Origin of the sequence: Haemophilus haemolyticus, assembly GCF_003490935.1 — a bacterium.
In the GTDB taxonomy this organism is placed as follows: Bacteria; Pseudomonadota; Gammaproteobacteria; order Enterobacterales; family Pasteurellaceae; genus Haemophilus; species Haemophilus haemolyticus_M.
Map to the genome: position 1 here is coordinate 115,343 of NZ_QQGD01000003.1, position 57,671 is coordinate 173,013.

43 protein-coding genes, 2 tRNA genes and 1 pseudogene (2 of these 46 running past the window's edge) are annotated in these 57,671 nt (G+C 38.9%); 29 read left to right on the plus strand and 17 right to left on the minus strand.

The genetic code is table 11. From position 1 onward, the window contains the following. The 5 genes from ettA to mfd all read left to right on the plus strand — a co-directional run. Nucleotides 1-226: the final stretch of an energy-dependent translational throttle protein EttA gene (gene ettA / locus DV417_RS04750; protein WP_046950035.1), read on the plus strand. The gene continues 1,445 nt to the left of window position 1, outside the view; 226 of the gene's 1,671 nt are visible here — the last part of the coding sequence; the start codon falls outside the window, past its left edge; it ends in the stop codon at nt 224-226. A 61-nt stretch (nt 227-287) separates the two neighbouring features. Then, a complete protein-coding gene (locus tag DV417_RS04755; protein ID WP_053465370.1) occupies nt 288-629 on the plus strand; it encodes a SirB2 family protein in 342 nt (113 codons plus the stop codon). Nucleotides 630-633: 4 nt separating this feature from the next. After that, nucleotides 634-2,478 (plus strand): tRNA(Met) cytidine acetyltransferase TmcA, encoded by a 1,845-nt coding sequence (locus DV417_RS04760; RefSeq protein WP_118878864.1) that lies wholly within the window; start codon nt 634-636, stop codon nt 2,476-2,478. Then, on the plus strand, nt 2,475-2,648 hold the full coding sequence (locus tag DV417_RS09420; RefSeq protein WP_179854398.1) for a DUF5363 family protein: 174 nt from the start codon (nt 2,475-2,477) through the stop codon (nt 2,646-2,648). Before DV417_RS04760 ends, DV417_RS09420 begins: the two co-directional genes overlap by 4 nt. A gap of 102 nt (nt 2,649-2,750) precedes the next feature. Beyond that, nucleotides 2,751-6,191: a transcription-repair coupling factor gene (gene mfd / locus DV417_RS04765; RefSeq protein WP_118879071.1), complete on the plus strand. Its 3,441-nt coding sequence runs from the start codon at nt 2,751-2,753 to the stop codon at nt 6,189-6,191. Between the two features lie 55 nt (nt 6,192-6,246). Here mfd and DV417_RS04770 read toward each other — a convergent pair whose 3' ends face one another. Next, nucleotides 6,247-7,638, minus strand: a complete 1,392-nt coding sequence (locus DV417_RS04770) for a DegQ family serine endoprotease (RefSeq protein ID WP_118878866.1) — start codon at nt 7,636-7,638, stop codon at nt 6,247-6,249. A gap of 202 nt (nt 7,639-7,840) precedes the next feature. Between DV417_RS04770 and accD the strand changes: the two genes are divergently transcribed. Together accD and folC are read left to right on the plus strand one after the other, a co-directional pair. After that, the gene (accD, locus tag DV417_RS04775; protein WP_118878868.1) at nt 7,841-8,731 is read left to right on the plus strand and encodes an acetyl-CoA carboxylase, carboxyltransferase subunit beta; all 891 of its coding nucleotides are present in this window, start codon (nt 7,841-7,843) and stop codon (nt 8,729-8,731) included. Between the two features lies 1 nt (nt 8,732). Next, nucleotides 8,733-10,037, plus strand: a complete 1,305-nt coding sequence (folC, locus tag DV417_RS04780; protein WP_181153834.1) for a bifunctional tetrahydrofolate synthase/dihydrofolate synthase — start codon at nt 8,733-8,735, stop codon at nt 10,035-10,037. 82 nt (nt 10,038-10,119) lie between these two features. Here folC and DV417_RS04785 read toward each other — a convergent pair whose 3' ends face one another. The 3 genes from DV417_RS04785 to DV417_RS04795 all read right to left on the minus strand — a co-directional run bounded on the left by DV417_RS04785 (nt 10,120) and on the right by DV417_RS04795 (nt 17,877). Then, nucleotides 10,120-13,437, minus strand: coding sequence for a YadA-like family protein (locus tag DV417_RS04785; protein WP_118878872.1), 3,318 nt, complete (start codon nt 13,435-13,437; stop codon nt 10,120-10,122). A 228-nt stretch (nt 13,438-13,665) separates the two neighbouring features. Continuing rightward, complete coding sequence (locus DV417_RS09535) at nt 13,666-17,031, minus strand: autotransporter family protein (protein ID WP_118878874.1); 3,366 nt, start codon at nt 17,029-17,031, stop codon at nt 13,666-13,668. Between the two features lie 165 nt (nt 17,032-17,196). Next, nucleotides 17,197-17,877 carry a SanA/YdcF family protein gene (locus DV417_RS04795; RefSeq protein WP_118878876.1) on the minus strand — a complete coding sequence of 227 codons (681 nt, stop codon included), beginning with the start codon at nt 17,875-17,877 and terminating at the stop codon, nt 17,197-17,199. 157 nt (nt 17,878-18,034) lie between these two features. Between DV417_RS04795 and metX the strand changes: the two genes are divergently transcribed. From metX to DV417_RS04820, 5 genes are all read left to right on the plus strand, one after another. Beyond that, nucleotides 18,035-19,111: a homoserine O-acetyltransferase MetX gene (gene metX, locus DV417_RS04800; protein WP_118878878.1), complete on the plus strand. Its 1,077-nt coding sequence runs from the start codon at nt 18,035-18,037 to the stop codon at nt 19,109-19,111. 263 nt (nt 19,112-19,374) lie between these two features. Then, nucleotides 19,375-20,376, plus strand: coding sequence for a mannose/fructose/sorbose PTS transporter subunit IIA (locus DV417_RS04805; RefSeq protein WP_118878880.1), 1,002 nt, complete (start codon nt 19,375-19,377; stop codon nt 20,374-20,376). An 11-nt stretch (nt 20,377-20,387) separates the two neighbouring features. After that, nucleotides 20,388-21,182, plus strand: coding sequence for a PTS mannose/fructose/sorbose transporter subunit IIC (locus DV417_RS04810; protein ID WP_118878882.1), 795 nt, complete (start codon nt 20,388-20,390; stop codon nt 21,180-21,182). Nucleotides 21,183-21,192: 10 nt separating this feature from the next. Next, nucleotides 21,193-22,026, plus strand: a complete 834-nt coding sequence (gene manZ / locus DV417_RS04815) for a PTS mannose transporter subunit IID (protein ID WP_005635877.1) — start codon at nt 21,193-21,195, stop codon at nt 22,024-22,026. A gap of 61 nt (nt 22,027-22,087) precedes the next feature. After that, complete coding sequence (locus tag DV417_RS04820; protein ID WP_065246065.1) at nt 22,088-22,471, plus strand: hypothetical protein; 384 nt, start codon at nt 22,088-22,090, stop codon at nt 22,469-22,471. Nucleotides 22,472-22,540: 69 nt separating this feature from the next. On the opposite strand, the gene argG is transcribed toward DV417_RS04820, so the two are convergent. The 5 genes from argG to erpA form a co-directional block, all read right to left on the minus strand. Beyond that, entirely contained in the window at nt 22,541-23,875 is a 1,335-nt protein-coding gene (gene argG / locus DV417_RS04825) for an argininosuccinate synthase (RefSeq protein WP_118878884.1), read from the minus strand. A 177-nt stretch (nt 23,876-24,052) separates the two neighbouring features. After that, on the minus strand, nt 24,053-24,925 hold the full coding sequence (locus DV417_RS04830; RefSeq protein WP_005632612.1) for a phosphoribosylaminoimidazolesuccinocarboxamide synthase: 873 nt from the start codon (nt 24,923-24,925) through the stop codon (nt 24,053-24,055). Between the two features lie 165 nt (nt 24,926-25,090). Next, nucleotides 25,091-27,448 (minus strand): penicillin-binding protein 1B, encoded by a 2,358-nt coding sequence (gene mrcB, locus DV417_RS04835; protein WP_118878886.1) that lies wholly within the window; start codon nt 27,446-27,448, stop codon nt 25,091-25,093. Nucleotides 27,449-27,454: 6 nt separating this feature from the next. Then, a complete protein-coding gene (locus tag DV417_RS04840) occupies nt 27,455-27,808 on the minus strand; it encodes a YacL family protein (protein ID WP_032826506.1) in 354 nt (117 codons plus the stop codon). A gap of 1 nt (nt 27,809) precedes the next feature. Next, a complete protein-coding gene (erpA, locus tag DV417_RS04845; protein WP_005632606.1) occupies nt 27,810-28,154 on the minus strand; it encodes an iron-sulfur cluster insertion protein ErpA in 345 nt (114 codons plus the stop codon). Between the two features lie 136 nt (nt 28,155-28,290). Here erpA and map point away from each other — a divergent pair, with 136 nt between their 5' ends. The 4 genes from map to wecA all read left to right on the plus strand — a co-directional run bounded on the left by map (nt 28,291) and on the right by wecA (nt 36,004). Continuing rightward, a complete protein-coding gene (gene map / locus DV417_RS04850) occupies nt 28,291-29,097 on the plus strand; it encodes a type I methionyl aminopeptidase (protein ID WP_005638836.1) in 807 nt (268 codons plus the stop codon). A 93-nt stretch (nt 29,098-29,190) separates the two neighbouring features. Continuing rightward, nucleotides 29,191-31,782 carry a bifunctional uridylyltransferase/uridylyl-removing protein GlnD gene (glnD, locus tag DV417_RS04855; RefSeq protein ID WP_118878888.1) on the plus strand — a complete coding sequence of 864 codons (2,592 nt, stop codon included), beginning with the start codon at nt 29,191-29,193 and terminating at the stop codon, nt 31,780-31,782. A 270-nt stretch (nt 31,783-32,052) separates the two neighbouring features. Beyond that, a complete protein-coding gene (locus tag DV417_RS04860) occupies nt 32,053-34,785 on the plus strand; it encodes a YadA-like family protein (protein WP_118878890.1) in 2,733 nt (910 codons plus the stop codon). A gap of 151 nt (nt 34,786-34,936) precedes the next feature. Continuing rightward, a complete protein-coding gene (gene wecA / locus DV417_RS04865) occupies nt 34,937-36,004 on the plus strand; it encodes a UDP-N-acetylglucosamine--undecaprenyl-phosphate N-acetylglucosaminephosphotransferase (protein WP_046939313.1) in 1,068 nt (355 codons plus the stop codon). Nucleotides 36,005-36,135: 131 nt separating this feature from the next. On the opposite strand, the gene DV417_RS04870 is transcribed toward wecA, so the two are convergent. From DV417_RS04870 to orn, 3 genes are all read right to left on the minus strand, one after another. Continuing rightward, a tRNA-Gly gene (locus tag DV417_RS04870) sits at nt 36,136-36,211 on the minus strand. Nucleotides 36,212-36,235: 24 nt separating this feature from the next. Beyond that, nucleotides 36,236-36,311, minus strand: a tRNA-Gly gene (locus DV417_RS04875). Between the two features lie 93 nt (nt 36,312-36,404). Beyond that, nucleotides 36,405-36,953 carry an oligoribonuclease gene (orn, locus tag DV417_RS04880; RefSeq protein WP_009500975.1) on the minus strand — a complete coding sequence of 183 codons (549 nt, stop codon included), beginning with the start codon at nt 36,951-36,953 and terminating at the stop codon, nt 36,405-36,407. 70 nt (nt 36,954-37,023) lie between these two features. On the opposite strand from orn, the gene rsgA reads away from it, so the two are divergent. The 7 genes from rsgA to DV417_RS04915 all read left to right on the plus strand — a co-directional run bounded on the left by rsgA (nt 37,024) and on the right by DV417_RS04915 (nt 43,678). After that, nucleotides 37,024-38,064, plus strand: coding sequence for a small ribosomal subunit biogenesis GTPase RsgA (gene rsgA / locus DV417_RS04885; RefSeq protein WP_118878892.1), 1,041 nt, complete (start codon nt 37,024-37,026; stop codon nt 38,062-38,064). A gap of 159 nt (nt 38,065-38,223) precedes the next feature. Continuing rightward, the gene (ptsH, locus tag DV417_RS04890; protein WP_009500977.1) at nt 38,224-38,481 is read left to right on the plus strand and encodes a phosphocarrier protein Hpr; all 258 of its coding nucleotides are present in this window, start codon (nt 38,224-38,226) and stop codon (nt 38,479-38,481) included. A 79-nt stretch (nt 38,482-38,560) separates the two neighbouring features. Beyond that, the gene (gene ptsI / locus DV417_RS04895; RefSeq protein ID WP_118878894.1) at nt 38,561-40,288 is read left to right on the plus strand and encodes a phosphoenolpyruvate-protein phosphotransferase PtsI; all 1,728 of its coding nucleotides are present in this window, start codon (nt 38,561-38,563) and stop codon (nt 40,286-40,288) included. 60 nt (nt 40,289-40,348) lie between these two features. Then, on the plus strand, nt 40,349-40,849 hold the full coding sequence (gene crr, locus DV417_RS04900; protein ID WP_005638822.1) for a PTS glucose transporter subunit IIA: 501 nt from the start codon (nt 40,349-40,351) through the stop codon (nt 40,847-40,849). A 93-nt stretch (nt 40,850-40,942) separates the two neighbouring features. Then, entirely contained in the window at nt 40,943-42,142 is a 1,200-nt protein-coding gene (gene manA / locus DV417_RS04905) for a mannose-6-phosphate isomerase, class I (RefSeq protein WP_118878896.1), read from the plus strand. Nucleotides 42,143-42,221: 79 nt separating this feature from the next. Next, nucleotides 42,222-43,139, plus strand: a complete 918-nt coding sequence (locus tag DV417_RS04910; RefSeq protein ID WP_005628412.1) for an SPFH domain-containing protein — start codon at nt 42,222-42,224, stop codon at nt 43,137-43,139. A gap of 83 nt (nt 43,140-43,222) precedes the next feature. Continuing rightward, nucleotides 43,223-43,678: an NfeD family protein gene (locus DV417_RS04915; RefSeq protein WP_118878898.1), complete on the plus strand. Its 456-nt coding sequence runs from the start codon at nt 43,223-43,225 to the stop codon at nt 43,676-43,678. 91 nt (nt 43,679-43,769) lie between these two features. On the opposite strand, the gene DV417_RS04920 is transcribed toward DV417_RS04915, so the two are convergent. Further along, the gene (locus DV417_RS04920) at nt 43,770-44,537 is read right to left on the minus strand and encodes a TOBE domain-containing protein (RefSeq protein ID WP_118878900.1); all 768 of its coding nucleotides are present in this window, start codon (nt 44,535-44,537) and stop codon (nt 43,770-43,772) included. Between the two features lie 137 nt (nt 44,538-44,674). Between DV417_RS04920 and modA the strand changes: the two genes are divergently transcribed. The 4 genes from modA to DV417_RS04940 all read left to right on the plus strand — a co-directional run bounded on the left by modA (nt 44,675) and on the right by DV417_RS04940 (nt 49,708). Next, nucleotides 44,675-45,439 carry a molybdate ABC transporter substrate-binding protein gene (gene modA, locus DV417_RS04925; protein WP_005644814.1) on the plus strand — a complete coding sequence of 255 codons (765 nt, stop codon included), beginning with the start codon at nt 44,675-44,677 and terminating at the stop codon, nt 45,437-45,439. 121 nt (nt 45,440-45,560) lie between these two features. After that, nucleotides 45,561-46,289, plus strand: a complete 729-nt coding sequence (gene modB, locus DV417_RS04930; protein ID WP_162790282.1) for a molybdate ABC transporter permease subunit — start codon at nt 45,561-45,563, stop codon at nt 46,287-46,289. Continuing rightward, nucleotides 46,276-47,331, plus strand: coding sequence for a molybdenum ABC transporter ATP-binding protein ModC (gene modC / locus DV417_RS04935; protein ID WP_118878903.1), 1,056 nt, complete (start codon nt 46,276-46,278; stop codon nt 47,329-47,331). The genes modB and modC overlap by 14 nt, the downstream gene beginning before the upstream one ends. 349 nt (nt 47,332-47,680) lie before the next feature. After that, nucleotides 47,681-49,708 carry a BCCT family transporter gene (locus DV417_RS04940; protein ID WP_118878905.1) on the plus strand — a complete coding sequence of 676 codons (2,028 nt, stop codon included), beginning with the start codon at nt 47,681-47,683 and terminating at the stop codon, nt 49,706-49,708. Nucleotides 49,709-49,813: 105 nt separating this feature from the next. Here the strand turns inward: DV417_RS04940 and DV417_RS04945 are convergent, their stop codons facing one another. The 3 genes and pseudogenes from DV417_RS04945 to DV417_RS04955 all read right to left on the minus strand — a co-directional run bounded on the left by DV417_RS04945 (nt 49,814) and on the right by DV417_RS04955 (nt 54,635). Continuing rightward, nucleotides 49,814-52,309 carry a DEAD/DEAH box helicase gene (locus DV417_RS04945; RefSeq protein ID WP_118878907.1) on the minus strand — a complete coding sequence of 832 codons (2,496 nt, stop codon included), beginning with the start codon at nt 52,307-52,309 and terminating at the stop codon, nt 49,814-49,816. Nucleotides 52,310-52,486: 177 nt separating this feature from the next. Beyond that, nucleotides 52,487-54,004, minus strand: a pseudogene (locus tag DV417_RS09605) (Eco57I restriction-modification methylase domain-containing protein). Further along, nucleotides 53,979-54,635, minus strand: a complete 657-nt coding sequence (locus tag DV417_RS04955) for a DNA methyltransferase (protein ID WP_118878909.1) — start codon at nt 54,633-54,635, stop codon at nt 53,979-53,981. The pseudogene DV417_RS09605 and the gene DV417_RS04955 overlap by 26 nt, the downstream one beginning before the upstream one ends. A gap of 106 nt (nt 54,636-54,741) precedes the next feature. Between DV417_RS04955 and DV417_RS04960 the strand changes: the two genes are divergently transcribed. Then, the gene (locus tag DV417_RS04960) at nt 54,742-55,158 is read left to right on the plus strand and encodes a hypothetical protein (protein ID WP_048954045.1); all 417 of its coding nucleotides are present in this window, start codon (nt 54,742-54,744) and stop codon (nt 55,156-55,158) included. Nucleotides 55,159-55,208: 50 nt separating this feature from the next. On the opposite strand, the gene DV417_RS04965 is transcribed toward DV417_RS04960, so the two are convergent. Continuing rightward, nucleotides 55,209-56,684 carry a leucyl aminopeptidase gene (locus tag DV417_RS04965; protein WP_118878911.1) on the minus strand — a complete coding sequence of 492 codons (1,476 nt, stop codon included), beginning with the start codon at nt 56,682-56,684 and terminating at the stop codon, nt 55,209-55,211. 107 nt (nt 56,685-56,791) lie between these two features. Between DV417_RS04965 and lptF the strand changes: the two genes are divergently transcribed. Continuing rightward, nucleotides 56,792-57,671, plus strand: the 5' portion of a protein-coding gene (gene lptF / locus DV417_RS04970) for an LPS export ABC transporter permease LptF (RefSeq protein WP_118878913.1). It continues 215 nt past the right edge of the window; 880 of the gene's 1,095 nt are visible here — the first part of the coding sequence; the start codon lies at nt 56,792-56,794; its stop codon lies off the right edge, out of view.

Consider the following 57,671-nt stretch of genomic DNA (forward strand, 5'->3'; position numbering starts at 1 on the left):
TGCCTTAGAAAATGCGATCTTAGAATTCCCGGGCTGTGCAATGGTGATTTCCCATGACCGTTGGTTCTTAGACCGTATCGCAACGCATATTTTAGATTACGGTGATGAAGGTAAAGTCACGTTCTATGAAGGTAACTTCTCAGACTACGAAGAGTGGAAAAAGAAAACCTTAGGCGATGCAGCAACTCAGCCACATCGTATTAAATATAAACGTATTGCGAAGTAATTTATATTGAGAAAGTGCGGTTGATGTTAACCGCACTTTTCTCACTTTTTTGGGAGTGATTATGCTAGTTTATTTACATATTTTTTTCGCCTTTTTAAGTTTTGCCTTGTTGGTGATTCGTGGCGCAATGCAGCTTACTGGCAAAAACTGGCGTTCGATAAAATTATTAAAAATTTTACCGCACTTATCAGATACCTTGTTGATTGTTTCTGGTGTCGTCATTTTATATCTCTTTGCTTTTGATATTGAATGGTGGTTGATAGCGAAATTCGCATTATTGATTTTGTATATCCTGTTTGCTGCGAAATTTTTCAGTAAAAAAGTTTCTCAACCCAAAAGTATTTTCTTTTGGCTTGCTTGCGTAAGTTTTATTGGTGCGATGTTAATTGCCTATCTGAAATAAAACGATGTCATCTCGCCATCTTCAAATTTTAATCAGCAAAACTTTGCCGCTTGTGCCTGATAACGTGTTAATTATCGGTGAAAGCGGTATTGCTTTTTCTAAAGCAACGAATTTGCTCGGACAAGAATTTGAACATATCTTATTTGATGGACGAAATGGCATTCATCTTGAAGCGCTAGCTATTGCAGCTGGAACTCTGAAAATGGGCGGCACACTTTGTTTAGTGTTGTCCGATTGGGAAAATTTATCTCAGCAGCCTGATCAAGATAGTTTACGTTGGAATGGAAATCAGTCAGCAATCGCCACGCCTAATTTTATTTATCATTTCAAACAGTGCATTGAACGCTATCATTTCCCTATTTTCAGAGAGGAAAGTGCGGTTGAATTTCCTGCGGTTTTTTATTCTAACGAGCATCACAAAAATGCCACGTTAGCGCAACAACAAATTATCGAGACTATTTTACAGGCCGAGCAGGATATTTATTTTCTAACTGCCAAGCGGGGAAGAGGAAAATCCGCATTATTGGGGATGCTGGCTAATCAAATTCAAGCGCCAGTTTATCTCACCGCACCGAATAAAAGTGCGGTACATTCAGTTATTGAATTTTCAGAACGAGAGATAGAATTTATCGCCCCCGATGAACTGGCTATTAGGTTACAAAATGAACCTGAATTTAGTCAATCTGCTTGGTTGCTCGTAGATGAAGCAGCGATGATCCCATTGCCATTATTGCAAGAATATTCTCAATATTTTCAACATATTGTCTTTAGCACAACAATTCATAGCTACGAAGGAACGGGGCGTGGTTTCGAATTAAAATTTAAACGGAAAATTCACCGCACTTTTCAGCATTTTGAGCTTAAACAGCCCCTACGTTGGCAAGAAAATGATCCGTTAGAACATTTTATTGATGATCTTTTGTTGCTAAATGCCGAAGATGAGTTTCAGCAATTTCCTTTTCAGCGCTATCTCCCTTATCAAATCCGAGAAGTGCAAAAACCACATCATATTGCAGAGTTTTATGGCTTAATGACATTGGCGCATTATCGAACATCGCCACTCGATCTTCGTCGTTTACTTGATGGAGAAAATCAACGTTTTTATTTTGCTGAATATCAACAGAATTTGCTCGGTGCAATTTGGGCATTAGAAGAAGGAAATATGGCTGATGATGAGTTGATTATTCAAATTCAACAAGGCAAACGCCGTCCGAAAGGGAATCTGGTTCCACAAGCATTATGTTTCCATGAAAATCTGTCCCAAGCCTGTAAATTACGTTCCTTACGTATTTCTCGTATCGCGGTTCAGCCAAATTGGCAAAAACAGGGTATTGGTCAAAATCTAATGAAATTTATGGAAAATTCAGAAGTTGATTTTCTTTCGGTGAGTTTTGGCTACACCGACGAACTCGCAAAATTTTGGCAAAAGTGCGGTTTTGTTTTGGTGCATTTAGGCGAGCATCAAGAAGCGAGTAGTGGTTGTTATTCAGCGATTGCCCTTAAAGGTCTTTCCAAAGAAGGCTTGGCTTTAGTTGATACTGTGCACAAACAATTTCAGCGTAATATCCCCTTATCTTTTCATTCGTTCGCCATAAATTTTGAGCAAAATCAGCTTGATTGGCAGCTTGATGAGTTCGATTGGCTGAGCTTAAAAAACTTCGCTAATTTTCACCGCACTTTATTTTCGAGCATTCCTGCGATAAGGCGTTTATTAAAATTAGCAGGCAAAGAAAATTTCCCATTAATTTCCACTTATTTAACAAAAAAACAACTTCCCATTAACAAGAAAAAAGGCGTAGAATGTTTGCGTTTAGAAATTAAACAATATTTAGAAGGAGGAACTTTATGACAGAACAAACTGAGAAACCAAAATGTTGGTTTAAGCGTGCACTTGAAAAATATGATAATTTCATTAAAGAGTGGGGATTGGATCAACCTAATTGTAGCTGCGTGCCTATGTCAGCAACAGAAGATGAAAATGGTAATTTGAAGAAAGAAGAATCTTCTTTAAAGAAATAAATATCAACTGTTTTTTTAAACAGTGTGTTTATTGAAAGATAATTCAAATTCCAGTACACTATGCGTCAATTTTTATACAAGATTGGCGCATTATTTATATTTATGAAAACGGCTTTTTTCCAACCTGATATTCCTACCCAACCCAATGATCACAAAATTTTAGGCAATGTATTACCCGGCGCTGATGTATTGGCGATTAGTGAAATTGCAGAGCAAAATCAAAATTTAACCGTAGTGGTGACACCAGATACGCGAAGTGCGGTGCGTTTATCACGTGTTTTATCGGAATTAAGCAGCCAAAATGTATGCCTTTTTCCTGATTGGGAAACCTTACCTTACGATACCTTTTCTCCCCATCAAGAAATCATTTCCTCTCGTTTAAGTGCGCTTTTCCATTTACAAAATGCGAAAAAAGGCATTTTCTTATTGCCGATTTCGACATTAATGCAACGCCTTTGCCCGCCACAATACTTACAACACAATGTGCTTCTGATTAAAAAAGGCGATCGTTTGGTCATCGATAAAATGCGTTTACAATTAGAAGCTGCGGGCTATCGTGCTGTGGAGCAAGTATTAGAACATGGTGAATATGCGGTTCGTGGAGCCTTGTTGGATCTTTTCCCAATGGGAAGTGCGGTGCCTTTTCGTCTTGATTTTTTTGATGATGAAATTGATTCCATTCGCACTTTTGATGTAGATACGCAACGTACTCTTGATGAAATTAACTCAATTAATCTTTTGCCGGCTCACGAATTTCCAACGGATGATAAAGGGATTGAATTTTTCCGTACACAATTTCGTGAAACTTTTGGTGAAATTCGCCGAGATTCCGAACATATTTATCAGCAAATCAGTAAAGGTACCTTGATTTCTGGCATTGAATATTGGCAGCCACTTTTCTTTTCTGAAATGGCGACTTTGTTTGATTATTTGCCAGAACAAACGCTGTTTGTGGATATGGAAAATAACCAAATGCAAGGTGAACGTTTTTATCAAGATGCAAAACAGCGTTATGAGCAACGTAAAGTGGATCCCATGCGTCCGCTTTTACCGCCTGAAAAATTATGGCTTAATGTAGACGAAGTCAATCGCCGATTGAAATCTTATCCACGCATTACATTTAAAGCGGAAAAAGTGCGGTCATCGCTACGCCAGAAAAATTTACCTGTTGCCGCTTTACCAGAAGTGACGATTCAATCCCAGCAAAAAGAACCATTGGGACAATTACGCCAATTTATTGAGCATTTTAAAGGAAATGTACTGTTTTCGGTGGAGACGGAAGGTCGCCGAGAGACCTTGCTTGATTTGCTTTCACCATTAAAACTCAAGCCAAAACAAATTCAATCCTTGGAACAGGCTGAAAATGAAAAATTTAGCTTGTTAGTTAGTTCTCTTGAACAAGGTTTTATTATTGAACAATCGCTTCCTGTTGCGATTATTGGTGAAGCTAATTTACTTGGCGAACGTGTTCAACAACGTTCTAGAGATAAGCGTAAAACGATTAATCCTGATACGCTTGTGCGCAATCTTGCCGAGCTGAAAATAGGGCAGCCAGTTGTGCATCTTGATCACGGTGTGGGGCGTTATGGCGGTTTGGTTACCTTAGATACAGGTGGCATTAAAGCAGAATATTTGCTGCTAAATTATGCAAATGAATCAAAACTTTATGTGCCTGTTACTTCATTACATTTGATTAGCCGTTATGTTGGTGGTTCTGATGAAAGTGCACCATTACATAAATTGGGTAACGAGGCTTGGGCGAAATCACGCCAAAAAGCAGCGGAGAAAATTCGTGATGTGGCGGCCGAGTTACTAGATGTTTACGCACAACGTGAAGCGAAGAAAGGTTTTGCCTTTAAATATGATCGTGAAGAATTTCAACAATTTGCTGCAACTTTTCCTTTTGAAGAAACTTATGATCAGGAAATGGCAATTAATGCAGTGATTTCGGATATGTGTCAGCCAAAAGCAATGGATCGCCTTGTTTGCGGTGATGTAGGTTTTGGTAAAACTGAAGTGGCAATGCGTGCTGCGTTTTTGGCTGTGATGAATCATAAGCAAGTAGCAGTGCTAGTGCCAACCACACTGTTAGCTCAACAGCACTATGAGAATTTTAAAGATCGTTTTGCGAATTTGCCTGTGAACGTAGAAGTCTTATCGCGCTTTAAAACTGCAAAAGAACAAAAACAAATTCTGGAAAATCTCGCAGAAGGAAAAGTCGATATCCTAATTGGTACCCATAAATTAATTCAATCAGATGTAAAATTTAATGATCTTGGTTTGTTGATTATTGATGAAGAACATCGTTTCGGTGTGGGCCAAAAAGAGAAAATCAAACAGCTCCGCGCAAATATCGATATTCTTACCCTAACGGCAACGCCAATTCCGCGTACGCTCAATATGGCGATGAATGGTATTCGTGATCTTTCCATTATTTCTACGCCACCTGCTCGCCGATTAAGTATTAAAACCTTCGTCCGCCAGAATGACGATCTTGTTGTACGAGAAGCGATTTTGCGTGAAATCTTACGTGGCGGGCAGGTTTATTATCTTCACAATGATGTCGCAAGTATTGAAAATACAGCAGAAAAACTGACCGCACTTGTGCCTGAAGCGCGAGTGATTGTGGGGCACGGACAAATGCGAGAACGTGAATTAGAACGTGTGATGAGTGATTTTTATCATCAGCGTTATAACGTATTAGTTTGCTCAACCATTATCGAAACGGGTATTGATGTACCAACGGCAAATACCATTATTATTGAACGAGCGGATCATTTTGGATTAGCTCAGTTGCATCAATTACGCGGACGAGTAGGGCGTTCACATCATCAGGCTTATGCTTATTTGCTTACGCCACCGCCAAAAATGATGACAAAAGATGCCGAACGACGCCTAGATGCGTTAGAAAATCTTGATAACCTTGGTGCTGGTTTTATCTTGGCGACTCATGATTTAGAGATTCGTGGCGCTGGCGAATTACTTGGAAATGAACAAAGCGGACAAATTGAAAGCATTGGTTTTTCGCTTTATATGGAATTATTGGATGCGGCGGTTAAAGCGTTAAAAGAAGGGCGAGAACCATCATTAGAAGAATTGACGCAACAACAGGCGGATATTGAATTGCGCGTACCCGCTTTATTGCCAGATGATTATTTAGGTGATGTGAATATGCGTTTATCCTTTTATAAACGTATTGCCGCAGCTGAGAATAAATCAGAATTGGACGAGTTAAAAGTTGAGTTGATAGACCGATTCGGATTATTGCCAGATGCGACAAAAAATCTACTGCAAATTGCAGAGTTACGTTTGTTGGTTGAACCGTTGAAAGTTGTGCGAATTGATGCGGGAACGCAAGGTGGTTTCATTGAGTTTTCACCAAAAGCACAAGTGAATCCAGATAAATTTATTCAATTAATTCAAAAAGAACCTATTGTGTATCGATTTGATGGCCCACTAAAATTTAAGTTCATGAAAGATTTATCTGATAACAAAGTGCGGTTAGAATTTGTGGTAGATTTGTTGAAAGTAATTGCTTCATAAAAAAGAAGTCCGATCATCATGATCGGACTTTTTGTTTATATATTAGGTGGAAGAATTATTGTACTAATAAGTAAAAATTGTTGTCTCCACGTAAAATATTTAAGGCCACAGCCGATGGTGCATCATCAAGCGCTTTACTTAATTCAGCCGTGTTTTCAACTTGTTGACGGTTTATACCAATAATAATATCGCCAGCTTTTAAACCACGTTGCGCAGCAAGTGAGTTCGGTTGAACCTTGGTGATTTCAATCCCTTTGATGCCTTTTGCATCATAGTTTTTCAATGTAGCGCCATCTAATGCAGGTAATTCCGTTTTAGAGGAAAGTTGATTTCCATCATCCGCTTGTAATTTCACTTTAACATCGTGAGATTTACCATCGCGTAAGTAAGTTAAACTAATCTCTTTTCCTGCACCAGAGGTGGCAATTTTTGCACGCATTTCTGCAAAACTTGAGATTTTTTGACCATTCATCGCCGTGATAATATCCCCCGCTTTAATACCTGCTTTTTCAGCGGCTGATTTAGGCAATACTTCACTTACAAATGCGCCTTGTTGTGCACTTACATTAAAGGCTTTAGCTAAATCAGCATTGAGTTCACCACCTTTAATACCAAGCAATCCTCGGCGTACTTCACCAAATTCTAAAATTTGTTGTACTAAATTGTTTGCTTGATTACTTGGAATCGCAAAGGCAATTCCCGCATTGCCACCGCTTGGCGAAATAATCGCGGTGTTGATACCAATAAGTTCACCATTTAGGTTGACTAATGCACCACCTGAATTACCGCGGTTTACCGCAGCATCGGTTTGAATATAGTTTTCATAAGCACCGCTGTCAGAGCCAGTTGAGCGACCTAATGCAGAAACAATACCTGATGTCACTGTTTGACCTAAACCAAATGGATTACCAATTGCAACAGTGAAATCGCCTACGCGTAATTTATCAGAATCAGCAAATTTGATTTCTGTTAAATTACTTGGTTTTTCAAGCTGTACTAATGCAATATCAGATTGCTCATCTTTACCCACTAATTTGGCTTTAAACTCACGGCCATCTTGTAATTGCACGGTAATTTTATCAGCCCCGTCAATAACATGATTATTTGTTAAAACATAGCCTTTGCTTGCATTAATAATAACGCCAGAACCTAAACCACGGAAGTTACGTTTTGATTCACCGCGTCCACCAAATTGTTCAGCAAAACGATCACCGAAGAAGAATTTAAATTCCTCAGGAATATCGTCTTGGAAAGGAGAACGTGAATCAACTTTTGCTTTTCCTTCAACAGAAAGTGTTACCACTGCAGGTTGAACTTTTTCTAACATGGGTGCCAAACTATTTTGCTCTGAAATAAAACTTGGTAAACCAGCTTGAGTCACAAATGGTGTACTCAAGACACTTAATCCGAGAGCAATACTGCTTAATACAAAACGTGTTTTTTTCATAAAATACTCCAAAATAGATTTCAGATAACGTGCTCTATGAGACAAAGAAATAAAAAAAATGTTCAATCATGGATTTATTTCTCATATTTATTGAACGTTTCTAAAGGAAATCGGAGCAGTACAAAAACGCCTTACAAGTAGCAAATTCTGCAAATTTATGGTCTAATACGCAGAATTTTCTAGTCAATAAAAAGGTCGAAAAATGAGCTGGATTAACCGAATTTTTAGTAAAGGTCCGTCTTCTTCTACTCGAAAAGCAAATGTGCCGGAAGGCGTGTGGACAAAATGTACTTCTTGTGAACAAGTACTTTATAGTGAAGAGCTTAAACGCAATCTTTATGTTTGCCCTAAATGTGGTCATCATATGCGTATTGACGCACGTGAGCGTTTATTAAAATTATTGGACGAAGGTTCAAGCCAAGAAATTGCAGCAGATTTAGAACCAAAAGATATTTTAAAATTTAAAGATTTAAAGAAATATAAAGATCGTATCAGTGCGGCACAAAAAGAAACGGGTGAAAAAGATGCGTTAATTACCATGACAGGTACGCTTTATAATATGCCAATTGTTGTGGCTGCATCGAACTTTTCTTTTATGGGCGGTTCAATGGGCTCTGTAGTGGGGGCAAAATTTGTTAAAGCAGCGGAAAAGGCAATGGAAATGAATTGTCCGTTTGTGTGTTTCTCTGCAAGTGGTGGTGCACGTATGCAGGAAGCATTGTTCTCTTTAATGCAAATGGCAAAAACCAGTGCAGTGCTTGCCCAAATGCGCGAAAAAGGTGTGCCGTTTATTTCGGTATTAACGGATCCGACTTTAGGCGGCGTATCAGCAAGTTTTGCGATGTTAGGTGATTTAAATATTGCCGAGCCAAAAGCTTTAATTGGGTTTGCGGGGCCGCGCGTTATTGAACAAACCGTACGTGAAAAACTCCCAGAAGGTTTCCAACGTAGTGAGTTTTTACTTGAGAAAGGTGCAATTGATATGATCGTGAAACGTTCAGAAATGCGTAAAACTTTGGCAAGTGTACTGAGTAAATTAACGAATCAACCTTCTCCTTTTGTAGAACCTGAACTCATTTCAGAAGATGAATAATATGCAACTTAAAGCCACTTCGCCACTCGCTGAGTGGCTTTCTTATTTAGAAAAAAGCCATTTTAAACCTATTGATCTTGGTTTAGATCGTATTAAATCCGTGGCAGAAAAATTGGATTTACTTCATCCCGCCCCTTATGTGATAACGGTGGGGGGGACGAATGGTAAAGGCACGACTTGCCGTTTGTTAGAAACGATTCTGCTTAATCACGGATTACGTGTGGGCGTGTATTCTTCGCCACATTTACTACGTTATAACGAGCGAGTACGCATTCAAAATCAAGATTTACCTGATGAAGCACATACCGCCTCTTTTGCCTTTATTGATGAAAATAAAACCGAATCGCTGACTTATTTTGAATTTAGCACCCTTTCTGCATTGCATTTATTTAAGCAATCAAAATTAGATGTGGTGATTTTAGAAGTGGGGTTAGGTGGCCGTTTAGATGCGACCAATATTGTGGATAGCCATCTTGCGGTGATTACTAGCATCGATATTGATCACACCGATTTTCTTGGGGATACCAGAGAGGCCATTGCTTTTGAAAAAGCAGGAATTTTCCGCAAAAATTGCCCTGTCGTGATTGGCGAACCTAATGTGCCACAAACAATGTTAGATCAGGCTGGAAAATTACATTGCCAAGTTTCCCGACGTGATGTGGATTGGTCATTTGAGCAAAATACTGAAAATTGGCAATGGCAAAATAAAAAAGTGCGGTTAGAAAATTTGCCGTTTTGTCAGATTCCATTGGCGAATGCTGCAACGGCTCTTGCAGCCGTTCAATGTTTACCTTTTGATATTTCGGAACAGACTTTGCGAAAATCTTTGCAAGAGGCAGAACTGGTTGGTCGTTTTCAAGCAATAAAAGCAGATAGACGTGAAAAATTAGCGGATTATTTTGGCGTATCAGTTGAAACTTTACCAACAATCATCGTTGATGTGGGGCATAATCCTCATGCTGCAAAATATTTATCTGAAAAATTGACCGTACTTAAACGTAATATAGAGGGCAAAATTATTGCCGTATGTGGGATGCTCAAAGACAAAGATGCAAATGGTGTATTTGCGCATTTAACGCCTATTATTGATGAATGGCATTGTGTAACCTTAGGCGGTTATCGCGGGCAGTCAGGCGATGAATTAGCTGATAAACTGAAAAGTCATTTCCCACATGTTCAAGCTACATCAGATAATTCTGTTATGGATGGGGTGGGTATAGCACTCAAAAGTGCGGTGAAAAATGATGTGGTTTTAGTCTTTGGATCTTTCCACACCGTTGCCGAATTTTGGGCTGTGGTGGAATAAAATTTATCATTAAAACAAAGGGCTGATATTTAAAATCAGCCCTTTGTCTTTTTAAAAGGGGATTATCTCCCCAGATTAATGATTACCAATGATAGCCAACGCCGACACCCGCTGAATAATCCTTACTGGTATTTGCCGTACCGACAAATTTTACAACGGTTTTCCCATTATCAGACATTCTTGAATAGCTAACTGCCACAGCTGAAGAGCCAGCAGAAATACCACTACCCGCAGCAAACATTGATTTACCTGGAATAGTCGATTGTGGTAATGCAGCCGCAGCAGCGATTGTTGCACTTAATCCATTTACGCGCTTATCAAGTTTATTAACACGATTTTCAAGATGATGAATGCGTTGGTCCATAATACGGATTTCTTGCGGTTTCATTCCAGTTGGACCTTGAGGACCGACTGGACCTATATCACCTTTATCGCCTTTATCGCCTTTATCGCCTTTATCGCCCTTATCGCCCTTATCACCTTTGGTGCCTTGGATACCTTGCTCGCCTTTGTCGCCTTTAGGGCCTGTTGCTCCAGTATCACCTTTATCACCTTTAGGGCCTTGTGCACCAGCTGCACCATCTTGTCCAGGATCACCTTTATCACCTTTAGGGCCTTGTGCACCAGCTGCACCATCTTGTCCAGGATCACCTTTATCACCTTTAGGGCCTTGTGCACCAGCTGCACCATCTTGTCCAGGATCACCTTTATCGCCTTTAGGGCCTTGTGCACCAGCTGCACCATCTTGTCCAGGATCACCTTTATCACCTTTAGGGCCTTGTGCACCAGCTGCACCATCTTGTCCAGGATCACCTTTATCACCTTTAGGGCCTTGTGCACCAGCTGCACCATCTTGTCCAGGATCACCTTTATCGCCTTTAGGGCCTTGTGCACCAGCTGCACCATCTTGTCCAGGATCACCTTTATCACCTTTAGGGCCTTGTGCACCAGCTGCACCATCTTGTCCAGGATCACCTTTATCACCTTTAGGGCCTTGTGCACCAACTGCACCATCTCCAGCTACACCTACACCAGGATCACCTCTATCGCCTTTATCACCTTTAGGGCCTTGTGGACCAGCAGGTCCAGCTACACCAGGATCACCCTTATCACCCTTATCACCTTTATCACCTTTATCACCTTTAGGACCTGCAACTCCTGCATCACCCGTTGTATTTTTCACATTGGAGCCAACAAAAATAAATTCACCTTTAGTATCAGTGCGTTTTTCTGCATATAAACCATCCCCAAAATACATACGTAAGCCATTAGCAAGGTAGTTTTCAACAACTGGATTATTACTTATTGGTGATGGAGGTGTGATTGCGCCTGCAGTTCCTTTCGCATCGCCGTAGAAAGATACTCGCGGAATAAAGCTGTAAAGTTGGGAACCATTGATTGCATCGGTACTGTCCGCTGAAATTAAGCCTGGCGCAACGTGTTGGATTCGGCGAGTTTGTGTTTCATTACCTACGCTAAATACACCTACAACATTTGTGCCACCTGCAAAATTAGCAAAATTTTTAACCGCACTTCCAGCAGTTGTGTAATAGCCAATATTTTCAGATGTGTAGGCATTATCAGTACCCTTTGTATAAGGATTTGATGTAGTTAAAGTAGCAACGGTGGTTGCATTACTGCCTATTGCCACACTATTAGCGACATTTGCCTCAGCCTTATAACCCAAAGCAAAAGCATTATCTGCTAAAGCTTTGCTTTCATTTCCAAGTGCTGCTGCATTGGCTTTCTTGGCTTTAGATTTTTTACCTATAGCAATTGCATTACTGACTTCTAATACATCATCTTCAGAATTGGCTTCTTCACCAATAGAAATATTTTCATTGCCTTTGAGTTTATTACCTGATTTTTTACCAAGTGCAATGTTATTATTGCCTTCAACATCTTTTCCTGCATTTTCACCGCCAGCAAAGTTGCTATTGCCAGTAACTTTCTGACCCGCAGATTTACCCATAGCAACATTGTTATGACCTGTAACTTCATTTCCAGCTTCATGACCTGCCGCATAGTTACTGCTACCTGTTACTTTTTTACCCGCTTCGGCACCTGCTACAAAGTTATTGCTGCCCGTTACTTTATTGCCGCTTTCATGACCCAAGGATGTATTGAAGTTTCCTTCTACTTCTTTTCCTGATTCTTTACCTAAAACAACGTTGCTTTCACCTTTAATCCAACTACCAGAATTGACACCAGCAGCAAAGTTATCTTGGCCATCAATCCATCTTCCCGCACTATATCCAAAAGCGATATTGTGCTCTGCTTTATCTACAGTACCAGCATCTGTTGTAGTTAATACATTGCCATTGGCGTCATAGGTATTTACCCATCTATGACCGACATAATTCCCTGCATTTTCAGCAAAGGCTAGGTTGAAGTTACCAACTACGTGGCTACCAGCCGCCTTACCAAAGGCCATATTGTTCCATCCTTTAGATTGACCATATTTTTCATCATCTGTTGTTGCGCTAGCATTTTTTATATAGCCATCAACATCTTGTCCTGCATCTAGACCAAAAGCATAGTTGTAATTCCCACCTACTCTTTGACCTGCGTTTTGACCGATTGCAACGTTATAACTACCCGTTGTATCATGGCCTGAATCTTGTCCTGCCATAAAGTTATTATTACCAGATACGCGCCATCCTGCACTAGGTCCTAAAGCGTAGTTGTTGGAGCCTGTTGTGTATTGACCAGCCTTGTAGCCTGAAAAAAAGTTATAATTTCCGCTAGTATTTGAACCAGCTCCTTCTATTAAAGAAATGTTATGACTACCACTTATATCTTGTCCTGCGTTTAAACCAGTAGCAAAGTTGTGACTTCCTGAAATAGTTCGCCCTGCACTTTCTCCAAAAGCAATGTTATGTGAACCTGAAACCTTAAATCCAGATAACTTACCAAAGGCAAAGTTACTTGTTCCAGTTAATTGATGACCAGCTTGTTCTCCATAAGTAAAGTTATAGTTTCCAGAGTTACTATCTCCTGCGTTAGAACCAAATGTAAAATTATATTTTCCATGAGTTGCTCTACCAGATAAGTTTCCACCAAAAATAAAGTTATATTCAGAATTTCCAATGGAGTTGAAACCAGCTGTATCACCAAAAGTAAAAATATATTTACCACCATAAGACTCTTGTCCAGCGTTTCTACCGATAGCTATACCATAATCCCAATAGTGATGATCGCCTTCTCCAATAACTATTCGATGTGTGCCGCCAACAACACCTGCATTACCTAACACAAGAGTATTATTAGCTTCCCAGTTTGTTGCAGTGCCTGCAATAATCGTATTTGTGTCACCAATCTGTGTTATTACCCCAAACGAATAATTACTCCACAAAGCCAAAGCAATTAGAGAATAAGAAAAAGAAGTTTTTGTATTCATAATAAATAATCGTATAAAAGAAGAATTTCCTACGACAGAAGAAAATTGACTAGATCGAATAGATAGATCTTTATCTTTTCTGTCACCAAATAACAGGAAAAGAGAAGTACTACATTGAATGTTAGTGAGAGATTGGGATTTTAATTTTTTCGATGTGTAACTATGTTACACATCCCCCTGTAGTACTACAGGGCGTTTATACGCCCTGATTATTCTCTTTGTTGCTCACTATTTCCAAGAATATTTCACACCCACGGTGCCTTGGTAACCTTTGTGTTGGTTACTATCGAAGGATTTTTCATAGCGAGCATCCGCATAAAGGTAAGTGTTTTCACTTAAGGAGAATTGAGAACCCAAGCCTAATTCCCACCAAGTGCGGTCAAATTTCTCGGTTAATTTGTCACGACCAATTAATGCATTGCCCGTTGCTTTAAAATCGTGCCAAATATTACCGATGAAATAATAGGTGCGAGTGCGTTGTTTATCATTTGGTTTGTTATATGCCAAACGGAAACCAACACGACCACGCAAGCCATAACCTTTTTGCGAAACGGAACGAGTGCCGTCGTTAAAGTTGCCTAAGCGCAAGTATTGAGCAATAAGTTGTGCTTGCGGCTCTAAAATCCAGCTATCTCCGTTGTTGGTTTTATCTTTACCTAAGGCGTAAGGACGACCAGTTTCCACTGAAAGGGCAGCACCCCATCCGTGATTTTTCGCTTGTGTGCCATCAACGGATGAATAACGGTTATTTAACCAAGAGAGTTGTCCCACCCAGTCAATGTAAGTGCCATTTTCATTGTAACGTGTGTCAGTTACACCAAGATTAAGTGCAGTAGTTTTTACGCGAGAAGTTAATTTATCTGCAATCACGACACCGTTTTTCGCGCGGTATTCATCATAGAATTTGCTGTGAGAACGTAACGCGCCGAAATACAAGCCAGTGAAACGACGAGTGAGTTTGCCCTCATCATCCTGTTTGGTTTTAACATCAAAGTCGTGCCCCACTTGGAAACCATACATATTGGTTTTTAAACCAAAACGTTCTTTTCCGTTGAGTTTAAGGTGTTTGCCAATCACACGACCCCAAGATTGTTTTTCCACATCTTGCCAATAACTGCTTTGTTTATCCCAAGAAAGGGTTTGGTTTTCGCCACGGCGTTGATGAAGTGTATCCAACATTGTATAGCCCAATTCCAAGTTTTGGCGCGGAACGAGCGTATAAGCCGGCACGCTTGGCGTGATGATGGTTTTATCTTTATTTGGTGTGGTTAAAGTCCAGAAGTATTCTGTTACACCATTGTCATCTTTATGTGAAACTAATTGTAATTCTCCTGCCCCTGTGGTTTTTGCTGTACCAGTAAAGGTTGAACGTGTATTGTAAGCGTAAGGTTTGGTTGCATCCGTAGAATTTATTTCATTGCCTTCTGTTCCACTGTCAGCACCTAAAACTTTAATAACAGGGACACTACGTTTGTAGCGATCGGCAAGTTCGCCGATTGAGCCATCAATAACATCTTCAGTTCCATCCGTCTTAATAGCTTTGACAGTCGTATTACCAGAGGCATCACCTGTAATCGTTAATAAATCTGATTCTGAATTTGTGCCGAGATAATCACCTGGGGTATCCCATTTGGTGTTTACTTCTAACACACCATCTTTACCAACATAATTTCCTTCAATGGTCAGTCTGTCTGCATAGGATTGATTCGCAAGGGTAATGATGCCTCCGTTGGTGAATGTTCCCTTTTCAAATACGGCAGTTCTGCCAGATAAAGAAATGCCTTGATCAGATTGCTTTAATGTACCCTCTGAGAGTAATACAGTACCTTCAGGTGTTTCTAATATTGTGTTTTTTGCAAGGTTAAAAGTAGCTTTTGTTAGTTTTATGGTTCCAAGATCTTCTGATTTGAATTCCATTGCGCCATTTGTAATTTTTAGCACGGCATTGGTAATAGGGAAAGGGTAGCGCATTGTAAATGATTTTTCTGTTCCATCTGGATTGATTAATGTACCAGATGCGCCAAAGATCTCTCCTTCAGGGATAGAAACAGTTCCATCAGAAATTGATGGTTTATTTGCGCTTTTATCACTGTGTTTATGAATTAATGTAATTTTATAGTCGGTGCCTGCTCCAGTCGCATGTTTTGAAGCATCTAGTACCCCACCATTGGCAAGATTCACATCATAAGCTGTCGCACGTTGGACAGCTTCATCGGTTTTCGGTGCTAATTCCCAAGTTGCGTTATGATCAACGGTGACATCAAGTTTAGAGGTTAAGCCTGATCTTGAATGCTGATGCGTCAAACCAATCGCTTTTGCTTTATTATCTAGCGTAAAAGTGAGATCTGAGGCTTTGGTTTTTGCTAATTTTGTTTCAGCTAACCAACCTTTATTTGCTGCTTTTGCTTCGGATTGCTCACCTTTTAATAAGAATTTTGCATTTTCGGCAAAAAATTCCCCATTGTTAAACCAGCTGGCGACGCGGTCTCCTGCAATAGATACCGCAAGGCTGTTTACATTCTTGGCATCAGCGATAATCAATGAGGCATTTTCAGAAGTGGTTGAAATTTTAGTATTATTTAACCGCACTTCTTGATCTTTATTTGGCTCATTACGAGAAACATTATCACTAAAAAAGCTATACCGTACTTTAGTGGTATAGTCTTGCGTATCAAATACAATGGCTGAATTACCTGATGTGATTGTTCCTGTGCTGGTTTCACTATCCGCGATTAAACGGGATTTTGTGCCGAATAAACGCACAGTAGCTGAATCTTTTGTTTCTGAAGTATCAAGCACCATATTGCCTGTCGAGTTGATCACTGCACCTTTGTAATCATCAGCTTTTGGCGTGTTAGGTAATTCTGGTTTACCAATTTTTAATGCCGCAGAGAATTTACCATTGGCTTTTACAGTGATATTGCTGTCTTTTAAATTGGCTTCAGCACCATCACCTGCAATGTAGATACCCACTAAATAATCGCCAATTTTTTTGGTTGATTTATCTTCAACGTTGATAGTTAATAATTTTTCAGAATTTAAAATAGGGGTTGAATGAGCGGATGATTTTCGATAGATCCTAATCCCTGAAAGTTGATGGCCAAATGGAGCAGTTGCACCGCTAAAGCTTCGGGAGCCTAGTTTGGTATCTGGAGTATTATCTACATGAATAGTAGCATTATCTTTTAAAGTTAAAATACTTTTTTCTTTTCCTTGTCCATTCCAATCATAACCTACTGCAATGCCATAAGCTGCATTGGAGTCTGGAGACATACCAGGATCTCCTTCACTGGCTAAAGTAACAGCAATATTAGTTTTTCCTTGAATTTCTTCAGTATGATCGCCACGAATAATAATGGCTTTAGGATAAGTGTGTTTTGAAGGATCTGCAGGCGTAACAGTGATATTTACATCACCAGTAACAGTGTTTGTAGCATCGGTTACTTCGTGAGCTGGCGTTTCACCAGAATTTTGGTTATTGATATTAATTTCAGTATAGTTAGTAGCAAAAGCCGTAGTAGAAAGGGCAGAAGAGATTAGAATACTAAGAAGTTTTTTTTGCAATTTTGCTTGCTTTTGAGATTCTTGTTTCATAAGTTAACCTAACAAAGTTGTGAGTTCAACGATAATTAAAGTAAATCCTTTAGCATAAAACAGGACTTTCCTTATCGGCTGAATTTTAATCAGTTTGTGTTTATTTAACAAGTTTAGATTAGTGTGATTTTAAAAAAATAGAAGAAATATGATTTAGATCAATATTTATAATGTGGCGCTGTTTGGCAATGGCTGAGGCTCTCCCAAAAAATAAGGTTCAACCCCTAATATCAAATCAAAAACCGCTTTTATGCGGGCAAAAATTTCTCTTATTTGTGTGGAAAAATGTAATTCTGGCTGTTTTGCCACAAAGCAAATGGCATCAATATTATGTGCTTTAGCAATTAATAGTGCGCGTTCGCAATGAAATTTTTGACTGACAATCGTAAATGCTTGCACTTGGAAAATTTTATTGGCGCGAACAACTGAATCAAGGGTGCGAAAACCTGCAAAATCACGGAACATTAAAGTTTCTGGCACGCCCATTTTGCGTAAATCGCGAAACATTGCTCTTGGTTCGTTATATTGCAACGTTCGGTTGTCGCCACTTAATAAAAGATAATTCACTTTTTGTTGTTCGATTAGGCTTTTAGCTGCCATTAAGCGGCTATCGTAATAAATGTTCGGTTTTCCGCTGACGGTGTATTTTGATGTGCCAAGCACAAGGGCGTAAGGACGAAAGGGCAGCTCATCAATATTTGTGAATATTTTATCGCGAACATAAAAACTTACGCCTCGATCAACTAGCAAGCAAAGTATAATCAATGCAAAGATTGCGTAGAGTAGGGCGCGAAAAAGTGCGGTGAATTTTGGGGAGAATTTTTTTACTAGCATAGCGGTAAACATAATGAAAAATCGACCGCACTTCAAGGGGAATTTGATGGATTTTGTGAATCGCATTGATGTGCGATAATTTAGCCGTTTAGACGGCTAAAATTTCTTGACAAGCTAATCGACTTACTGATAGTTTAAACGCCATTCTGATTATTACGATAGGTTTTCAATGTCTGTGCAAAATGTAGTGCTTTTTGACACACAGCCTTTAACTCTGATGCTTGGCGGCAAACTTTCCCATATTAATGTCGCATATCAAACTTATGGCACACTCAATGCCGAGAAAAATAATGCGGTACTAATTTGCCACGCGCTAACTGGCGATGCTGAGCCTTATTTCGATGATGGTCGCGATGGCTGGTGGCAGAATTTTATGGGTGCAGGTTTAGCATTAGATACAGATCGTTATTTTTTTATTAGCTCGAACGTATTAGGTGGTTGCAAGGGAACAACTGGGCCTTCATCAATTAATCCGCAAACGGGTAAACCTTATGGTAGCCAATTTCCTAATATTGTTGTGCAAGATATTGTTAAAGTACAAAAAGCCTTGCTTGATCATCTTGGCATTAGCCATTTAAAAGCGATTATTGGCGGATCTTTTGGTGGCATGCAAGCGAACCAATGGGCGATTGATTATCCTGATTTTATGGATAATATCGTGAATCTTTGTTCATCTATTTATTTTAGTGCTGAAGCCATCGGTTTTAACCATGTTATGCGTCAAGCGGTAATTAATGATCCTAATTTTAACGGCGGCGATTATTACGAGGGTACACCGCCAGATCAAGGGCTATCTATTGCTCGTATGCTAGGTATGCTGACTTACCGCACTGATTTACAGCTTGCAAAAGCCTTTGGACGAGCAACAAAATCAGATGGCAGCTTTTGGGGCGATTACTTTCAAGTGGAATCCTACCTTTCTTATCAAGGCAAAAAATTCTTAGAACGTTTTGATGCAAATAGTTATTTGCATTTGTTACGTGCGTTGGATATGTATGATCCAAGCATAGGGTATGAAAATGTCAAAGAGGCATTATCACGCATTAAAGCACGCTATACATTGGTTTCTGTGACAACGGATCAACTATTTAAGCCTGTTGACCTTTATAAAAGTAAACAGCTTTTAGAGCAAAGTGGAGTCGATCTACATTTTTACGAATTCCCATCAGATTATGGACACGATGCGTTTTTAGTGGATTATGATCAGTTTGAAAAACGAATTAGAGATGGTTTAGCGGGTAATTAGTCATAAAAAAGTGCGGTGAAATTTCACCGCACTTTTTTCTTATTTTTAAAAACTTTCTTAGTTTATACCGCACTTTTTATCCAAAAGTTCTGAAGTGTAATTAAGCATAATGCAAGCCAAATTATTCCGTTTGCAATGCCTTTTTGTGTTCTGAAAAATTGATGTATGTCAATTTTAATGGTACAAGCACTTATAATTATCTTGAGTTAGGCAACCGTTTACTCTATGCTCTTGACGATTTATTTCAACCTTAGGAGTATCCAATGATTCAAGTAATCGTTGCAGCTCACGGTAAGCTTGCTGCTGAGTTGGTCAATTCTTCTGAAATGGTGTTTGGTGAGGTGGAAGGACTCCACGGTGTAACATTCGTTCCAGGAGAAGGGCAAGACACCTTGGTGGAAAAGTATGAGGCTATTATTGCTGAATGCTCGCCATCAGATAGCGTGTTATTTTTGGTAGATTTATTTGGTGGTAGCCCGTATAACGCGGCAGCTCGAGTGGCGGCAAAACGTCCTCAAGATGATATTGTCACTGGCGTAAGTTTACCAATGTTATTAGAAGTATTAGATGCCAAGGATGATGCAAAATCAGCGGAAGCTCTTGCCAATGTCGCCAAGGAAGTTGGCGTAATGGCGGTGAAAAGTTATCGGAAACCAGATGATGTTGCCTCTTTCGCTCAACCTGAAGCCACTTCAGAAGCAAAAAGTGCGGTCAATTCTAAACAAGAATCTGAGGAACAGGAAGATAATATTCAATACGATCCTAATGGACGTATGAGTGTCAATTTACTGCGTATTGATGATCGTTTAATTCATGGTCAAGTCGCTACTTCTTGGGCAAAAGCAGTGAAATGCGAAGCCATTTTTGCTATTAGTGATGAAGTGGCAAATGATGAATTACGTAAGGAATTGCTTCTTCAAATTGCGCCGCCACATTTGAAAGCCTATGTCATTCCTGTGGATAAAGCGATTAAGGTTTACAACAATCCAAAATATGCGAGCCGTAATATTTTAATGCTTGTAACCAAGCCAGAAGATGCCGTGCGTTTAATCGAAGGTGGTTTGCGTATTGATACCATTAACGTGGGCGGAATGACGCATAAAGAAGGCAATAAACAGCTTTCTGATGCGGTCACAGTGAATCCATCTAATGTCGCTGCATTCAAAAAATTACTTGATATGGGCGTGAAGCTTTCCCTTCAAAAAGTAGCAGCGAATAAGCCTGTTGAACTTACTCGCGAAAAACTTGATTCAATTAAATTCTAGGAGCGCATTTTATGTCAACAATGGAACTCATTTTAGTCGTGCTTGTCGCGGCAATTTGCGGTATGGGGAGCGTATTAGATGAGCGTCAAACCCACCGTCCACTTTTTGCTTGTACTATGATTGGCTTGGTATTAGGCGATCTTGAAACCGGTATTATCCTTGGCGGTACATTAGAAATGATCGCGCTAGGTTGGATGAACGTTGGGGCTGCGATGGCGCCAGATGCAGCACTTGCTAGTGTGATCTCTGCGATTCTTGTTATTAAAGGCGGTCAATCTGTGGGTACAGCGATTGCTATCGCGGTGCCAGTTGCTGCTGCAGGTCAAGTGCTTACTATTTTCGTACGTACACTAACAATCTTCTTACAACATAAAGCGGATAAATTTGCTGAGCAAGCTAATTTCCGTGGGATTGAACTTTGCCATTTTGCAGGGCTTTCTTTACAAGCATTGCGTGTTGCAATTCCTGCATTAGCGGTTGGTTTGGTCGCAGGTACTGATGCCGTAACTAGCGCATTAGATGCAATTCCTGAAGTGATTACTCGTGGCTTACAAATTGCGGGTGGATTTATCGTCGTAGTAGGTTATGCAATGGTGATTAATATGATGCGTGCGGGTGCATTAATGCCATTCTTCTTCCTTGGTTTTGTTATTGCTTCCTTTACTAATTACAACTTAGTTGGATTGGGTATTCTTGGTATTTGCTTAGCAATGCTTTATATCCAATTAAATCCGCGTTTTAACCAAGTCGCAATGCCTGTGGCAAGCAAAAGAAAACTTGCTGATAACGAATTAGAAGGTCTATAAGGAGCGTATTATGTCAGAACAAAAAGTAACTCTTACAAAGGGTGATATTTTAAGTACTTATTTCCGTTCAACGTTCCTTTTAGGTTCATTTAACTTTGAACGTATGCAATCAATGGGATTTTGTGTTTCGATGATCCCAACAATCAAACGCTTATATAGCAAAAAAGAAGATCAGGCTGCGGCACTCAAACGCCATCTTGAATTTTTTAATACTCAACCTTGGGTTGGGTCTGCAATTATGGGCGTGACCGCCGCAATGGAACAAGAGCGTGCGAATGGCGCAAAAGATGTGGATGATGCGGCAATTAGTGGTGTAAAAGTCGGACTTATGGGGCCACTAGCTGGTGTGGGCGATCCTATTTTCTGGGGAACTTTACGCCCAGTTTTAGCCGCACTTGGTGCTGGAATTGCCTTAACAGGTAGCATTTTAGGTCCATTATTGTTTTTTATCTTAATCAATGTGATCCGTGCTGTTACTCGCTGGTATGGTTTCAAATATGGTTATGAAAAAGGCACTGAAATCGTTTCTGATATGGGCGGTGGACGTTTGCAAAAAATCACTCAAGGGGCTTCTATTCTTGGTCTCTTTGTCATGGGCTCGTTGGTTTCTAAATGGACAAGTATTAATGTCCCATTAGAACTTACTCGTTATAAAAACCAATTGGGTGAAGAAGTTGTTGTAACATTGCAAGGCGTATTAAATGATCTACTTCCAGGTTTATTAGCCTTATTACTGACTTTCTTATGTATGTATTTATTACGTAAAAAAGTGAATGCAATGGTGATTATTTTCGGTTTATTTGGCGTAGGGATTTTAGGTTACTGGGCTGGTATTCTTGCATAATCCTTTAGAAAGCTAATAATAAGGGCGATGATAACGCCCTTATTTTTTATGGTGAATTTGAATGAAATTATCTGAACTTATCCAAGCACCACCCAGTGAAACTTATATTAAAAACAGCTCTCGACTGGTTTCAGGCTTATTTGTTATAGGTGGGTTACTGTATTATCCGACGAGCGGTTATGGCACTGTCATTGCATTGGCATTAACACTAATTGTTTTAGTTGGGCAAAAGATGTTGCTTACCCAAGCAAATAAGGATTTTGCTGATATGTATCAAGCACAGGCTTTATTTGAAAAAACGCAAAACTATGACTATTTACATTTTATTATGGCGCGTTCAGAACAGATGCTAAAGGATAATAAAGTGCTTTCTGACAAAGCAAAAAATGAAATTCATAAGCTACAAGCATTTTCTCAAGGTGAATTAGAAAAGATGGAGGAATAAAAAATGGCTACATGAAGTAGCCATTTTTATAAGCGGAAAAGTGCGGTCAGTTTTCAACGCACTTTTATCTTATTTCTTGCCTAATTGTGGCAATACTGAATCTTTAATTGCGCTTAATAAACCTGTTTGTGCATAGATACCAAGTTTACCTCGGGTGTCAGATACATCTAAATTACGCATTGTTAATTGACCGATACGATCAATTGGATCAAATGGTGCATCTTCCACTTTTTCCATACTTAAACGCTCTGCTTCGTAGGTTAAGTTCGGTGATTCGGTATTTAAGATCGTGAAGTCATTACCACGACGAAGTTCAAGTGTTACCGTGCCCGTAATCGCTTTTGCCACCCAACGTTGTGCTGTTTCGCGCAGCATTAGTGCTTGCGGATCAAACCAACGACCTTGATATAACAAACGGCCTAAACGGATACCATTAATACGATATTGTTCGATGGTATCTTCATTGTGAATACCGGTTACCAAACGTTCATAAGCAATATGCAATAATGCCATTCCTGGTGCTTCATAAATACCACGAGATTTTGCTTCAATTATGCGGTTTTCGATTTGGTCAGACATCCCTAAACCATGACGGCTACCGATACGATTGGCTTCTAGAATAATATCAACTGCATTATCAAAACGTTTACCATTTAATGCGACAGGGATGCCTTCTTCAAAAGTGACTGTGACTGTTTCAGGTTTAATTTCTACATTCTCGTCCCAAAATGCTACACCCATAATTGGTTTAACAATTTTCATCCCAGTGCTTAATTGCTCCAAGTCTTTTGCTTCATGGGTTGCACCCAGCATATTGGAATCGGTCGAATAGGCTTTTTCAACAGACATTTTATAGTCAAAACCATTTTCGATAAGGAATTGAGACATTTCAAAGCGACCACCAAGTTCTTCAATAAATTGCGCATCTAACCAAGGTTTATAGATTTTTAAATTCGGGTTTGTTAATAAACCATAACGATAGAAACGTTCGATATCATTCCCTTTGAATGTAGAGCCATCCCCCCAAATATTTACATCGTCTTCTTTCATTGCAGCAACAAGCATTGTGCCAGTTACTGCGCGACCAAGTGGCGTTGTATTGAAGTAAGGAATTCCGCCTGTAGAAATATGGAATGCACCGCATTGAATTGCCGCAATGCCTTCATGAGCAAGCTGAGCACGACAATCAATTAAGCGAGCATTTTCTGCACCATACGCCATCGCTTTTTTAGGGATTGCGCTGTAGTCATCCTCATCAGGTTGGCCTAAATTGGCGGTGTAGGCATAAGGCACCGCGCCTTTTTGACGCATCCAAAGTAATGCTGCACTGGTGTCTAATCCGCCAGAGAACGCGATACCGACTTTTTGTCCTTCAGGTAAATGTTGTAGAATTGTATTTGACATATCTTTTCCTTGTTTATAATTTAGATTGAATAATTAATCATTTTATTTGAATAAAAAGTCATTTAAATATAACCGCACTTTTTACGTTTGTCTAGCCTTTTATGTATTAAGACGAAAAATCTTTAGTTGTCATCATGCATAAAAAATCCCCGCTCTAAATAGCAGGGATTTTGATTTCTATTTTGTTAATAAATCCAGTGCTTCCTGATATTTATCAACCGTTTTCTGAATAATATTTTCTGGCACTTTCGGTGCGGGAGCTTGTTTGTTCCAGCCGCTATTTTCTAACCAATCGCGTACAAATTGTTTATCGAATGATGGAGGATTAATCCCTTCCTGATAAGTATCGATAGACCAAAAACGGCTAGAATCAGGTGTTAATACTTCATCCATTAAAGTGAGCGTGCCATTTTCATCTAAACCGAATTCAAATTTTGTGTCGCAAATAATAATGCCTTTAGTCAGTGCATATTCTGCAGCAGCAGTATAAAGTGCGATCGCTTTTTCTTTTACTTGTGCGGCTAAATCAGCCCCGATGAGTTTTTCACATTCTGCATAGCTGATATTTATATCATGATTGCCAACGGCTTCTTTACTTGATGGGGTGAAAATAGGTTCTGGTAATTTACTGGCTTCAACTAAGCCTTCAGGTAATTTTAATCCACAGATGGTTCCAGTTTGTTTGTAATCTTTTAAACCACTGCCAGTTAAATAGCCACGTACGATAGATTCAATTTTAATGGGATTTAAACGTTTACACACTACCGCGCGATCTTTGATTAAATCGGCTTCTTCTTTTGGTAACACATCATAAACACTTTCGCCAGTGAAATGATTCGGCATAATGTGAGCAAGTTTGTTAAACCAAAAATTGGATATTTGAGTCAGGATTTCGCCTTTTCGTGGAATGGGATCATCTAAAATAACATCAAACGCAGATAATCGGTCAGAAGCAACCATTAGCATACGTTTATCATCGATTTCATAGAGATCGCGTACTTTACCTGAATAGATTTTTTTTAGACTTAGAGTGGGGAGTTGTTGTGTCATCGTTTTGCACCTGTATGAAAGTAAAAACTGGCGCGTATTGTACCTCACTTTTAAAGCAAACGTTTGCTATTTTTTAAAGAAATAAAAAATCTCCTGAAATTTCAGGAGATTTGTAGTTTTTCATTTAGAAATATTTGGCTGTTATTGGAATGCTTCCTAGCTTAATTATTGAGCGGGTGGATTTGGGTTGTCCAATACATCCCAAACGCTTTCTTGTCGAGGTGCGATTTCTGTTTCAGCTGGTGGAGTAGTTGGCGATGGAGAAGCATTTGATGTGCCTCCGCAGAAATTCTGTCCATTATTCACCCAAACTGGAATCACTCGATTGCTGTCACAATCCCAGCTGCCATGTTGGGTAATACCAACCCATTTCATATTCGCAGGTTTATTTAGCTTCAATTTCTCAATATAAGTATGGCTTAAATAATCTTTATAAATCTGTAATGCGCCTGATGCACCAGTGAGTTTTGTTTCACCATTATCATCGCGACCAAGCCAAACCGTGCTGATATTTTTTCCATCGATCCCCACAAACCAAGTATCACGCGCATCATTTGTTGTCCCTGTTTTACCGGCTAAACGTAAATCCGCATAATCATTTTGCAAGCTACGAGCTGTACCACGTTCAACAGTTTGTTGCATCGCAAATAACGTTTGGAATGCGGCTTCTTGTGGAACCACTTGTTTTGCGGTTTTATCATGTTGATAAATGATATTTCCTTGACGATCCGCAATGGTATCAACGGTTGTGAGTTCAATCCGTCCACCTTGATTCGCAATAGTTTGATAAAGTTTAGTTACATCATAAGGTGAGATGGTATAAGCTCCGAGCAACATAGCGGGTACTTTTGGAATTTCCACATTATCCCATCCCATCGCTTTTTGTGTATCAATGACTTTGCTCAAGCCGACTTTCATCCCAATATTCACAGTCGGAATATTTAAAGAACGCGCTAAGGCATCCATTAACATCACCGAACCACTATATTTTTTGTCATAGTTACGTGGCTGCCATGGTGGGCTACCTTTAACATTAATCGTAATTGGCTGGTTATTAATTGGGGTATTTAAACGGAACTGTTCTGGATTCGAAAGTGCGGTCAAATAAATAGAAGGTTTTACTAAAGAACCAATCTGACGTTTTGCCATTAATGCGCGATTAAAGCCTGCATATTGCGTTTGCAAACCACCCACTACCGCACGAATTTCACCCACTCGGTAATCCGCAACAATCATGGCTCCTTCTAAATATGGATTTTTAGTTTTCAGTTGTAGTTGTGAAACTGTATTCACCACTGCATTTTCTGCTTGGGCTTGTTGTTTTAAATCCATTGTGGTGAAAATCCGTGCGCCAAGTAAGCTGGATATTTTATGTTCGCCTAGTTCACGACGTAAATCCGCCTGTAAAGTTTGAATAAATGACGGATATTTACGGGATATTTGTCCTTTTTGTTGAACACCTAAAGGTCGTTGGCTTAATAATTGGTAAAGTTCATCACCGATCATTTTATGTTCAAGCATGAGCTTTAAAACAACATTACGACGTTCTAAGGCATTTTGAGGATTACGCCAAGGATTATAAAGTGAAGGACCTTTGACCATACCGACTAAAAGTGCAATTTGATCTAAGCTAATTTCACGAATCGAACGACCAAAATAGAATTGGCTGGCTAATTCAAAACCGTGAATTTGCGTATCGCCATTTTGTCCGAGATAAATTTCATTGAGATAGGTTTCGAGAATACGATTTTTATCATAACGCCAATCTAACACCAATGACATCAAGGCTTCGTTCGCTTTACGGGTAATCGTACGTTCGCTTGATAAAAATAAATTTTTCACTAGTTGCTGAGTGAGCGTACTACCGCCTTGTACGGTTTGTCCCGCACGAATATTGGTAATTAATGCTCGTATAATCCCCACTGGATTTATGCCGTGATGATCATAAAAACGGCGATCTTCCGTTAAAATTAGGGCATCAATCAATAAGCGCGGATAATTTTGTAAAGGAATTGCAAGGCGATCTTCATTATCAGATTCCAACATCGCAATCAATTTTGGCGCAAGGCGAAACTCATCGATTGCTTTTACGGCAACGAGATCTTCAATTCGATTAAGTTTGTTATCGACAAAACGTAAACGTAAAACTCGTTGTGGTTCTGGTTTATCAGGGAAAGGGAAAGCTCGACGAAGAACCACAATGGTATCATCTTCTAATTTGAAATCGCCTGGTGCAGCTACCATGGTCGTTTGGCGATATTCGTTATCTAATAAAATTTGAATCACTTCATCAAAAGCGAGATTATCTGAAATCTTCACGCTTTCAATACGGCTATACACTTCAGCGGGCAAACGCCAAATTTGCCCGTCCATTTTCGAACGGATTTGCCAATCTAAATATCCGCCATAAAATACGATTAATACCGCACCAGTAAACGCGACTTTGAATAGAAAACTTTTGAAAGAACGGCATTTTTTTGGTGTTTTTTCTTCGGGATTTTTTTGAACGTTTTCGGTGGTCATAGTCGGTTAAGAGATAAAATCAACATAAGCTTCGAGGAAATGGATAAAATCTTGCGTGCCACAAAAAGCAATGCTTTCTTCATCATAATAATGAAAATCGTCTTCCAAAATTTCATCTGTTTCAATGGCGAGATTATTCGCTCGTACCATTACTTCATCAGCATCTAAAAACAATGTATATTCTGCGCCGATTAAGATCTCTTCTTGATTTTCAGAGAGGGATTGCGCAGTAGAAAGTGCGGTCAAAATCGCCTTTGGATTTGACCGCACTTCTGTATTGAACCAGTTAGCAAGAGCAATGTGTTCCATCGAACATTTTACGGATACATTGCCTTGATAATGTGTAAATTGAAAATCCATCTTAGATACTAAAGGATGAACCACAGCCACAAGTGCTGGTAGCATTTGGATTATTTACAGTAAAGCGTGAACCTTCTAAACCTTCTGTGTAATCGACGGTACCGCCGATTAAATACTGTAAACTCATTGGGTCAATCACAAGTTGAACGCCTGATTTTTCAATCGTTAAATCGCCTTCATTCACTTTTTCATCAAAAGTAAAACCATATTGGAAACCGCTACAGCCACCACCCGTGATATACACGCGTAATTTTAAATTAGTATTTTCTTCTTCGCTGATTAAACTTTTTACTTTATTCGCTGCTGCATCAGTAAATGTCAATGGTACTGCAATGTTATCTGTCATAATTATTTCCCGCTTCCCGAAAATTTGAATTTCGTTATTATCTAATAACCATTTACTCCATTCAAGTGTAATCCAGTTTTTTCCTAGAAATCGTGCTATAATCTGGCAAAATTTTTTTCAAAAAAGGTGAAATAAAATGGCTATTCCAATTAGAACAGAAAAAGAAATTGTAAAACTACGTGAGGCCTGCAAATTGGCTTCGGATGTGCTGGTGATGATTGAACCTTACGTAAAAGCAGGTGTAACTACTGGTGAACTTGATCGAATTTGCCATGAGTATATGGTGAATGAACAAAAGGTTATCCCTGCATGTTTGAATTATCATGGTTTCCCAAAGGCTACCTGTATTTCTATTAACGAAGTTGTCTGTCACGGTATTCCAAGTGACGATAAAGTGCTTAAAAATGGCGATATTGTGAATATTGATGTCACGGTGATTAAAGACGGTTATTTTGGTGATAACTCAAAAATGTATATCGTGGGCGGCGAAACGAATATTCGTAGTAAAAAATTAGTGGAAGCGGCACAAGAAGCCTTATACGTGGGATTGCGCACAGTAAAACCAGGTATTCGTTTAAATGAAATAGGTAAAGCTGTGCAAAAATATACAGAAAGCCAAACTTTCAGCGTTGTGCGTGAATATTGCGGACATGGTGTTGGTACAGAATTTCACTGCGAACCTCAAGTATTGCATTATTACGCAGATGATGGAGGGGTGATTTTAAAACCAGGCATGGTGTTCACGATTGAGCCAATGATTAATGCGGGCAAAAAAGAAGTGCGCGTTATGGGTGATGGTTGGACAGTAAAAACCAAAGATCGTAGCCATTCAGCACAATACGAACATCAACTTGTTGTCACAGAAACTGGTTGTGAAGTGATGACTATCCGAGATGAAGAAATTGCAGAAGGTCGAATTTCGCGGATTATGGTGAATGTGTAATTGACATTAAATTATAGGATAAGGGCGTAGATATACGCCCTTTTTATTTTTCTTTATAATAAAACGACTTCGATCTAACAAAAGGCAATTCATATGCTGTTTTCTCCGATACTATCTTCTCCTTTAACGCCAAGTGCGGTCAAAATTGAGCGAGAAAATCTCAAGCAATTTGAGCTAGAGAATTTTTCTCGTTATTCCATTTTTGAGCTTATTGAAAATCGCAGTAATTTTTATGATGCCTTATTGATTCAACTTTGGCAGGACATGGGATTAAGTGAATTGCAGGGGATTGCTTTAATTGCGGTGGGTGGTTATGGACGGCGTGAGATGTTTCCTTTGTCGGATCTCGATTTTTTAATTTTGGTCAAGCAAATACCTAGCCCAGAAATTGAAGAAAAGATTACACAATTTATCCAATTTTTATGGGATTGTGGCTTTGAGGTGGGAAATAGTGTTCGAACCTTAGAACAATGTGAATCGGAAGGAAAACAAGATATTACGATTGCCACCAATTTATTAGAAGCTAGATTTCTTACTGGAGATCGACCGCACTTTGATGCGCTAAATGAATTGGTAAAAAATGCTGATTTTTGGTCGAAAGAAGATTTTTTTAACGCCAAAGTGCAAGAGCAAATAGAACGTTATCAGCGTTATCACAATACGGCTTATAACCTTGAGCCAGATATTAAGTACAGCCCGGGTGGTTTGCGTGATTTGCATTTGTTGTATTGGGTGGCGTTGCGCCATTCGGGGGCGTTGACCCTTGAGGCCATTTTACAAAGCGGTTTTATTTATCCTCAAGAATATCAGCAACTACAAGAAAGTCGTGCATTTTTATTTAAAGTGCGGTTCGCTTTGCATTTGATTTTGAAACGTTACGATAATCGTCTGTTGTTTGATCGCCAAATTAAAGTCAGTGAATTGTTGGGTTTTCGAGGTGAAGGAAATCAAGCTGTGGAAAAAATGATGAAATGTTTTTTTCAAGCATTGCACCGAATTTCGCTCATTAGTAATTTGCTGATTCAGCATTATCGAGAAAATGTGCTTTCATCAAATCAGGACAGCGTGATTCATCAGTTAGACGATGATTTTCAACTGATTAACCAATGCTTGTGTTTACGTAATAGCCTTGTTTTTCAAGAAAAACCAGAACGAATTTTAGATCTATTCTTTTATTTAACGCAGTACGACCAGGCTAAAATTCATTCTGATACTTTGCGTCAATTACAAATTTCCTTGGATCAATTACCACAAAAATTATGTGAAATTCCTGCAGCTAGAGAAAAATTTCTACGTTTGTTTAATCAATCTAATGCGATTAAGCGTGCGTTTATGCCGATGCACCAATATGGCGTATTAACTGCGTATCTTTCCCGATGGCAAGCCATTGAGGGATTAATGCAATTTGATTTATTCCATATTTATACGGTGGATGAGCATACATTGCGCGTGATGTTAAAATTGGAAAGTTTTCTGTCACAGGAAAGTGCGCAAGAACATCCGATTGCCCATCGAATTTTTAGCCAACTTTCTGACCGCACTTTGCTTTATATTGCGGCATTGTTCCACGATATTGCAAAAGGGCGGGGCGGTGATCACGCAGAACTTGGTGCTGTGGATGTTGCCGACTTTGCACAATTACATGGTTTAGATCGCCGAGAAATTGATACCCTTGTTTGGTTAGTTCAATCTCATTTGCTGATGTCAATTACTGCGCAACGCCGTGATATTCATGATCCTGAAGTCGTCATGAATTTTGCTGAAGCCGTGCAAAATCAAGTTCGGCTAGATTATCTCACCTGTTTAACGGTAGCGGATATTTGTGCAACCAACAGCAATTTATGGAATAGCTGGAAACGTTCGCTTTTTGCCTCTTTATATGAATTTACTGAACAGCAATTTGCACAAGGCATGAAAGAATTGCTTGATTATTCAGAAAAATCGGAAGAAAACCGAAAACTTGCACAACAAATTTTAACGCAGGATTATTCAGATATTGCACCAATCTTGATTGAGCAATTATGGACTCGTTGCCCTGAAGATTATTTTGTGCGTAATACGCCAAAACAAATCGCGTGGCATACAAGTTTGCTGGTGGATTTCGCTGAGGCATTATTAGTGAAAATTAGTAATCGCTTTTCACTTGGTGGCACGGAAGTGTTTATTTATTGCCAAGATCAACCGCACTTATTTAATAAAGTGGTGAGCACCATAGGAGCAAAAAAATTCAGTATCCATGATGCGCAGATTATTACGACACAAGATGGTTATGTTTTTGATAGCTTTATCATCACGGAACTTAATGGTGAATTAGTGGAATTTGATCGTCGCCGAGAACTAGAGCAAGCCCTAACATTAGCCCTTCAAAGCGAAAAATTACCCGCACTTTCTATTACGCCGAACCGTCAACTTCAACATTTCACTGTACAAACCGACGTGCGTTTTTTACATGAAAACAAAAAAGAGCATACTGAAATGGAACTGGTTGCGTTGGATAAACCGGGGTTATTAGCCCAAGTGAGCCAAATCTTCAGTGAGCTAAATCTCAATTTGTTGAATGCGAAAATTACCACAGTGGGCGAGAAAGCCGAGGACTTTTTTATTTTGACGAACCAATTTGGGCAAGCTCTTGCAAGAGAGGAAAGGGAAAAACTGAACAGTGTTATTATTCAGCAAATTAGGTAAATATCTATATTCTATTAATAAGTTAAATGAGGCATATAACTACTATTGCACCAATATATTAATTATTTCAGCTATGAAGCTTAAGAGTTTTACCACATTAACAAAATTTCTAATTTGTAAAATATAAAAGCTATTCTCCGTATTTTTCTAAATAAATTTTACTTATTTTTTGATGTATGGCATAGTTAGTCTGATTTTGGGTTTATGGGAGGGGAAGTGTTATATCTTACTCTCTTATAAATAAATCTTATCTTAAATATAGAGGTATATATGAATAATATTTATAAAGTCGTGTGGAACGCAGGTTTGCAAATGTTCCAAGTTGTATCTGAATTAGCAAAAGGAAAATCTAAATCAAGACGTTGCAAGCAACAAGTTTCTGATGCATCATCTGCCTGCCTGCCTGCCTGCCTGCCTGCCTGCCTGCCTGCCTGCCTGCCTGCCTGCCTGCCTGTCTTAACATTTTCTTCTCTTTTCTTATTTTCAACAAATAGTTTTGCGGCTGATCCTGAAATTGAACAGTTAAAACAAGAAATTACAACTCTAAAACAAGAAATTAGCACCCTTAAAATTAAACAAATTCACGGTGTAAGTGTGAATATAGATTCTTCTGATACAAATTATAATAATAGTGGTGCTACTGGTACTTATTCTGTTGCACTAGGTAAAAGTGCAAATTCTAAGAATACTGGAGGAGTAGCGATAGGCTGGAATGCGGTTTCAAATGCAAATTATTCACTAGCAATTGGTGCATATACTAAAGCATTGGGGGGAAATAGTATTGCATTGGGTGTACTTACTAATGCCTCGGGAAACAATGGTATTGCATTAGGTGCGGGAGCTAAATCACTTGGTAATAGTGCGATTAGTATTGGTACAAATTCTAATTCCTCTTTGTCGGCAACAAACGGTATTAGTATTGGGACTCATGCCCAATCGGCTGAAGAACATACTATTGCACTTGGCACTTTATCGAAAGCATTAGGCGTGCAAACTTTAGCGTTCGGCTTTGAGTCAAGTGCAAATGGTCAAGCCTCAGTTGCGATTGGGAGTAAAAATAAAATAAATAGCAAAAATAGCTTAGTTGCAGGGACTGAATCTGAGATCACTGATTATGCAAATTCTTCTATTGCATTAGGTGTTAGTGCTTATGTGGGTAAATCTAAAAAAGCAAATTCAAATGCATATATTGATGGAAGAGGCACGATTATTGATTCTGATCAAAGTGAAACAGGTACACCGGGATCGACTCGTGCAGTAGCAAAAGATTATGCTCAGATGAATGTTGAGCCAACTAGGAAATATTTTTCTTCAGTTGCAATTGGTAATTCAGCAAAAGCACTTGGATATCAAACATTAGCGATCGGGGGAACAGCTGAAGCTTCAGCTACAAACTCAATGGCGCTTGGTATTGCCGCAGAAGCTAGAGGACATTTTTCTAATGCCTTAGGTAAGCAAGCAATTGCTTATAAAAATAATGCTATCGCGCTAGGTTATTATTCTTCTGCTCGTTCAGAAAGTTCTATTGCGTTGGGTGATAACTCAACAGTTCAAACTGAATCTGGCATCGCATTAGGTTCAAACTCATTTAATGAGCGTGGAATAGGTGCTATTGGCTATGATTTTAGCGAAAAAAATACAAAACATACAAATAGTGAAAATAAGATAGCGAATGGTCAATTGCTGGGAACAATGAAAACAGAATATGATCAATTAACTACAGCGATCACGCCATTAGAAACTGACTTTAATGACACAGAGAAAGCATACTATAAATTGGTTGAACAGCGAGATGTTGAGTTTAATTTGAAAAAACAACAGGAAAAAGTGAACGAATTAACAACTCAACTGACTGCACTTAAAGCACAGTCTAGTCCGAAACAAGACGAGATCACTAAGGTTGAAAATGAAAAAACCGCAGCCGAAGAAGAATTAACAAGGCTTAATGAAAAAAATACCGCTTTATTAGCCGAAACAAATGTTCAGTCTGATAAATTAAGTGATGAAATTGCGGCAAAAGAGACAGAGTTAGAGACTAAAAAACAAGCATTGTTAGCTAAAAAAGAGGAACGCAATAAAATCGTTTCTGTATGGCAAGGCACTGCTGGATCGCTTTCTATTGGAAATGATAAAAAAGGCATTACTCGCCAAATTATTGGTGTTGCAGCAGGTACAGAAGACACCGATGCAGTGAACGTAGCTCAATTAAAGACTTTGGCGACATTACCAGTTTCTATTTATAATGGTGGTGGAATGATAAATAATGCATTCAAATTGGGAACTGCTATTGATGGCTTTGCATTAAATAACTTGAGTTTTAGTTTTGGTGACGGCTTAAAAGTTGAGAAGAAAGATGTAGACGGAAAACAGGTTCTTTTTGTCGGTTTAGATCGTGAAAAAATTCAAAATGATGCAACGTTAAAAGGCGAAAAAGGCGAGCAAGGAGAAAGCGGTCCTAAAGGCGAACAAGGTCCTCAAGGCAATCAAGGAGAAAGAGGTCCTAAAGGCGAACAAGGTCCTCAAGGCAATCAAGGAGAAAGAGGTCCTAAAGGCGAGAAAGGCGATCAAGGAAAATCAGCTTATGAAAGTTGGAAAGAACTGCCTGCTAACCATGGAAAATCCGAAGCTGAATTTGCTGAGGTGTTAGGGGGAGGAGCGAGTAAAGCTGAGTTACAACAGCTTCGTACGGAACACGATAGCTTGAAAGCGCAAATCCGCAAAGATCAGCAATCCATTCAACAACTCGATCGCAATATGCAAAAAATGAACAAAGATTTGCGGGCAGGGATTGCGGGTGCGACAGCGATTGCTTTCTTGCAAGGGGGAAATTTTGCTGGAGATTCTGCGGTTTCTGTGGCAGTTGGCACTTATAAAGGAGAACACGCGTTAGCGGTCGGTTACGGCAGACGTTTAACCAATAACAAAATTGAGATTAAATTGGGTGCGAGTGTCAATAGCCAAAGCGATGTTAATGCGGGCGGTAGTGTAGGATACCACTGGTAAAATAAGGATAAGAGTAAAAGTGCGGTCAATTTGGACCGCATTTTTTATAAAAATACGGGCGTTGAAGTGAAAAATAGTGGTTCTTGAAAAATATATTTCTAGGTAAATTTGCCTTATGTTATCCTTTACAAAAAAATTTTAGGGTCACACTATGCTGAGTATTTTTGTTACTTTTATTGGCGCATTTTTAACATTGATTGTGATGCGACCAGTTGCCAATTGGATTGGATTAGTTGATAAGCCAAACTATCGTAAACGTCATCAAGGCGCAATTCCGCTAATCGGTGGTGTATCGCTTTTTGTTGGAAATCTTTGCTATTACCTGATGGAATGGGATCAACTTCGATTACCTTATCTCTATTTGTTCAGTATTTTTGTTTTATTGGCGATAGGGATTTTAGATGATCGCTTTGATATCAGTCCTTTCTTAAGAGCAGGGATTCAAGCAATACTGGCGATTTTAATGATCGATCTCGGGAATGTTTATCTTGATCATTTAGGTCAAATTTTAGGGCCTTTCCAGTTAACGCTTGGTTCAATTGGTTTGATTATTACCGTCTTTGCCACTATTGCGATTATTAATGCCTTTAATATGATTGATGGTATTGATGGATTGCTCGGTGGGCTTTCTTGCGTTTCTTTTGCCGCGATTGGTTTCTTGATGTATCGAGATGGGCAAATGGATATGGCGCATTGGAGTTTTGCTTTAATCGTATCGATTTTACCTTATTTGATGCTCAATCTAGGCATTCCATTTGGACCGAAATATAAGGTGTTTATGGGGGATGCGGGGAGTACATTAATTGGCTTTACCATTATTTGGATTTTGTTATTGAGTACGCAAGGAAAAGGGCATCCTATGAATCCAGTAACCGCACTTTGGATTATTGCGATTCCTTTGATTGATATGGTTGCGATTATTTATCGCCGTGTACGTAAAGGCAAAAGCCCATTCCGCCCAGATCGTTTACACGTTCATCATTTAATGGTGAGAGCGGGTTTAACATCAAGACAAGCCTTTTTATTGATTACGTTTGTTTCTGCAATTTGTGCAACTATCGGTATTTTAGGGGAAGTTTATTATGTGAATGAGTGGGCGATGTTTGTCGGCTTTTTCATTTTATTTTTCCTTTATGTCTATTCAATTACGCGTGCATGGCGAATTACTCGTTGGGTCAGAAGAATGAAACGTCGTGCAAAACGGTTGAAGAAAGCATAAAAAAATAAAGGCTTGTGTTATTAAATCACAGGCCTTTATTTTTTGAGAAAATACACCGCACTTTTAATATTTTGGTGAGCTATTTTTGTAGATAGAAAAAATCCCCAGCCTTTTGGCTAGGGATTGAAATTTGGAGCGGGAAACGAGGCTCGAACTCGCGACCCCGACCTTGGCAAGGTCGTGCTCTACCAACTGAGCTATTCCCGCAATAATGCTTTTATAATGTGAAATTGGAGCGGGAAACGAGGCTCGAACTCGCGACCCCAACCTTGGCAAGGTTGTGCTCTACCAACTGAGCTATTCCCGCAGTTCACATCAGTGAATGAGCCAGCATTATACAAATATTTTTAGAGCTTGCAAGGGCAATTTCATAAAAAGAAATTTTTTGTTGAAGTTTTCGTCAATCTAATTTCATGAAATGTTCGCGATAATAAGCTAGCTCTTTAATTGATTCTCGAATGTCATCTAGCGCCAAATGCGTATTCTCTTTTTTAAAGCCTTCTAAAATTTCAGGTTTCCAACGTGCTGCAAGTTCTTTTAATGTGCTCACGTCTAAATGACGATAATGAAAATAATCAGCTAAATCAGGCATATATTTCACTAAGAAGCGTTTATCTTGGGCAATGCTGTTACCGCAAATTGGCGACGCACCTTTGGGCACCCATTTTTTTAAAAAGTCTAAGGTTTGTAATTCTGCTGCTCGTTCGGTAAGTTTGCTGGCTTTTACGCGTTCAATTAAGCCGTTTTCACTATGTGTTTTTTGGCACCAATCATTCATTTTATTGAGTAATTCATCAGACTGATGAACAGCCAACACAGGGCCTTCTGCCAAAATATTTAAATTTTTATCTGTTACGATAGTGGCAATTTCAATAATACGTTCTTTTTCCGGATCTAAACCGGTCATTTCTAAATCAATCCAAATAAGATTTTGTTTATCGAATGGCATAATATCAGGTATCCTATGCAAAAATTTTTTTCATTTTACCAAAAACAAGGGAAAAAACGACCGCACTTTTATGGCTAAACGTAAATTAACTCAAAACCAAACTAGAAGAATTCAATCGAATAATGCGAAAACCTTACATCGCCATAAGAAAAAAGAGATTGAATGGTCAGATGAAATGCTTGGCGAATCACAAGAAGGTGTTGTGGTCACGCGTTATTCGATTCATGCAGATGTCGAAAATGAACAAGGCGAAATTTATCGTTGTAATTTGCGTCGTACCTTGTCGAGTTTGGTGGTGGGAGATAAAGTCGTTTGGCGTAAAGGCAATGAACAATTACAAGGTGTGAGTGGCGTGATTGAGGCGATTCACCCTCGAGAAAATGAAATTTCCCGCCCTGACTATTATGATGGTTTGAAACCCATTGGGGCGAATATTGATCGTATTATTATTGTATCAGCGGTGTTGCCAACGCTTTCCTTAAATATTATAGATCGTTATCTTGTTGTCTGTGAAATCGCGGGAATTACGCCTCTAATTGTTTTGAATAAAGTGGATTTATTGACGCAAGAACAGCGTCAAGAAATTGAAGAACAACTTAAAATTTACCAAGATATTGGCTATGAGATTTTAATGATTTCAGCAAAGAGCGGTGAAAATATGGAAAGATTAACCGCACTTTTGGCACAAGGCACGGCGATTTTTGTTGGGCAATCTGGTGTCGGTAAATCGAGTTTAATTAATCATATTTTGCCTAGCGTAAATGCTCAAGTAGGGGATGTGAGCGAAACATCTGGGCTAGGGCAGCATACGACGACATCATCGCGTCTTTATCATTTGCCACAAGGTGGTAATTTAATTGATTCGCCAGGAATTAGAGAATTTGGGCTTTGGCATTTAGATGCGGAGCAAATTACAAAAGGGTATCGAGAATTTCAATATGTTTTGGGAACCTGTAAATTCCGTGATTGTAAACATTTGAGCGATCCAGGGTGTGCGTTGCGTGAAGCCGTTGAGCAAGGGAAAATTTCGCCTGTTCGTTATGATAATTATCATCGATTAATTGAAAGTTTAAGTGAAACAAAATCACAACGTCATTTTTCAGCAGTTTAACGATTGCGTGAGGCGGCTAAAAAATAGGCATATTTGTTGCTTTTTCACGATTTAGTCTAAGTTTTTTGTGTTTATTGTTGATTATTTTCCTTTGAACAAGGATACTAAGGCGATTTCTTAGTTTTTATTTTTTAACTATTATTTAGTAGAGGTAGCATTATGTACTCAAAAGATGTCGAAATCACTGCGCCAAATGGCTTACATACTCGCCCAGCTGCTCAATTTGTGAAAGAAGCAAAGGCATTTTTATCTGATATTACTGTGACTTCAGCAGGAAAAAGCGCAAGTGCAAAAAGTTTATTTAAGCTACAGACGTTAGGGTTAACACAGGGAACAGTGATTACCATTTCTGCAGAAGGTGAAGATGAGCAACAGGCTGTAGACCACTTAGTTGCTTTAATTCCAACCTTAGAATAATACTGACTTAGCCATAAAATTGAGAAATTTTATGGCTATTGTTTATCTATCCCTTTTTTAATTATTTCGGAAGGTATCTATGATTTCTGGCATTCTCGCATCCCCAGGTATTGCCTTTGGCAAGGCACTTGTTCTTAAAGAAGAAAAGATTGTTCTTGATACGCAAAAAATTACTGATGATCAAATTGACGCAGAAGTCGCTCGATTTTATGAAGGTCGTGCATTGGCGGTGGAACAACTTAATTCGATCAGAGAGCGCGCATTAGTTTCTTTAGGCGAAGAAAAAGCCGCTATCTTTGAAGGCCACTTGATGATTCTTGAGGATGAAGAATTAGAAGAAGAAATTCTTGATTATCTTCGTTCAAATAAAGTCAATGCCGCAGTTGCAGCGAGCAAAATTATTGATCAACAAGTCACAATGTTGTCGGAGATCGATGATGAATATTTGAAAGAGCGTGCTGGCGATATTCGTGATATTGGTAACCGTTTAATTAAAAATATTTTGGGTATGTACATAGTAGATCTTGGCGATATTCAAGAAGAATCAATTCTTGTTGCTTATGATCTGACTCCATCAGAAACTGCTCAACTTAATCTTGAAAAAGTATTAGGGGTTGTCACTGATATTGGTGGTAGAACCTCTCATACTTCTATTATGGCGCGTTCTTTAGAATTACCGGCGATTGTAGGCACAAATAATGTGACCGAATTAGTCAATACAGGTGATTACTTAATTTTAGATGCGATAAATAATCAAGTTTATGTCAATCCAACACAATCTCAGATTGATGAATTAAAAACACTTGAAGCTAAAATTTCTCAGGAAAAAGCAGAGTTAGCTAAATTAAAAGATCTTCCTGCAATCACATTAGATGGACACAAGGTTGATGTTGTCGCGAATATCGGGACAATCCGTGATTGTGAAGGGGCAGATCGCAATGGTGCGGAAGGTATCGGTTTATACCGAACTGAATTCTTATTTATGGATCGTGAACAGCTTCCGACGGAAGAAGAACAATTCATCGCCTATAAAGAAGTCGTAGAAGCAATGAATGGGCGTTTAACCGTGCTTCGTACTATGGATATTGGTGGCGATAAAGAGCTTCCATATTTAGATTTACCAAAAGAAATGAATCCATTCTTGGGATGGCGTGCGATTCGCATTGCGTTAGATCGCCGTGAAATTTTAAATGCACAATTACGCGCGGTGTTGCGTGCTTCAGCGTTTGGTAAATTGGCGGTGATGTTCCCTATGATTATTTCTGTAGAAGAAATTCGAGAATTAAAAGCGGTTATTGAAACATTAAAAGCGGAATTACGTGCAGAAGGCAAAGCTTTTGATGAGCATATCCAAGTGGGTGTAATGGTTGAAACACCGTCCGCTGCTGTAAATGCAAAATTCTTAGCAAAAGAAGTAGATTTCTTCAGTATCGGTACTAACGATTTAACTCAATATACTTTGGCGGTGGATCGAGGCAATGAGTTAATTTCGCATCTCTACAATCCGATGCAGCCATCTGTGCTTGGTTTAATAAAACAGGTAATTGATGCTTCTCACGCAGAGGGTAAATGGACGGGAATGTGCGGTGAATTAGCCGGTGATGAACGTGCAACCTTATTGTTACTTGGTATGGGATTAGATGAATTTAGTATGAGTGCTATTTCCGTACCTAGAATTAAAAAATTAATCCGTAATGTGAATTTCCAAGATGCAAAAGCACTTGCTAATGCCGCATTACAAAAACCGACCGCTTCGGAAATTGAGCAGTTAATCGAAGAATTTTTGGCGGAAAATGCATTAAGTTAAACAAAATTGTTTGATTTTACGTTAAAATAACAGCCATCTATGAATTGATAGGAGATTAAAATGGGCTTATTTGACAAGTTATTCGGTTCAAAAGAAAACAAATCTGTGGAAGTTGAAATTTATGCACCTATCTCTGGTGAGATTGTAAATATTGAAGATGTTCCAGATGTAGTTTTCTCTGAAAAAATCGTGGGTGATGGTGTTGCTATTCGTCCTACCGGTAACAAAATCGTTGCGCCAGTGGATGGTGTGATTGGTAAAATTTTTGAAACCAACCATGCTTTCTCAATGGAATCAAAAGAAGGTGTAGAATTATTTGTACACTTTGGTATTGATACCGTTGAGTTGAAAGGTGAAGGCTTTACTCGTATTGCGCAAGAAGGCCAATCTGTTAAGCGTGGTGATACCGTGATTGAATTTGATCTTCCTTTATTAGAATCAAAAGCAAAATCTGTATTAACACCCATTGTTATTTCTAATATGGATGAAATTTCTTGCATCGTGAAAAAATCAGGTGAAGTCGTCGCTGGAGAGTCAGTGGTATTAAGCTTAACTAAATAATTTCTTTACGATAAAAAAGTCCGCCTTTGTGCGGATTTTTTATTTATGTAAATAAAACTGTGGTGTAGATAGGATTCAACGGAAAAATTAAAAATGATCTATAAACTTACTGGCTCACTCCAAAATTACGTATGGGGAGGGCATCAATATATTCCTCAATTACTGAATATTCCTGCGGAAGAAAATCAATATTATGCTGAATGGTGGTTGGGCGCTCATCATTCTGCGCCTTCAAGCATTGAAGTCGATGGTAAAAATTTGTTACTTACTGAATTTTTACAGAAAAATCCTACCGCACTTGGTGCACAAAGCCGAGCAAGTTTTGGTGATGAATTACCCTATTTATTAAAAATTCTTGATGTCGCCCAACCCCTTTCTATTCAACTTCATCCAACGAAAACACAAGCTGAGATAGGATTTGCGGAAGAAAATGCGGAAGGCATTGAGTTAAAAGCATCAACACGGACTTATAAAGATAACAATCATAAACCTGAAATGATGATTGCTTTATCTGATTTCTGGTTGTTGCATGGTTTTAAAAATAAATCGGATATTATCGAAACTTTAGCATCGCGATCATCTTTAACCCCGCTTGCAAAAAAATTACATAAACAAGATTTACATGCTTTCTATGCCGATATTATGCAAGCAGAACAAGCTCAGCTACACCAATGGCTTTCCCCAATTCTGTTGGAGAATCAAGCTGCTTATGAGGCTAATCATTTGGATTTAACTAATCCAGATTATTGGGTGCTTTACACCATTGATGCAATGAATATTTCTTTAGATAAATTAGATGCTGGTTTAATTTGCTTCTATTTGTTTAATATTGTTCATCTCAAAAAAGGTGAGGGAATTTACCAAGATGCTGGCATTCCGCACGCTTATTTACGTGGGCAAAATATTGAACTGATGGCTTGTTCAGACAATGTGATTCGCGGTGGTTTAACGCCTAAATATGTGGATATTCCAGAATTGCTTAAAATTGTAGATTGTCGTGAAGTGGAGCCTAAAATTATCCGGTCGGCACCTCAAGACGCGCGTATATTTACTTATGCTACGCCTGCACAAGATTTCGCTTTGCAAAATATTCAATATGAATGTGGTGAAACTCATTATTTAAAAGCACAAAGTGCGAGTATTTTATTGGTGATGAATGGCCAGTTAAATTTACGCTCAGAAACGACCGCACTTTCTTTGAAACAAGGTGAGGCAGCTTTCATTACCGCGAATGCTTCTTATGAGGTGGAAGGTTTAATTGAAGGCTATGCAGTGGTGGCAAGATTGCCTTAATTTTATACAAAATAGGCTATAAAAGTGCGGGTGGATTTGATAGACTTTTTATACAATCTATCCACTAAAGGAGAAAAATATGCTTGATGGATTCGCTATTTCCACATTAATCTTTGTGATATTAGTTGCATTAATTTTGTTTTCTACAGTGAAAACCGTACCACAAGGCTATAACTGGACAATCGAACGTTTTGGTCGTTACACAAGAACATTAATGCCAGGGTTAAATTTAGTGGTGCCTTTTGTTGATCGTATTGGTCGTAAAATTAATATGATGGAACAAGTTTTAGACATTCCTTCCCAGGAAGTGATTTCTAAAGATAACGCCAATGTTTCTATTGATGCGGTTTGTTTTGTGCAAGTGATTGATGCGCGAAGTGCGGCTTATGAAGTGAATCATTTGGAACAAGCTATCATCAATTTAACCATGACAAATATTCGAACCGTGCTTGGTTCGATGGAGCTTGATGAAATGCTTTCCCAACGTGATTCTATTAATAGTCGATTATTGGCTATTGTAGATGAAGCGACAAATCCATGGGGGATTAAAGTAACGCGTATTGAAATTCGTGATGTTCGTCCGCCTCGTGAATTGATTGATTCTATGAATGCTCAAATGAAAGCGGAACGCAATAAACGTGCTGAAGTATTAGAGGCTGAAGGGATTCGCCAAGCTCAGATTCTTCGTGCTGAAGGTGAAAAACAAGCTCGAATTTTAAAAGCGGAAGGGGAGCGACAAGAAGCCTTTTTACAAGCTGAAGCTCGAGAACGTGCTGCAGAAGCTGAAGCAAAAGCAACGCAAATGGTATCAGAAGCAATTACCAGCGGTGACACCAAAGCAATTAACTACTTTATTGCACAAAAATACACGGAAGCATTGAAAGAAATCGGTAGTTCAGGAAACAGTAAAGTCGTGCTTATGCCATTAGAAGCTGGCAATTTAATTGGTTCTGTTGCAGGTATTGCGGAGTTATTAAAGGGCGATAAAAAATCTTAATTTAGATAAAGTGCGGTGATTTTTTTAATCGTTTATCACCGCACTTTTGTAATAAAAAGCCTTTACAACAAATAGGAGAATCTATGGCGGATTGGTTAATAAATTGGACGCTTTGGCATTGGCTGATTTTAGGCTTTATTTTGCTTATTGGTGAAGTGCTTACACCAGGGATATTTTTGCTATGGTGGGGATTCGCGGCTTTAGTGACGGCATTTGTACAATTTCTTTTTCCAAGCCTTTCCCTTGCCTCACTTGCTATTTTTTATGCGCTATTAGCTTGTATACTTTCTGTGATTTGGTGGAAATATCAACATGGTAAAGATCGCCATGATCAATCTCATTCAACATTAAATCAGCGAGATCATGCGTTACTTGGTAAACAAGGCATTGTTCAGGAAGTTGGCGCGAATGGAATTGGTCGAGGCGCTTTTGGCGACACAACTTGGCGCATTCAAGGTGATAATCTCACGGTTGGTGCATTGATTGAAGTTGAACGTGTGGATGGCATTACGCTGATTGTAAAAAATCTTTCTAATTAGTTTTGGGGTTTATTCGATAAGAAAAAACAGGCATCAAGCCTGTTTTTTTATGAGATTAAAATGTTCTTCCAATATTTACCGCACTTTGGGATTAGCCCAGCGTTGCTAAAATAATTTGTTCTTGATCAATGTGAATCCAAACCTGTTGCCCGATTTGCCATTGATTTGGCTGGTGGACTGTGGCACAAAATTCAATATCGCTTTCAGCAAATTGAAGGATGGCTTCTTCTTCATTAAGTGATTTGATATTTACGGGGAACTGGTTCGGTTGATTTTCTAATGGTTGTTTACTGATTTTTACCCAAGGTGCCTTGAACATCAACATCACTTCTTTTTCTGTAATCAGCTTCAAACGAGCCGAGCTTTTTGTGGTAATAGAAACTTGCAACGGCGTTGGTAATCCTTGCACATTTACATCCACTACACAACGAGAGTCAATGATTCGTTGTTGTTTTACACGTCCAAAAAATTGATTGCGTGCGCTACTTTGTAAAGAAAAACGTGCAGTTGCCGTGAGCAAACTATCTAATGGCACGGATTCATCTTGTAGGATATGAAAAGCGTGTTCTTGCGTACGTTCTAATAAATCGTAGAGTTGGAGCAAACGCTCGGCATAAGTAGTAAGCGCCGTACCTCCGCCATTTTTTCCACCTGTATTTCGTTCAAGCAATGGGCGAGGGCTGATTTTATTCATCGCTTCTAAATGATCCCACGCACTTTTATAGCTCACTTTTGCATTTTTCGCAGCTTGATTAATCGAACCGCATTGTTGAATTTCTTTGAGTAAACGCACTCGTTTTGGATCGATAAAAAGTTCTTGTTGAAGTTTAATGGTGAGTAAAATTTCGGTGTTTTTCATTTTGCTGTCCCTAAGTAATCCTAAGTGGTAAGCCTAAGCGTTATATATTTTACTAAATAATTTTTCTTTTGCTATATGATTATTATTTATTTCAATATATAATCAAGTAAATAACGTTATATCATAGGAGATGATTCATGAAAAAATTAACTAAAATTTCAACCGCACTTTTAATCGCAGGATTAGGCTTTTCTTTTGCGGCATCCGCTAAAGTGACTGTATTTGCAGCTGCTTCAATGACAGATGCTTTACAACAAGTTGCAAAAGATTACGCAAAACAAAATCCGAAAAATGAAGTAGTGTTTTCTTTCGCTTCTTCTTCAACTTTAGCAAAACAAGTTGAAGAAGGCGCGCCAGCGGATATTTTTGTATCTGCAAGCAATAAATGGATGAAATATCTTTCTGAAAAAGATTTAACCGTGAAAGAAACTGAAAAAGTTTTAGTGGGCAATGATTTAGTATTAATCGCACCAGCAAAAAGTGCGGTAAATTCTGTGGATATAGCTAAAGGTGAATGGATCAATGCATTAAAAGATAGCTATTTATCTGTTGGCGATCCTGCACACGTGCCTGCTGGTCAATATGCAGAAGAAGCATTAACCAAATTAAATTTATGGGATAAAGTGCAAGATCGTTTAGCGCGTGCAAAAGATGTTCGTGGCGCATTAGCTTTAGTTGAACGTGCAGAAGCACCTTACGGTATTGTGTACAGCACTGATGCAAAAGTTAGCCAACAAGTTAAAACGGTTGCAGTGTTCCCGGCAGATAGCCATAAACCGGTTGTTTATCCCGTTTCTATTGTAAAAGGTCATGATAATGCGGATTCTCGCGATTTCTTGAAATATTTAGAATCAGATGCCGCGAAGAAAGTGCTTGTAGGGTATGGTTTCTCTGCAAAATAAGGTGGCATTTTAACATTTATTAAGGGCAGATATTTCTGCCCTTTGTTATTAGCGTTATTATATCTCTCGTAAATGTGGGATTTTTCCCATCAATCAGGCATTTAAACAGAGGCTATTTATTTTGCTTACCCAATTTTTTTTATTTTTCAATTTGACGCCAATGGAAATCTCAGCGATTAATTTAAGTTTGAGTGTTGCCGTCAGTTCCATGCTTTGGAGTTTGCCGTTAGCCATTTTTGTTGCGTGGCTCTTAGCGCGCAAAAACTTCTATGGCAAATCCCTTATTACTGGCGTAATTCATTTGCCTTTAGTGTTGCCACCTGTGGTTATCGGTTATCTATTGCTTGTGGCAATGGGGCGCAATGGTTTCATTGGTAAGTATTTATATCAGTGGTTTGGCTTATCTTTTGGTTTTAGTTGGAAAGGTGCGGTGCTTTCCTCTGCAGTGGTTGCCTTTCCATTGGTTGTTCGCGCGATTCGACTTTCTTTAGAAAATATTGATATTAAATTGGAGCAAGCGGCGCAAACATTGGGCGCTTCCGCTTGGCGTGTATTTTTTACAATAACCTTGCCGCTTTCTTTACCGGGGGTTTTAGCTGGGCTCGTGCTAGGTTTTGCTAGATCATTAGGGGAATTTGGCGCGACTATAACCTTTGTGTCGAACATTGCAGGCGAAACTCAAACGATTCCACTTGCGATGTATTCTTTTATTCAAACACCGGGAGCAGAAGAACAAACTGCTCGCTTATGTTTATTTGCTATCATTCTTTCATTGATTTCTTTGCTATTGTCAGAGTGGTTGAGCAAGCGAATGCAGAAAAAATTAGGACAAGGAAATGTTGCAGATTAATGTAAAAAAACAGCTCGGGCAACTTGCCTTGCAAGCGAATATACAAGTGCCAGATCAAGGGGTAACCGCCATTTTCGGTTTGTCTGGTTCAGGCAAAACATCGCTGATTAATCTCGTGAGTGGTTTGATACAACCAGACGAAGGATTCATCCGTTTAAATGACCGCACTTTAGTGGATATGGAAAGCCAAGAATCATTGCCGACTCATTTGCGTAAAATTGGCTATGTATTCCAAGATGCGCGTTTATTTCCTCACTATACCGTGAAAGGTAATTTGCGTTATGGCATGAAAAATGTATCGCAAGATGATTTTAACTATATTGTAGATCTTCTCGGTATTACTCATTTATTAAAGCGTTATCCGCTCACGCTTTCTGGTGGTGAGAAGCAACGTGTAGCAATTGGTCGAGCATTGTTGGCAGAACCTGACATTTTACTGATGGACGAACCACTTTCTGCCCTTGATGTTCCCCGCAAACGCGAGCTAATGCAATATTTGGAACGTCTTTCTAAAGAAATTAATATCCCGATTTTATATGTTACACATAGCTTGGACGAACTGTTGCGTTTATCTGATCGGGTCGTACTGATGGAAAACGGCATTGTGAAAGCATATGACAGCGTTGAAAAAATTTGGAATAGTCCTATTTTTGCCCCTTGGAAAGGGGAAAGCGAACAGAGTAGTGTACTTGCCTTGCCCGTTCATTTGCATAATCCACCTTATAAAATGACCGCACTTTCGTTAGGCGAACAAGCGCTTTGGATTCATCAAGTGCCCGCGAATGTAGGCGAGCGAGTGCGAGTTTGTATTTATAGTTCAGATGTTTCTATCACACTGCAAAAGCCAGAACAAACAAGCATTCGTAATATTTTACGTGGCCAAGTTGCACAAATTGATATACAAGATTCTCGAGTGGATCTTGCTGTATTAGTGGAAGGGCATAAGATTTGGGCAAGTATCAGTAAATGGGCGCAAAATGAACTGCGTTTTGCTGTTGGGCAAGATGTCTATGTTCAAATTAAAGCGGTGTCGGTGATGTAGTAAAAATGACCGCACTTTGTTTTTCTCCAAGTGCGGTTTTTTATTAATAATAAAGTTCATCCCTACCTTCTCTTTATCAAGATTTATTTTAGAAAATTATATAAAGAAAAATATTTGATTGTTCACCGCACTTTTAAATAAATCTTCACTAATTTGAAATAATAACTACATTTTGTTATTATGTATTAGCTTTTAGGAAACAAACCTTCAATTCCTACTGAACGTTTCCTTCAAAATCGCACTTCTATGTGCTGTCATTTGTAGTGGTTCCATTACACACTTTTGCCTTTAGGCAACATGTATAAAATCTAATTTTTAATTTATTCACTTAATCGTTAAGGGGAAAAGTTTGTCTTTATTTCAATTTATGACAAAGCGAACGTCATTTAATCCTTTGGTAATTGGCGTTACATTATTTTTTGTGTTGTTACTTATGGCGATGATTTTAATTGCCCCAGCACAAACTCAAGCATTATTGAATCAAGCTAAAACCAGCATTTTTGCCAATTTTAGTTGGTTTTATGTACTCACTTTTTCAGTGTTTTTAGGATTTTTATTAATTTTATCAGTAAGTAGTCTTGGCAATATAAAACTAGGGCAGGATGAAGAAGAACCTGAATTTAGTTTCTTATCTTGGCTTGCGATGTTATTTGCCGCTGGAATGGGGGTGGGGTTGATGTTTTTTGGCGTAGCAGAACCATTAACCCATTATCTTTCTGACATTACAGCAGGTTCTGCAGAACATAAGCAACAAGAGGCTTTACTTCACACTCTGTTCCATTGGGGCATTCACGCTTGGGCAGTATATGGCACCATTGCTTTAGCATTAGCTTATTTTGGGTTTCGTTATAAATTACCTTTAGCATTGCGCTCTTGTTTTTATCCTTTATTAAAAGATCGTATTAATGGAAAAATTGGCGATGCGATTGATGTTATGGCGTTACTTGCCACATTATTTGGGATTATTACCACATTAGGTTTCGGTTCATCACAGCTTGGTGCAGGGCTTGAACAAATAGGTTGGATAAGTCAGAACAGCTTTGCTTTACAAGTTGGCGTTATTGTTGTGGTGATGTGTTTAGCGGTGTTTTCTGCCATTTCTGGTGTTGGAAAAGGAGTGAAAATATTAAGTGAAATTAACTTAACTTTAGCATTTGGTTTACTTCTTTTTGTTTTAATTGCAGGACCTACGTTATACCTTTTATCTGCATTTAGCGACAATATGGGGAATTATTTCAGCAATTTAGTGCAACTCAGTTTTAAAACCTATGCTTATGAACAAGAACATACTAGCTGGTTTAGTGGATGGACTGTGCTTTATTGGGCTTGGTGGTGTTCTTGGGCTCCGTTTGTGGGTTTATTTATTGCCCGTATTTCTAAAGGACGAACTATACGTGAATTTATTTTTGGCGTATTAGTTGTTCCAAGTTTATTTGGTATTTTATGGTTTACTGTTTTTGGTAATACAGCGGTATGGCTAAATGATGGCATTGCTGCGGGCGGGCTTGGCGAATTTATTTCTTCTCCAGAAATTTTATTATTTAAATTTTTAAATTATCTGCCTTTGCCAACAATAACTGGTTTTGTGAGTTTATTAGTGATTTCATTGTTTTTTATCACTTCAGCTGATTCAGGCATTTATGTGTTAAATAACATTGCATCTCGTGATAAAAGTTTAGCTTCGCCTGCGTGGCAAGCTATAATGTGGGGAACGTTAATGTCAGTTGTTGCAATTGTGCTTATGCAGTCTGGTGGACTTGCTAATTTGCAAACAATGACATTAATTGTAGCCTTGCCTTTTGCTTTATTAATGTTGGTAATGTGTTTTAGTTTATGGAAAGGCTTAATTGCGGATAAAAAATATTTTTCTACTAAAGTCAATCCAACTAGCATTTTCTGGAGCGGCGATAAATGGAAATCACATTTAGAGCAAATGATGAATCAAACGCAAGAGAAAGATATTTTACGTTTTCTTAAAAATACGGCGTTACCCGCTATGCGAGAATTACGTCAAGAATTAACAGGAAAATATAATTTAAGTGTAGAAATCAACACATTATTTGAACAAGAAGAGCCAGCTTTGGAATTGGTAATTCATAAAGAATCAATGCGAGATTTTATGTATGGTATTAAATCTGTTGGGCGTGAAGTGTCAGAGCAATTAATTAACGATGAAAATTTACCGCACATTCAGCATAGTGTCACTTACGAGCCTTACACTTATTTCTTTGATGGGCGAGTCGGTTACGATGTTCAATATATGGATCAAGATGAATTGATTGCTGATATGTTGAAACAATATGAACGTTATTTAAGTTTGCTTGATGATGTGGGTCAGGAACTAATGGCACACGAGCAAACCGAACTAGCAGAGTAATCGATTTAAAGGTGCAACGTGTGCCAGTTTTGTGGTTATTTAATTCTTAGTTAATATTTAAAGATTGTGGATTACTAACAATCCACAATTTTTAAAAAACGAAAACTAATATTCTCCTTTATATTCACGAATATCCACTGTTGTATCATAAAGGCCGATCTGTTCTGGATGATGTTTCACAATACCGGTATATTCAAGACTGCTATCTTCATAGCGTCTGAATTTAAATACAGCATCGTTCATCAAACCTTTATTAAACAAATTAAGGCTCACTAACAAATCAAAATCGGCTTGTGTTAAGCCCGTCACCTTTTTAAATAACTCGCTATCCAGTTGGCGGATCACATCTTCTAACACATTTTCGCGGTAATCGGTCAAATACATAAAAATCGGAATACGCGTAGCAAATTTCATCAATTTTTCTTGAATTTGTTTTCGCAAGCTTTTTTCTGCTTTTTCTTCCTCTGAAATTTTCTGTTTTTGATCTTTCGTTGGGTTATCGCCGGCTTCCCGTTTGGCTTCCTTCACCGCTTCTGATTTATTGATAATGGTTTCTAAATCCAGATTGAGTTGACGAAATCCCTCAATGCTCATTAACGCTTTCATAGCTTGTTCATTATTTTTGAGCTTTCTGAGCGTGTCATTATCCACATTCACTAACAAAGCACTTTCCCAACGACGAGCCAAAAGTGTTGCCGTTGTGCCACTCATCGCCATATCTAAAATGCCTGACGCATCAATTGGTCGCATTGAACTGCCGTCATAGGCTAGCACAGGCAAGAACTGAATAAACTCCGCCACTTTACGCTCAGGATTGATACTTTCCGTATTCAGCTGGCAACTGTAATCGGCAAGTTGGCGTAATGCGCGATCAGGAGCAAAATCAAACACATAGCAATTCTCTTTTAGAATACATTGTGCATTGGGATTATTCGGATCTTGTCCACGTAATACCCAAGGGGTTTGCACACGGAATGCCGCTTGGAAATAGGTTTCCGGGCTGGCAAGGTTTCGCAACATAAAAATCCCTGCCCACGGCGCAACCGACACGCCTGTAGTTAATTTGCCACAGCTAAGCGTGATACTTTTGGTTTTGAGAGGATCTTGCATCGCCTTTTTCACGGGAATTAATGCATCAGCCCCCATTCCTGCCTCATTGCCTGCCGCCACAATAATTTGATAATCGTGGTAAAACGTATTTTGCGGTTGAGTTAATAAATTCCGCATTGCATAACAGCTTGCCACATTCGGTAAGAACCAAAGGGTGTGTAACAAACTGCCTAATAAATTGGCATCACTAAATGGCATTGGTGGGCGATCTGCCCCCATTTTGAGATTATCTACTGTAGTAGAAAGTAGCTGCCCACGAATAAGATCTAACCATTTTTGCACTTCATTTTGGTATTTAAATTTCGCTTTTTCTCCTTCACCTGTAGCAGAGAAAAATACGTTTAAATCAAACTCAGCAAACTCTCCTTTTAAGGCAACTTCACGAATTTCATCGGGCAATTGATAAGTCAGCATTACCATTTTCGGCAAGGCTAAATAAGGGTTATCTTCACCCTCCCACGCATTTTTAGCTTTTTGTTCATCGGAATACGTCCAGTTGAAAATTTGCTCTTCAATAAACTCGCCCGAATTGATGGCACGGAATGGCGTACCCGATAAATAAAGGTAGTGATCGGTAGTAATTGGTAATAATTCTTCATCAAAGTAGTTGGGCGAATCAAGCTCCATTTCGTGCTCTTCGGCTTTCTGTTGCTTGGATTGCTCTTTCTCCCAATCGTTATCGGCAAAGAGATCTTTCGCCTTGTCGCGCCACGCCCCGTAGTGATATTCATCAAAAACCACACAATCCCAATTAATGGCGTGTACCCATTCATTTTTGAGCTTAATCCCGCCCGCTTTGCTTTTGCCCAAATAATCTTGGAACGAACCAAAACAAACCTGCGGAAAATTCGCATTCATTTGCCAATCTTTTTCTTCCGTCACGAACGCCCAATCTTGGAAATCAAGGTGATTTTGCAAATCTTCTTGCCACGCGTTTTGTACTGCAGGTTTAAACGTTAGTACTAACACTTTTTTCCACCCCATTCTTTTTGCTAATTGGTACGCTGCAAAGGTTTTCCCAAAACGCATTTTGGCATTCCAAAGAAAATGGGGAATTTTATCTTGATTAAGTGGGTCGTTTGCAAAATTTTGGAAATAATCAACCGCTTTTTCCACTGCACTTTGCTGTTCAGGGCGCATGCCGAAGTTAAAAATCGCTTGGCGTTTCTGCACTACGCCCGTTTTTACTTCCAATAATGCCGCTTGTACTGCTTTTAAATCACATTTAAACCATTCTCCATCAAGACGTTCTACGCCATGTTTCAGCAAAACTTGATGCACTTCGTGATCGGTAAAAAATGAGCCATCTTCACGGATTGCCTCTTGGTCTAGTTCAATACGATAACTTTGGGAAGGTAATACAACAGGATATTGTTCTTTTAAGCGTTCCGTTACGGTTCTTGTGGTGTAACCGACTTTTAGGCAATTGGGATAACGGGTGTCAGCGTAGGCGTAAATTCTCGGGCGGCGTAGCGGTGAAAGATAGCTCATTGTTTTTCCTTTGTGATATTACAGGCATATAAAATATAAATTTTGCTCAAAAACTCCCCTCTTTAGCAAAGAGGGGCAGGGGGAGATTTGGCAGGAATGAAAACGAAGCCATGAGAAATTAAGATCGCAATCAAATCTCCCTTAACGCCTTTTTTCTAAAGAGGGGGATCTTGAGCGTTATTCATTTGTCATCGGGCGAACCATTGATTCAATATATTCAATTTCCGCTTGGGTTAATTGATATTTTTCATAGAGTTCTTTGTCTGTCCATGGTCTAGAGAAGTCTTGCATTGGAACGAGTTCATAGACCTTTTTAGTGGTATGTTGGGTATTTTTCTTGAGCGTAAGCATAAAATGGAAAAAACGCGTATTAATGTAACTCATTACATTTTCACAAGTTTGCTTATCTTCAAATGGTCCCATAACAAGATAAGTTTCCGTGCAAGCGGTATTGGGTTCGGCATAAATCGGTTTTACCCAGTCGGTTTTACTATCCCCAGAACCCACGGCATAAGGAGCAATAACTTTATGGGTATGAATCCATTGCTTATTAACAGGTATATCTTCTTGTTTTATGTAACCAACGCCTCTATTTTGATAAAGTTTCACATTATGATTAGAAGACTTATAAGGTTCAGGGTTACCTTTGAAAAAAGTTCGTAATCCAAAAGGTTTGGCAGAACTTACAATTTTACTAAAACTCTCCTCTTTAAATTCTGCAACTTTATGTAAAATTTCTACTGCTTGGTTATAACGAATGAAAATATCTAAACCATCCTCTCTTAAAGGGCGAATCATAGGCTCACTTTGTTTTCCATTTTCGTGAGTAACAACTTTACAATCTCCGTCATATTGCTCTTCCCATAGGAAATAACAAACTCCGCCTTTAATCTCTACACCCGTAAAACAATCACTTGAATTTGGAAAATCATGAATTTCTGAAATTCATCGATCATTGAGCATCTGATCACGGAATTTATCTAAACTACGCCCTCCCGTAAACCAACGAGCAGGAATAATCATGCTTAAATAGCGTGGAGCAAGTTTTTTGGCTTGTTCAACGAAAGCATCATAAATTGGGGTAGCTCCATTTAAATTTTCCCCATCACTCAACTGGTACGGCGGATTGCCGATAATGACATCAAATTTCACGGGTAATTTCTCATTAATATTGGCTAAATCTTGATGAATAAAGGAATACGCATGGTTTTCTAATTCATCGCCACGGTCATAAACTTGTTCACTTGCACCGCACTTCACGCAACGTCCGTTTTCCCATTGGTGTTTTAGCGGAGAATAAAAAATATTGCCTTGCGGATCGTTAAATCCCTCACAAACAGAAAATTTTCCATTGGCTTCACGGCTGCAATAAAGTGTGCGACGGGTAAGTAAGGCAGTGAGTTCAGTAATCCCTAAACCAAAAATTTGTTTGGTTAGAATATGGTTGATTCGTGTTTGTAAATCGGGGATTTCGTCTTTCAGCCCTTCCAATAATCGTTTGGCAATTTCTCGTAAAAACACGCCTGATTTAGTGGCAGGATCGAGAAAAGTCGTTGTTGACGAACGGAATAATTCTTGTGGCAATAAATCTAACATTTGATTGGCAAGTGCAGGCGAGGTAAACACCTCGTCGTTCGATAAATTCGCCAAGCAAGAAAGCACGTCAGGGTTATAGTTTATCGATGGGTTTTGCATTTTGGATGTCCAGAAAATAGTGTGAGTAGAATTCTTGTTTTGAAAGTGATTGGTAAGATTGTTCCCTTTGAACTACTAAATTTTTGAAGGTGAAATCATGGCGTTTAATTTTCCATTTTAAATAACCCGCCCCCATTTCTTGTGCTGTCCAATGAGGAAAAGTTAGCATTTCATATTCACCATGCTGATTAGGTTTGGCATTGGTCATCGAAAGTGCATTTCCATGAACAATGTTTAGCTCTAAGATATGTTTCAGCACTGCATAGAATTTTTCATTAATCTCTTGATAAAGCCGTTCATACTCTTGCTGCATATAATGAAATAAGCGCATTCGGCAAGCGTTGACGTTATCTTCCAATAGTTCAATCCCGTAAAGGCAATACAAAGCTCGGATAGCATAAAATTCATATTTTCGCTGATGCTTTTTGTATAGATTTTCTACTTTATCCAACTTGCGTTTCAAAATCGCGATCAAGAAATTCCCATCACCACAAGCGGGCTCTAAGTAAGTCGCTTCATCTTGTAACGGTCTTTGTTCAATAAGCTCTAGCATCGCATTGACTTCTTGCTCACGAGTAAACACTTCCCCGTGATTCGCAACACGCTGTTTTGATTTAATTTGTTTAGTCATATTTAGCTAAAGAGAGTTTTTTGACAATTTATCAAGTGTCACAGATATTTACGTAACTTTCATTGAAAGTTACGCTAAATAAATTTCCGTTAGCTAGCTTAGAGGAATGAATGAAAAAGAATATTTTGCGGAAAAATTACGTACAACTTTATTAGCAAAAGGTTACGACCCAAAAGCTTCTGTAATTGAACGTGAATTTAACTTACGCCATTATGGTAAACCGATCGGTTTACACGCTGTTGCTCGCTGGTTAAGAGGTGAGGGCTTACCTTCGCTTGCACGGCTTCAAACCCTTGCTGAATGGCTTGAAATTGATATTCAAGAATTAGTATCAGATGAAAAGGCCTATCAAGTTGCAAAATTAGAGAAGAAAAAAGAATCAAACAAGTATATTTGGGAAAGTGCGGCAAGTTATCAGGATCAGACGCTTTTTCAGATGTTTTTGAATTTGCCACAAGAGCAGAAAAAAGTGGTACGTGAGGTGATTATGGCGATGGATAAGGCATATCGTTCGGGGAAATAATATGAATAATAACCGCACTTTTTAAAAGTGCGGTTATTTTCATGCCTATTTTATTTAACCTGATTAATCAAAAATTGTGTTAATAGAGAAACAGGGCGGCCAGTTGCGCCTTTATTTGCGCCTTGTAGCCAAGCTGTACCTGCAATGTCTAAATGTGCCCAGCGATATTTTTTCGTGAAATTAGACAAAAATGCACCAGCAGTAATTGCGCCGCCCCAGCGTCCGCCAATGTTGGCAAGATCGGCGAAAGGTGATTTAAGTTGCTCTTGATATTCTTCGCTTAATGGTAAAAGCCACGCTTTGTCTGTGGTTTCTGTTGCTGCGTAGAGTAGTGCATTGGCAAGATCGTTATCTGTAGAAACTAAGCCGCTATTGTGTTGTCCAAGCGCAACCACACAAGCACCCGTCAAGGTGGCAACATCAATTACAAGCTCTGGTTCAAAACGTTCAACATAAGTAAGGGCATCACAAAGGACTAAGCGACCTTCTGCATCGGTATTCAGCACTTCTACGGTTAAACCGTTCATGGTGGTGAGAATATCGCCAGGGCGATAAGCATTACCATCTGGCAGATTTTCACAACCAGCTAAAATACCAATAACGTTTAATGGCAAGTTCAACTCTGCAATGGCTTTCATTGTGCCGAAGACAGAAGCAGCACCACACATGTCATATTTCATTTCATCCATGTCAGCGGCAGGTTTAAGTGAAATACCGCCTGCATCAAAGGTTAATCCTTTGCCTACAAGTACAATTGGTTTGGCGTTTTTATCTGGTGCATTATTGAATGTCAAAATAGACATATAAGCACGGTTTTCAGAGCCTTTTGAGACAGCAAGATAAGCGTTCATTCCAAGTTTTGACATTTCTTCTTCATCCACAACTTTCAATGAAAGTGCGGTAGAATTTTCTGCTAAATTTTTTGCTTGTTCAGCAAGATAAGCAGGATTACAAATATTTGGTGGCATATTTGCGATGTCGCGTGCGGCTTTTATACCTGAGCTAATCGCATTGGCGTGAGAAATAGCTTGTTGTGCTTGATCACAATCCGTATTGAAGATGAAAGATTCTAAAACAGAGGTTTCTGCTTTTTGAGATTTGAAATGATCAAATTGATAATTGGTGTGTTCAATCGTTTCAATGGCAAAGCGAATATTCCAGTAAAGATCACGATTTTTTAATTCAATTTCAGTTAAATAAGAAATGACTTCACGCGTGTTGGTTTCTTTTAGCGTTTTTAATACAGCTTGGATGATTTGTTTATATTGACGCTCCGTGAGTTCTCCTTTTTTACCACAGCCAACGATTAATATGCGTTTAGCAGATAAACCTTGAAGATCTCGAAGTAAAATAGTTTGGGCTAATTTGCCAGTTAGCTCACCTGATTTCACTAAGTCGTTTAAATAGCCTTGGGTTAATTGATCGATTTCATGGAAACTTTTTGAAAATTCATTGTTCTCATATACGCCTAAAACAATGCAATCACTGGCTTGAGAAAGTGCGGTGTTTTTTGCTTGATATTTCATTTGATGTCCTTAAATTTCTGTTTAATTCAGCGAAAATAAGGTATCATACGCGACCGATTTTATCCAGTTTTCCTCCGTTTTAGATTTAGAAAAACAAACGAAATAAGATGATTTTAATTCGATATTTAACGAAAGAAGTATTTAAGAGCCAAGTCGCTATTTTGTTCATTTTATTGCTGATATTTTTCTCTCAGCAGTTAGTGCGCGTACTTGGATCTGCGGCTAATGGTAAAGTGCCAGCTGATTTGGTATTTTCCTTGCTTGGGCTAGGTATGCCTGCTATGGCGCAATTAATGTTGCCATTATGTTTGTTTATTGCGATTTTACTCACTTTTGGTCGTCTTTACGCTGAAAGTGAAATAACGGTGATGCGTGCTTGTGGTGTTGGGCAACGTGTTTTAGTGCGTGTGGCGTTAATACTTTCATTGATTACTGCGGGACTTGCTGCTTATAACGTCTTGTGGCTTTCGCCTTGGTCAATTCAAAAACAAGCTGCAATTGTGGAAGATGCCAAAGCGAATCCAACAATGGGGGCGCTTGCTTCTGGTCAGTTTATAGCAACGAATAACAACAATTTTGTGTTATTTATTGATAGTATTAAGGGAAATCAAATTAATGACGTGTATTTGTTCCAAACTGCGCCAAAAGGACAAACGAAACCATCAGTTGTGACTGCTGAAAAAGGCGAATTAAAAGCGTTGCCAAATGGAGATCAAATTCTGAATTTACAAAATACGCAACGAGTTGAAGGCACGTCTGTTTTGCCAGATTTTCGCATTACGCATTTTGATGAATATCAAGTCTATTTGGGACATCAGGAAACAGAAAATACGAATGATGAAGTAGCGGAATTAACGTTATCGCAACTTATCGGTTTAGATTCTCCTTCGGCGAAATCTGAATTGCATTGGCGTATTACATTAATCCTAGCGGTTCCACTCATGGCGTTAATTGCTGTGCCATTAAGTCGTGTAAATCCTCGACAAG

Excerpts from the sequence above, each read along its gene's own strand:
- DV417_RS04755 (WP_053465370.1), top strand. The coding sequence starts at position 288 with ATGCTAGTTTATTTACATATTTTTTTCGCCTTTTTAAGTTTTGCCTTG.
- DV417_RS04760 (WP_118878864.1), top strand. The coding sequence starts at position 634 with ATGTCATCTCGCCATCTTCAAATTTTAATCAGCAAAACTTTGCCGCTT.
- DV417_RS09420 (WP_179854398.1), top strand. The coding sequence starts at position 2,475 with ATGACAGAACAAACTGAGAAACCAAAATGTTGGTTTAAGCGTGCACTT.
- mfd (WP_118879071.1), top strand. The coding sequence starts at position 2,751 with ATGAAAACGGCTTTTTTCCAACCTGATATTCCTACCCAACCCAATGAT.
- DV417_RS04770 (WP_118878866.1), bottom strand. The coding sequence starts at position 7,638 with ATGAAAAAAACACGTTTTGTATTAAGCAGTATTGCTCTCGGATTAAGT.
- accD (WP_118878868.1), top strand. The coding sequence starts at position 7,841 with ATGAGCTGGATTAACCGAATTTTTAGTAAAGGTCCGTCTTCTTCTACT.
- folC (WP_181153834.1), top strand. The coding sequence starts at position 8,733 with ATGCAACTTAAAGCCACTTCGCCACTCGCTGAGTGGCTTTCTTATTTA.
- DV417_RS04785 (WP_118878872.1), bottom strand. The coding sequence starts at position 13,437 with ATGAATACAAAAACTTCTTTTTCTTATTCTCTAATTGCTTTGGCTTTG.
- DV417_RS09535 (WP_118878874.1), bottom strand. The coding sequence starts at position 17,031 with ATGAAACAAGAATCTCAAAAGCAAGCAAAATTGCAAAAAAAACTTCTT.
- DV417_RS04795 (WP_118878876.1), bottom strand. The coding sequence starts at position 17,877 with ATGTTTACCGCTATGCTAGTAAAAAAATTCTCCCCAAAATTCACCGCA.
- metX (WP_118878878.1), top strand. The coding sequence starts at position 18,035 with ATGTCTGTGCAAAATGTAGTGCTTTTTGACACACAGCCTTTAACTCTG.
- DV417_RS04805 (WP_118878880.1), top strand. The coding sequence starts at position 19,375 with ATGATTCAAGTAATCGTTGCAGCTCACGGTAAGCTTGCTGCTGAGTTG.
- DV417_RS04810 (WP_118878882.1), top strand. The coding sequence starts at position 20,388 with ATGTCAACAATGGAACTCATTTTAGTCGTGCTTGTCGCGGCAATTTGC.
- manZ (WP_005635877.1), top strand. The coding sequence starts at position 21,193 with ATGTCAGAACAAAAAGTAACTCTTACAAAGGGTGATATTTTAAGTACT.
- DV417_RS04820 (WP_065246065.1), top strand. The coding sequence starts at position 22,088 with ATGAAATTATCTGAACTTATCCAAGCACCACCCAGTGAAACTTATATT.
- argG (WP_118878884.1), bottom strand. The coding sequence starts at position 23,875 with ATGTCAAATACAATTCTACAACATTTACCTGAAGGACAAAAAGTCGGT.
- DV417_RS04830 (WP_005632612.1), bottom strand. The coding sequence starts at position 24,925 with ATGACACAACAACTCCCCACTCTAAGTCTAAAAAAAATCTATTCAGGT.
- mrcB (WP_118878886.1), bottom strand. The coding sequence starts at position 27,448 with ATGACCACCGAAAACGTTCAAAAAAATCCCGAAGAAAAAACACCAAAA.
- DV417_RS04840 (WP_032826506.1), bottom strand. The coding sequence starts at position 27,808 with ATGGATTTTCAATTTACACATTATCAAGGCAATGTATCCGTAAAATGT.
- erpA (WP_005632606.1), bottom strand. The coding sequence starts at position 28,154 with ATGACAGATAACATTGCAGTACCATTGACATTTACTGATGCAGCAGCG.
- map (WP_005638836.1), top strand. The coding sequence starts at position 28,291 with ATGGCTATTCCAATTAGAACAGAAAAAGAAATTGTAAAACTACGTGAG.
- glnD (WP_118878888.1), top strand. The coding sequence starts at position 29,191 with ATGCTGTTTTCTCCGATACTATCTTCTCCTTTAACGCCAAGTGCGGTC.
- DV417_RS04860 (WP_118878890.1), top strand. The coding sequence starts at position 32,053 with ATGAATAATATTTATAAAGTCGTGTGGAACGCAGGTTTGCAAATGTTC.
- wecA (WP_046939313.1), top strand. The coding sequence starts at position 34,937 with ATGCTGAGTATTTTTGTTACTTTTATTGGCGCATTTTTAACATTGATT.
- orn (WP_009500975.1), bottom strand. The coding sequence starts at position 36,953 with ATGCCATTCGATAAACAAAATCTTATTTGGATTGATTTAGAAATGACC.
- rsgA (WP_118878892.1), top strand. The coding sequence starts at position 37,024 with ATGGCTAAACGTAAATTAACTCAAAACCAAACTAGAAGAATTCAATCG.
- ptsH (WP_009500977.1), top strand. The coding sequence starts at position 38,224 with ATGTACTCAAAAGATGTCGAAATCACTGCGCCAAATGGCTTACATACT.
- ptsI (WP_118878894.1), top strand. The coding sequence starts at position 38,561 with ATGATTTCTGGCATTCTCGCATCCCCAGGTATTGCCTTTGGCAAGGCA.
- crr (WP_005638822.1), top strand. The coding sequence starts at position 40,349 with ATGGGCTTATTTGACAAGTTATTCGGTTCAAAAGAAAACAAATCTGTG.
- manA (WP_118878896.1), top strand. The coding sequence starts at position 40,943 with ATGATCTATAAACTTACTGGCTCACTCCAAAATTACGTATGGGGAGGG.
- DV417_RS04910 (WP_005628412.1), top strand. The coding sequence starts at position 42,222 with ATGCTTGATGGATTCGCTATTTCCACATTAATCTTTGTGATATTAGTT.
- DV417_RS04915 (WP_118878898.1), top strand. The coding sequence starts at position 43,223 with ATGGCGGATTGGTTAATAAATTGGACGCTTTGGCATTGGCTGATTTTA.
- DV417_RS04920 (WP_118878900.1), bottom strand. The coding sequence starts at position 44,537 with ATGAAAAACACCGAAATTTTACTCACCATTAAACTTCAACAAGAACTT.
- modA (WP_005644814.1), top strand. The coding sequence starts at position 44,675 with ATGAAAAAATTAACTAAAATTTCAACCGCACTTTTAATCGCAGGATTA.
- modC (WP_118878903.1), top strand. The coding sequence starts at position 46,276 with ATGTTGCAGATTAATGTAAAAAAACAGCTCGGGCAACTTGCCTTGCAA.
- DV417_RS04945 (WP_118878907.1), bottom strand. The coding sequence starts at position 52,309 with ATGAGCTATCTTTCACCGCTACGCCGCCCGAGAATTTACGCCTACGCT.
- DV417_RS04955 (WP_118878909.1), bottom strand. The coding sequence starts at position 54,635 with ATGACTAAACAAATTAAATCAAAACAGCGTGTTGCGAATCACGGGGAA.
- DV417_RS04960 (WP_048954045.1), top strand. The coding sequence starts at position 54,742 with ATGAATGAAAAAGAATATTTTGCGGAAAAATTACGTACAACTTTATTA.
- DV417_RS04965 (WP_118878911.1), bottom strand. The coding sequence starts at position 56,684 with ATGAAATATCAAGCAAAAAACACCGCACTTTCTCAAGCCAGTGATTGC.